The following is a 57671-nucleotide window of genomic DNA, read 5'->3' as shown; positions in this document are numbered from 1 at the left end:
CTTTATATAAGAATAAAATACCGATTAAGTTTGGAATCATCATGAGTGCGTTCGCTGTATCTGCAAAAGCCCATACTAAACGTAAATCAGCGACAGTACCAATAAAGGTCGCAATGACATAAATCACAGCGTAAATCATCATGAGTTTGACACCAAATAAATATTCAAAACACTTCGCCCCGTAAACAAACCAGGCAATAATTGTTGAGAATCCAAAGAAAATAACCGATAACGAAACCACATATTCACCGACAATCCCTAGTGAAGACGCAAAGGCTTGACTTGTCAGTGCACCGGCTTCAAGGCTTGGATCGTGTTTAACACCGGAGAGAAGACCTCCTGAAGGATCCCAAAAGCCCGTTACAAGTAAAACAAGAGCCGTCATTGTACAAACGATAATCGTAACGATAAAAGTACCAGTCATTGCGACAAGGGCTTGAATCACGGGGTGGCTCGTTTTCGCGTTACCAGATATTAAAGCCACCGTACCAAGACCTGCTTCGTTTGAGAAGATTCCTTTTGAAACGCCGTGTTGTAAAGCTTGCATCACCATAATACCTGAGAATCCGCCAGCAGCAGAAACAGGTGTGAAGGCGTGTTCAAAAATTAAACCAAAGGCAGGTAAAATTTTGTCGTAATTAAGCACGATGATTAAAATAGAAGCACCAATATACAAAATGGCCATCATCGGTACAAAAAATCCTGCGACATCACTGATACGTTTAATCCCACCAAAGATGATGAAAGAAATCAAAATGACTAATACAATCCCAGTGATAACGCCATTAACATTAAAGCTATTCGTCATTACGTCTGCAATTGTGTTAGATTGAACGCTATTACCAATACCTAGAGAAGCAAATGCGCCAAAAATAGCAAACGCAATGGCTAAAAATTTAAATTTTGGACCTAATCCTTTTTCTATGTAATACATGGGACCACTAATATATTCGCCAATTTGGTTTTTATCACGATATTTCATCGCAAGTAAAGCTTCGGCATATTTTGTCGTCATGCCAAGTAAACCGACGACCCACATCCAAAATACAGCACCAGGACCACCCAGCGTAACGGCTGTTGCCACACCTGCAATGTTCCCATTACCAATCATACCAGCGAGGGAAGTCATTAACGCTTTAAAGTTACTGATATCGCCTTCACTTTCATCGGTATCCTTTTTATTTGGGACGAATGCAAGTTTAAACGCATGGCCTAACTTGCTAAATTGTAAACCTTTCAGTACAAATGTTAAAAATAACCCTGTACCCACTAATAAAATTAAACTCGGTGCACCCCATAAAACCGCATTAATTTTATTTAACACTTCTAACACAAAAAACCCCTCCATTTGTCATCGTTAAAGAAAACGCTTTCATTATTATAAGATAGTTGCTCGTTGCTGTAAATTCATATTTGATGATTTTAAGTCAATGCATTTCAAGTGCTACGGACATATAAAAGGGGTGTGATTTCACATGTCGATAGGCTTGAAGGATGCTATTGAATTTCTTACGCTCTTTGACGCAAGAGATATCAATTTTAACTATGAGAAACCTCAAAATTCACATTACTAAATTTTACACTGATATGATAAAAATTGCCAATTATATTTTAAGAAAGAGAAAAATCACACTATAGCTTATAAAAGAGGGGAATCATGGGGATGACAAAGTGTCCTCAAAAATTACAAAGCCATCCCAATTTATCTGAAAATAAATTGGGATGGCTATTCTTATTAGATTATTTTTTCATATATCGATAGGCCATTAATGCTCTTAACATATCGATTTCTTTTTGGAGTTCCAGGCCTTTATTCGTATCGCGAATCAGTTTACGTTCTAATTCTTCATCAACGACACGTCTTATAGAGTGCTCATCTTCTCCCGTTTTTAAAACAGTTTCTTTTGAGTTGAACTCCTGGTGCGCCACAAGTTGCATACCGAATGAATTGTACAGTAACGTATATCCTGCGATACCTGTCGTACTTTGATAGGCTTTAGAAAATCCACCATCAATTACAAGCATTTTGCCATTCGCTTTAATAGGATTTTCACCGTCACGTTCTTTGATAGGGGTATGTCCATTGATAATACGCCCTGTTTCAGGATCCATCTCAAATTCAGCTAACATTTTCTTAACCATTTCTTCATCTTCACGAAGGTGATAGTAAGGGTTTTTGACTTCTTTATGTGTGGCTTTATCACTAATGAAATAACGTTCGAATGTCGTCATGGCACGTTTACCGAAAAGGGAAGAATATTTTCCTGTCCATAAATACCAAATTAAATCTGTCGATAAATCATCTTGCGTATCTAAGTCATTGTAGGCTTTGCGTACATGATATTCAAATTCATCAATCAATGCGCGTCCCGCATAATGTGTTCCTGCAATTTCCATGCCTTCCATGTTGCCATCCTCATCTACTGGAATACAACCATGGATTAATAAATTACCATTGTAACGCAAGTAGAGATTGCCTTTTTTCATTAAGAAATCAATATGACGACGGAGTTTCTCAGATTCTTGGAAAGAGACGATTAATTTGTCCATGACTTCTCTTTCTTCTTCAAGTAAGGCCGTTGGGTTACGGGGATCAATCGTTTTAAAACATGTGTTTTCGAGTTGATATGTTTTACCCCCGATGTCTAAAGTATGGTTTTGGTAGTTCACACGGTCGAGTAGAAGTCGACTCGCCATCTCAAATTCTGGACGACGTTTAATAATGGGTCCTTCAAGTTTGAACTGAATCATCGCGATTGCTTGATGTATTTTAGTGATTTGGAGTTGTTCTAATTCTGATGACGATTTTTCGGGATGCTTTTTAGGACGAAACGCTGGGTTATCGTCATAATATTTTTCAGCTAAGGTGAGCAAAGGACGTAAGTTAATCCCATAAGCATCTTCAATAATGTCTAAATTGTCATAACGTGCACAAATGCGCAATAAGTTCGCAAGACAGACTTGTGAACCTGCATAAGCGCCCATCCATAACACATCGTGATTCCCCCATTGGATATCGACAGAATGATAGTCAATTAAAGTATCCATAATTTTATCAGGGTCTGGTCCACGGTCGTAAATATCTCCAACGACATGAAGATGATCTACAACAAGGCGTTGAATGGTATTGGATAAACTAATAATTAATTTATCGGCTTGATGCAGTTTAATAATTTGTCTAATGATGTTGTTGTAATAATCATTTTTGTTATTGTACTTGTTACTTTTATAGAGTAGCTCTTCAATAATAAACACGTATTGTTTAGGTAAAGCTTTACGTAATTTTGAACGTGTATATTTAGAAGATGTATATTTAATCAATTCAACAAGACGATGAATCGTGTCTTCATACCACGAATCACGTTCTGATTTTGTATGGAAATCATTTTTAATTAATTTGATTTTGTCTTCGGGATAATACACCAAGGCTGTGAGTTGATTCATTTCGGCCACAGTTAAACGCTCGTTAAAAATATCATGAATTTTCGCTTGCACATTCCCAGAGCCGTTTCTTAACACGTGTTGAAAGGCATTAAATTCCCCGTGCAAATCACTCACAAAATGTTCCGTTCCTTTTGGTAATTCTAATATAGATTCAAGACTAATAATTTCGGTTGCTACTTTTTCTTCTGAATCAAATTTTTCAGCAAGTAAGTCTAAATATTGCTTTTTTAATTCAGATTCGTTAATCGATTGCATCAATGTGTCACCTCTGCTTCAAGTTATGTCTGTATATCATACAGTAAAAGATTCCCATCTTTCTATGAATTGAATTGGATGTATGTATAAAAAAATTAAGCGCTTCCAACTCTATTAAATCATATTTGTGTAGGAAATTGAATTCAGATTTCTTACAATTTTGCTTTGCCATAAAAATCTCTTATTTGCAAATTATTTCACTTAGATTTAGAATAAGACGGCAATAGTTAGTTAGGCTTACTAATTTTAGAAGGGGGGAATATGGATGGCGCATTCTAAAACGCCACTTTTAACAAAAAGTTATGTAGTGAATTTTCTCATAAGTTTATTACTCTATTTAACGATGTATTTGCTTATCGTTGTTATTACCCAATATACCGTCAATCAATATCATGTTTCTGACAGTTTGGCTGGATTAGTCATGGGATTATTTATCGTCGGTTCACTGTTAGGGCGGTTTATGATTGGCCGTTTTATTAATGTTATTGGACCTAAAAAGATTTTAGTCATTGGGTTAATCGCTTTTATATTAACGCAATGTCTTTATTTTTTTGAAGGGTCACTTATTTTCTTAATGGTGACACGCTTATTAAACGGCTTTGCCTTAGCGATCGCAACAACAGCGACAGGAACCATTGTCGCGTTAATCTCACCTGTTGACAGACGCGCTGAAGGTATCAGCTTATTTAGTCTGAGCCTTGTGGTAGGCGCTGCTGTTGGACCTTTTGTCGGTTTATTATTGTCACACATTTATCCGACGGTGGTGTTATTTGTACTTTGCGTCATTATCGCATTTATTGCGTTATTCATGTCTTTTACCTTACATATCGATTTTACGGTGGAACCCTTAAGGGCAGAGGACAAGCAATTTAAACTTTCACAATTTGTTTCTATTCCAGCTTTACCGATCGCGAGTGTCATTCTCGTTTGTGGTTTAGGTTATGCCTCGGTGTTATCTTTTATTCAAATTTATGCGGAAACGCTAAATCTCGTTACAGTGGCAAGCTATTATTTCATCGCTTATGCCATTGCTTCAGTCATTACACGTCCTATCGTAGGGAAAATTATGGATCGTTATAATGAAAACAAAATCGCTTACCCTGCACTCATTTTGTTTTGTCTCAGCTTAATTGCTTTAGCAGTGGTGACGACTTCAACAGGATGGCTCTTACTCATTTCTGGTGCACTATTAGGTGTGGGATACGGTTCAATGACTGCCGTTTGTAATGTCGCAGCCATCAAAGTGTCCGACAAAGACAAAATGGGGATTGCAACCTCTACGTTTTATATTGGTCTCGATTTTGGATTAGGATTTGGTCCATTTGCCTTAGGCTTTTTAACGTCGTCTGTAGGTTTCAGTAAAATGTATGCGGTGACTGCGTTTATTTTAGTACTTTGTATCGGGTTATATTGGATGGTTCATGGCCGTCATATTCAAGCACGAGGACAGGAAAAATAAACATCAAATTGATTTGCTATTAAAGTATCCATGAGTTCTATAGACGTGTTAATTCATGATTTTTCAGATGAATGGTTTTTGAATATAATTTTTTAGACTTTTTCAAATTTGTTCATAAAATATTCAAAATTTTTATTGTAACCGCTTTCTTCATGTGGTATATTCAAAAAGCTAACTGAAAAGGTCATCTGATGACCTAATGAAAAAGAGGGGGCAAATCATGAATCAACAACGTGAAAAAAGAACTAAAGTTCGTTGGATGTTTGCAGGAATGTTTTTCTTAATTGGGGTTATTGCTTATATGGACCGTGCGAATATTTCATATATAGCAACACCAATGATGGAGGATTTGAATTTATCAAAAACACAATTTGGATTTTTAGCATCATTCTTTTCATTGGGATATGCATTAATGCAAGTTCCGTCTGGATTTTTAGCAGAAAAATTTGGACCTAAGAGAATGTTATCCATTGCATTAGTATGGTGGAGTGCATTTACAATATTTACAGGATTAGTTAAAAACCACGGATTTTTATATTTTATACGTTTTTTATTTGGTGTTGGGGAAGCACCAATGTATCCATCAAACGCAGTATTCAATACATTTTGGTTTAGTAAAACCGAAAAAGGGCGAGCGTCAAGTGCATTATTAGCGGGTTCTTATTTTGGACCGGTTATTGCACCGTTTATTACTATTGCAATCTATAATACATTTGGTTGGCAAGCTGTATTTTTCATCTTTGGAGCTGTCGGATTTTTAATTGCGATTCTTTGGGCAATTATAGCGAAAGATTTACCAGAACATCACAAAATGGTCAATGAAGCTGAAAAACTTTATATCATGGAAAATCGTGATGTGGTGGAAACTGAAAAGTCAGTGGCACCATGGGGGCGTTTCTTCGCAAGATTTAGTTTCTATGCGATTGCGGCACAATATTTCGTCGTTCAGTTTGTGATTACTATTTTCTTATATTGGTATCCAACATATTTAATTGAGACATTCAATGTAGATTCTGGAACAATGAGTAAACTGGCAGGAATACCATGGTTGGTCATGTTTGGAATAATTATGGCTGGGGGTATTATTTCTGACAGTATATTAGGAAAAGGGAAGTCAAGATTTGTAGCTCGAGCTTTATTAGCAATTGCAGGTTTTGTATTATGTGGTATTGCTTTATTTTTAGCTGTAACATCAGAATCACTTTTGATGAATATAATTTGGATGTCACTTTGTTTAGCGGGTGTAGGTCTCTCTATGGTCATGAGCTGGGCTTCAGCGACAGATATCGGGCGTAACTTCTCAGGATCTGTTACAGGATGGATGAACCTTTGGGGAAATATAGGAGCTATGTTAAGTCCAATAATAATTCCGGTATTAGAGAAAATAATTGGTTGGGAAGCGGCGTTATTATCTATGCTTGTATTAGTCGTTTTAGCCATTGTGTTATGGTTCTTCGTTAGACCAGACCATCCTTTAGTAAAAGACGAATCTGAAAAAGCAGTATAATGGATTAAGTGAAATTATAATAGATGCACAATTATAGGGGACATCGCTTTCCTTATAGAGAGAAAGCCATCAAAATTTATCTGAACATAAATTTTGATGGCTATTTTATTTTTTTAAGGTGTTCGAACACTACGCATAGAATTCCGAAAGGGTTTTAATGTAAAAAAGACATCTCTTTATAATAGAATAATATTGGTCAGCCAACCTATATTAAATCCACGAGGAGATGCCATAATGGCTAAAGACATGGATAGAGTAGTACATATAAAATAAAATTGTAAGTCTCTCTTATTTAACTTAGGAGCGTTAGGTAATTTAGGTGGAAATTAAAAAAATTCCGACATCATTTAAGTGCGCTATATTAGAGAAAAGAGGATAAAAATGTTGATGTCGCAAATCTTTATTTGATTTGTTTTCTCATTTAATATGGTAAAATATAAGCAATACTTTTTAGAAAGGCGTTCGATGTATGAAACGATTATCACGAATTTTAATGCCATTATTAGGTGTCATTTTAATACTTGGTGGATTATACTTAGTTTTTCGTCCTCAAGTGGATGCATTTTTTACAAAACAAGAAAATAACAATAAAATTGAAGAATACCAAGCTTCTCAGAATAAAAGTTCATTTCAAAACACAAACATCTCTAAGGATAAGTCTAAAGTGGTAGGGGTGTTAAGCGTACCTTCAGTCGATATTAAAGAGCCTGTCTATCCAGGACCTGCCACACCTGAACAATTGGACCGAGGCGTGAGTTTTGCTGAGGAAAATGAATCTTTAAAAGATCAAAACATTTCGCTTGCAGGCCATACAGATTACTCCATGAACTATCAATTTACGAAGTTACATGGGGCAAAAAAAGGGGATGAAGTCACGCTCAAAGTCGGCAAAGAGACACGTAAATATAAAATCACCTCTATTAAAGATGTCGATCCTTATGCCGTTCAAGTGTTGGATGAGATGAATAAAGATAAACAACAACTCACATTAATTACGTGTGATGATTATGATGAAAAAACAGGAAAATGGTTAACACGTAGTATTTACGTCGCAGAGGAAGTAGCTTAATCAAAGAGACGAACCGACTCTAAATCGAGTCAGGTTCGTTTTTTTCTGTGCTATAGTAGAGAAAAGGAGAGGATCTTCATGAAACGACTACTGATAGCACCGGATTCATTTAAAGAAAGTATGACTGCACTTGAAGCGGCGTATGCGATAGAAAGTGGATTTCACCAGGTCTTTGGGAATGAAATCGAATGCATCAAAATCCCAATGGCGGATGGTGGCGAAGGGACGACACAATCTTTACATGATGCGTTACAGGGCCGATGGCGAATGGTCATAGTCACAGATCCTTTAGGACGTCCTATTCAAGCCGCATACAGTATTGCGAACAAGGGGAAGACGGCTGTCATTGAGATGGCCTCAGCTTCAGGACTAGGACTTATCGCTAGAGATGAACGCAATCCTTTAAAGACCACCACTTTTGGAACAGGCGAACTTGTGATTGATGCTTTGAATCAAGGGGTCTCTCATATTATTTTAGGGATTGGTGGGAGCGCAACGAATGATGGGGGTGCTGGGTTCATTCAAGCGTTAGGTGGACGTTTATTAGATAAACACGGTCAAGATTTACCATTCGGGGGAGCTGCGCTTGCGCAATTAGCAACGATTGATTTAACGCATTTCGACCCACGGTTAAAAGAAATCACCTTTGAAGTTGCTTGTGACGTTGATAATCCTTTATTAGGTGAAAGTGGGGCGACGATGATTTATGGGCCTCAAAAAGGCGCGTTAGCCGAGGAGATTCAAAGCCTTGAATCCGCACTGGTTCATTACAATGAAGTGATTCAACGTGATTTGCATCAATATATTGCGCATGAACCGGGAGCAGGTGCTGCCGGAGGATTAGGGGCTGCACTTCTAGCAACAATAAATGTTCAGTTACGTCCAGGCATCGATATTGTCTTGGAAATGACACGATTTAAACATCACGTTTTAAACTGTGATTTAGTCATTACAGGTGAAGGGAAAATAGACGCGCAAACGATCTATGGAAAAACGCCTATAGGCATCGCAAAAGTGGCACAATCTTATCACAAACCGGTGATTGCGGTTGCCGGCATGTTAGGTGAGGGGTATGAGGCAGTTTATGATTACGGGATTGAGGCGGTCTTTTCACTCGTTCCTGGACCAATTTCACTCGAAACCGCATTAAATGAAGGCCCACAACATTTAGAACGCTTGGCGTACAATATCGCAAAAGTGTATAAAATGCAATTTTAAAAAGCACCATCAAAATTTATCTGAGCGTAAATTTTGATGGTGCTTTAACTGAAGGTAGTGTTATGTCTTAACCTATATTTGAATGATTTTCAACTTTAGGGAATAACACATGATTTTCTAAGTGGACGTGTTGATGTGTTTCTTTTTCTAATGAAGCTAGGCGATTATAAACTAAACGCCAAGTTCCACATGCTTCCATTGGAGGTTGATAGTCGTTGGTTAAACGACGCATGTGCTCTAGTTTTTCTCCAGCGCCATCATGGTCATCCACGAGTGATTGAATAGCTGCTTCTAAGTCTTCAACTTGTTCCCCTTGATGTGCTTGAATTAATTTTGGAAAAGCACGTTGATCCTCCTCATCGGTATGTGTGAGCATCGCAGACTTAAATGAATCATAGATTTCTTTTAGTTCAACAAGATAAGGATGATTGGGCCCATGAACCCGTGCGAGTTTTGTCACATACGGTGTGAGCTGTACAAATTCTTCCTTTAATGTTTCGTGATAACGCGCTTGGATGTATTGGATAAGCGAAGGCACATCCAAATAACTTGGGTTAATCCCTTCGCCTTGAAGTTGGCTGGCTTCTTCTAATGCTTCGAGTAACTCTGGTAAAGTGATTCGTTTGGCTTGATTTGCAGCCGTTTCGATAGAGACATTGCCCCCGCAACAAAAATCAATGCCGTACTTGCGGAAAACATCAGCAGTCTTAGGATATTTCGTTACGACATCGGCTACGTGTGATTGTGCATCGATCATATTATCGCTTCCTTTACTAATATAAGTTACGCTTAGTTTAAAATGTTTGTGAGAAATTGAACATTAGGGAAAGGGCTATATCTCTCCAGGGAAATGGCCTATTTTTAACGTGTGTTTAAGCACAGTGAAATTGAATCAATATTCTGCCATTAAAACATAACAATGAATTTAATCTTAGGGTATGATAAGATAAAAAATAGAGATTGTAAACGCTTGCATACTATCGTTTTGAATCTTAATAAGGGGCTGTACGATGAGCATTCTTTGTACATAATTAAGATTGGAACGGGCGGAAACACATCTCAAGCTTGTAACATACAGAGGAGGAATGGAAATGATTTTTGAACAAATGGCACACGCAGACTATGAGCAATTAGTGTTTTGTCATGATAAAGCGACGGGACTTAAAGCAATCATTTGTATTCATGACACGACACTCGGACCTGCATTAGGAGGTTGCCGTTTTTGGAATTACGCATCAGAAGAGGAAGCGATTACCGATGTGATGCGCTTGGCTAAAGGAATGACTTACAAAAATGCGGCAGCAGGTTTGAATTTAGGCGGTGCCAAAACAGTGGTGATTGGTGATCCTAAAAAAGACAAATCTGAAGCCTTTTTTAGAGCGCTTGGCCGCTATATTAATAACTTAGATGGACGATATATTACGGCGGAAGATGTCGGGACAACGGTTGAAGATATGGATATGATTTATTTAGAAACACCACACGTTTGTGGTGTGAGTGAATCGTATGGTTCAAGTGGTAACCCAAGTCCAATGACCGCTTTAGGTGTTTTTAATGCGATGAAACGTACCGCCAAAGAAGCTTTTGGCAATGACAGTTTAAAAGGTAAAACTGTTGCGGTACAAGGTGTCGGCAATGTCGCTTATCATATGTGTCGCTTTTTACATGAAGAGGGAGCCTCTCTTATTGTGGCTGATATTAATGAAGAAGCAGTGCAACGCGCAGTTAATGATTTTGGGGCAAAAGCCGTTCATGTTGATGAAATACATCGCGTTGAAGCGGATATATTTGCACCTTGTGCCTTAGGTGGTATTTTAAATAATCAAACGATACCTGAGTTAAAGGTGAAAGTGGTTTGCGGCAGTGCCAATAATCAACTCTTAGATGAGGAAACACATGGTCAAATGTTGAAAGAACGCGGTATTATTTATGCCCCAGATTTTGTCGTCAATAGTGGTGGCGTTATCAATGTGGCTGACGAACTCAATGGTTATAACCGTGAACGTGCAACGAAAAAAGTTCAGGGCATTTATGATCAAATGGATAAAATCTTCAATATTGCGAAAGAACAAAATATTTTACCATTACAAGCAGCGGAACATTTGGCTGAGGATCGTATCGAATCAATGATGCGTGTTCATAGTAAATTTTCAGCGAAACCGAACAATCAAATTCAACGTTAATTTCACTGTTAACCATATGTCAAAGTGTGTCTGTAGAGGCACACTTTTTATTTTCAAACATAAATGTGATAAAATTCACAAAATAACTATTGAATTTTCATGGTAATTACTTTAACCTACTTGTAATACATCGTATACATTCACGATAGTATGGAACTGAGACAAAATTTGACACGATTGTCTCGTTAGACGAATACATAAAATATGAGGGGGAATGTAGATGGAAGCAACAAAGAAGAAAATGACATTTAAGACCTTTAGCTTTAATGTGTTAAATGGTCTTGCGGTAGCGATTGTAGCGGGATTAATTCCGAATGCCGTGCTCGGTGGTTTGTTTAAATATTTAGGACAATATGCCGATATTTTCAACACGTTATTTAATGTGGTCATGGGCATTCAACTTATGCTCCCGATGATGGTCGGTGTGCTCATTGCGATTCAGTTTAACTTATCAGCACTTGCGACGGTCATTGTCGGCGCGGCCTCTTATGTCGGTTCTGGGGCGGCTAAAGCGACAGAAACAGGATGGCAAATTGTAGGGATTGGTGATTTGATTAATACCATGATCACTGCAGCCATTGCGGTACTTTTAGTCTTATGGTTAGAAGATAAATTAGGAAGTTTGAAAATTATTTTACTCCCAATTATTGTGGGGGGGATTCCTGGATTAATAGGAATTTTTACACTTCCCTATGTGAGTAAGATTACGCTTGCCATTGGTGAATTGATTAATACCTTTACGACGTTACAACCGGTGTTGATGTGTATTTTGATTGCTGTTTTATTTTCGTTTATTATTGTTTCACCTGTCTCAACGGTTGCGGTCGGTTTGGCCATTGGTATTTCCGGGTTAGCTGCGGGTGCCGCTGCAGTAGGTGTTGCGACAACCGGAGTCGTACTCTTCCTATGCACAATGAAAGTGAATAAAATTGGTGTCCCTATTGCGATTTTATTAGGGGCGATGAAGATGATGATGACTAATGTGATTCGCTATCCAATCATGCTGCTCCCTATTGGTTTGTCAGCGGCGTGTGCCGGTGCTGCCGCAGGAATGATTGGAATTATCGGTACGAAAGAAGCAGCAGGATTTGGACTTGTTGGATTAGTCGGACCGATTAAAGCGATAGAAATGTTAGATGGACCTGTAGGCTTGAATATATTTTTAGTCGCACTCGTCTTTGTTATTATTCCAGGCGTCGTTGGGTTTATCCTTAACTTTGTCTTTACGAAAGTATTAAAACTCTATTCTAATGATATTTATCGCTTCCTAGCCGCAGAAGAGACTAAATCATAATTAACGCAATACGCCTCCATTGAATTGAAAGCACTCAATGGACCATCGTCGGAGGCTAAAACCTCCACCTATAATGAGAACGCCATCAAAATTTACACGTAGATAAATTTTGATGGCCATTTTTTTATTCAATTAAAGGAACGATGGGAGAATTTTTAATGTACATTGAAACTGTAGACTGAGGGCTTCCTTAGCCACAGATGCAGGTCATCGATGCCTGTCACCACACGCTCATGGTCCATTACAAAAAGCCCGGAACCATTGTGCTATGCTTCCGGGCCACCATTAAAGGAGTGATGTTAGTATTTACATGATTTTGTGTACATCAACAAGTGGGTAGGGTATAGGCTTGTTGATGAATTGAAAAACAACGCATCTATTGGACTAGTGATGTTTGTGTTGTTTTTCCTTTGAACTGAATAAGATCATAGGCTTTTTGAACATCTTCATCTGAAGGGGGCTCAACAGATGAGAGTTGATATGGAACACCAAGCGCTTGCCATTTATGCACGCCGAGTTCATGGTAAGGAAGTATTTCAAACTTTTCGACGTTATCTAGTGAATTGATAAACTCACCTAGTTTGCGCAAGTCTTCGGGGGCGTCTGTCAGACCTGGGACAAGCACATGGCGGATCCAAATGGGTTGATTGTGTTCATTCAAATATTGAATGAATTTTAAAATGGCTTTGTTAGACTTTCCAGTTAAATGCCGGTGTTTTTCATCATCGATATGTTTAATATCGACCATGAATAAATCAGTATGTTGACGTAACGCATCAAAATGATTTTTAAAAGCTTCTGTATCATTGGCACAGCCTAAGGAAGTGTCGACACATGTGTGGATTCCGTGTTCATGACACAATTTGAATAGCTCTGTAATAAACGGCATTTGGAGTAGGGGTTCTCCACCGCTCACCGTTACGCCACCACCGGAACTTTGAAAGTAGGGAAGATAAGGCGTGATCTCATGGATAAGTTCATTTGCTGATGCTTTTCTTGAGGGTGTGTTTATTTTCCACGTGTCAGGATTATGACAATATAAGCAGCGCAGCAAACACCCTTGTAAAAATAGGATGTAGCGTAGGCCTGGACCATCAACTGTTCCTAGACTTTCTACTGAATGAATATGACCTTGAATCATGATTATCTCCCCGTTTTCTCAATCTTTTTCCTGTTTTTGTTACATTGACTCGTGGAATGTTCTTGAAATGACATCTAGTTGTTGTTCACGTGTCAATTTAATAAAGTTTACTGCATAACCTGATACACGTACGGTTAATTGAGGGTATTCTTCTGGGTGTTCCATGGCATCAAGTAATGTTTCTCGGTTAAATACGTTAATGTTTAAATGGTGACCATGTTGCATTGCATAACCATCCAAAATGCTCACTAAGTTTTGTTGTTGCGTATCGTCTTCTTTACCTAATGATTTTGGAACGATACTGAATGTGTTAGAAATACCGTCTTTACAGCAGTCGTATGGTAATTTCGCAACAGAGGATAATGAAGCAAGCGCACCGTGTTCATCACGACCGTGCATTGGGTTTGCACCAGGTGCAAATGGTTCTCCCGCTTTACGTCCATCTGGTGTGTTACCTGTTTTCTTACCGTAAACAACGTTAGAAGTAATTGTGAGTACACTCATTGTATGTTCTGAATCACGATAAGTTTTATGTTTGCGAAGTTTACGCATAAAGCTTTCTACAAGTTGTACCGCGATGTCATCGACGCGAGGATCATTATTACCATATTTAGGGTAATCGCCTGTCGTTTCAAAGTCGACCACTAAGCCATTTTCATCACGGATTGTTTTTACTTGTCCGTATTTAATTGCTGATAAAGAGTCCGCTGCAACTGAAAGCCCTGCGATACCTGTGGCCATCGTACGGTGAACATCTGTATCGTGAAGTGCCATTTCGATACGTTCGTAGCTATATTTATCATGCATATAGTGAATGACATTGAGTGAGTTAATGTAAACACCCGCTAACCATTCCATCATTTCATCGAAACGTGCGTAGACATCGTCATAATCTAAAATTTCATCTTCAATCGCTTTGAAGTTCGGTGCGACTTGTAGGCCTGATTTTTCATCTTTACCTCCGTTAATCGCATAGAGTAAAGTTTTAGCAAGGTTGGCACGTGCACCAAAGAATTGCATTTGTTTACCGATGCGCATTGCAGATACACAACATGCAATACCGTAGTCATCGCCATAGCTTTCACGCATTAAATCATCGTTTTCATATTGGATAGAGCTTGTTTTAATACTCATTTTCGTACAATATTTTTTGAAGTTTTCAGGTAAGCGTGTAGACCAAAGAACTGTTAAATTTGGTTCAGGTGCTGGACCTAAATTATCTAGTGAATGTAAGAAACGGAATGAGTTTTTAGTAACCATCGCACGTCCGTCAATGCCAACACCACCTATAGATTCAGTGACCCAAGTTGGATCTCCTGAGAATAATTCGTTGTAGTCTGGTGTACGTGCAAATTTAACGAGACGTAATTTCATAATAAAGTGGTCAATGATTTCTTGAACTTCAGATTCAGTGATTGTGCCATTATCTAAATCACGTTGTGCATAGATATCTAAGAAAGTAGATGTACGTCCTAAACTCATCGCTGCACCGTTTTGTTCTTTAATCGCAGCAAGGTATGCAAGGTAGAGCCATTGTACAGCCTCTTTAAAGTTTTCAGCTGGACGGCTTAAGTCAAATCCATAAATTTCACCTAATTGTTTTAACTCTTTTAATGAACGGTATTGTTCAGAGAGTTCTTCGCGTAAACGAATAATATCTTCAGACATCGTTGTTGATAAGCTTTCAAAGTCTTTTTGTTTTTCTGCCATTAAGAAATCAACACCGTATAGTGCAACACGACGATAGTCACCAATAATACGACCACGGCCATATGCATCTGGTAAACCCGTAATGATACCGGCTTTACGGCAAGCTAACATTTCCTTAGAGTAGGCATCAAAAACACCTTGGTTGTGTGTTTTACGGTATTCTGTAAAGATATGTTCTGTTTCTTTATCTAATTCATAGCCATATGCTTCACAAGCAGCTTTAGCCATACGAATACCGCCAAATGGTTGCATTGAACGTTTGAATGGTTTATCCGTTTGTACCCCTACAATTTGTTCAAGCGTTTCATTTAAATAACCTGCATCATGAGAAGTAATTGTAGAAGGCACTTTGGTATCCATATCCCACATACCACCACGTTCACGTTCTTCTTTTGAAAGTGCCATCACTTGGTCCCAAAGTTGTTTTGTCGCTTCAGTAGGTCCTTCTAAAAATGAGTCATCTCCTGTATAACCAGTAAAATTCAATTGGATGAAATCACGGACATCTACACGGTGAGACCAAAGCCCCGTTTTGAACCCTTTCCAAGCGTTTGTTTGTGTTTTAGCTTCATGTATCATGATCAAACCTCCATTGTTCATCATTTCACAATCAGTATACCAACTCTTGTGAAATTTATCACTTGAAAATTGAAAGCGTTTGCTTATTGTCATTTTTTGTATATATTTTGTATGAAAAACCGACACATTTTATTTGAAACAATCAAATTGTCTACGTAGCGTGAACATTTCTTTTTCAAAAAATGTAGAATAAAATAAGATAACTAAAGACATGCTATAAACACTTCCTTCTTTAAAGATGAGATGATATAAGTAAAACGTTGTATAAGCACATGATGTGAGTTTTTATGAAATGTGTTATACGATGGCATTATCAAATGAATGGAGGGTTTCATATGGTCAAAACAATGGTGCTCGGTGCAAATGGTGGCGTTGGACGTTATCTCGTTCAACTTTTAAAAGAAAACAACCAATCATTTACAGCTGGCGTACGTAAACAAGAGCAAAAAGAAGCGTTAGAAGCACAAGATATTCAGGCAGCATTGATTGATGTTGAACATGACAGTATTGAAACGTTACAATCGCAATTTGAAGGGTATGATCAAGTTGTATTCTCAGTCGGTTCAGGCGGAAAAACCGGTGCAGACCAAACACTCGCAGTAGATTTAGATGGTGCGGTCAAAGCCATTAAAGCGAGTGAGGCAGCGAACGTGCCTCATTTTGTTATGGTCTCTACATGGGATTCAAGACGTGAAGCGATTGAAGAAGGCGGAGATTTGAAACCATATACCATTGCCAAACATTACGCAGATGATTATTTAAGACACAGTCAATTAACAGCAACTATTGTCCATCCAGGTGGTTTAACAGACGAAGAAGGTACGGGTAAGGTGCGTATTGAAGCACTATTTGATCAACCTAAAGAACGCAAAATTGCACGTCAAGATGTTGCGCGCGTATTGTATGAAATTGTGACACAACCTGAAAATCAAGGCAAAGAGTTCCAAGTTCTAAATGGAAATCAAGATATTCAAAAAGCATTACTCGCCTATCAATCGTAAGGATGTCTTTTTGAGAAGAAAATATATATATAAATTTATGCACAGATTGCATGATGTTTTAAGCGTTTAAAGCATTCATGTTGATTTGTGCTTTTTTTGTTTTTACTTTCCTCGTGAACAACAAATTTGAGAAATTTAAATAAAGTTTCTTTATTACATTAAATGATATTAAAATGTTTAATGACAGTTCTGTATTAAAAAAAGATTTAAGCATATGTTCATTTGCATTTTATGGTACGGATAGTACAATGAAAGTAACTATTAATCGAATAGGTGATCAAAATGTCTATAAAGGATGAAGAATTGCAAGCACTTTTTCAAGATAAAGAAGTCATGAAAAAGCTGAATTTGGAGAGAATGTTTATGGATTTGTTACATGGTGCGCCCAATACCATAATTAATTTACTAGGCAATCCAACGGTTAAAGAATTAAAACAATTATGTAAAGAAAATGGTGTGAAAGGCTACTCCACATTGAGGAAAGAAGAAATTGCTCATTGGTTTATTACCTCCCTCGTCACAGAAGACTATTTTAATGAAGCGGTTGCACAAATGGATGAAAATCAAAAGCGCTTATTGATTCAAGTGTATGCCTTCAATGATTTAGATACCCCGATTGAAAGTAATGTGTCATTTCCAGAGTCGTACTTAATCTTTGAGACAGAAGAAGATGACAGAGGAAAGCATTTATTATGGATTCCTGACGAAATTCTTGAGCAAGTTGGAAAGTGGATTAAAAAGCACGAAACACTCAAACGCTATCAACAAGAACAAGATTTAATTGAAGCGGCAACAAACTTATATGGATTATATTCCTTTGCGCAACTTCAAAAAGTTTTGAATCGCTATTTAGAGCACGACTACTCATTATTAGAAACGCGAAGTATCCTCATGCGTTTAAATCGCTTGATGCCCGAGATATGTAACTTTAATGTAGGTGAAGGTTTGATTTCGAGTGTCGGATTAGAGCTAGAGCCTGATGAATTGCATCATTTCTTAAGAGATGCACATTATTATGAGCCTGAGACGCTTGAAGAGATGCTTTTTTATAAAACACATGTTTTTGGCATTGATGAAGACACGTACTTTAACTTCTTATCGTGGTTAGGTAAAAACATGCGTGAAAATAACGACTACAATGTGACGCCTGATGAATTAGCGGTAGAAATTTTAACAATGATGAAGCATGCCATTGAATACGAGATGGTGGCAGATGTGATGTACTCTTTAGTACAAGATGGTATTTTACGTAAGCGCGTAGAACAGACAGCCATCAATAAAGTAAAACCTGTTTATATGAAAATGCGTAACTGGATCTATCATGGGCACACTTTTGAAGAATATATGGAAATTATGAATCAAGAAGAGCGCCATCAAAATGGGAAAGTGATTGATTTTAAAGCGTATAAGAAATAAAAAGAGAGCTACGAAAATGATTTTGCATTTTCGTAGCTCTTTTTTGTGGTGTCCTTTTTGAAATTATTGGTTACTTTCAGAGGCATAAACTTTGTTGCGCTTTTTCATTTCATACGCGTACCATAAGAAGAGAAGTAAGTACGCAATAAGTGCTAATAGTGCATAAATGATAAATTGAACTTGCCCTTCTGACGCATGACCAACAAGAAAACCTAAGAATTTTTCAATCGGTCCTTCCATAGTCGTATGAGAAATGAGTGTCGATTCAGAGAGGCCTGAAGGGAAGGCGCCCACTTTTTTAGCGGTTTGTGTCACAAAATCTGCAATCAGTGTCCCCGACCATAAGAAAATCGGCAGTTGGATTGCACCAATAACAATCATTCGAATGAGTTTTCCACGTGTCACTACGAGTAGCGCAGGGGTTAAACCCATTGCGATGATTCCGCCTAGAGGTAATAATAAATTCCCTGGTAAAATCATCGCTTCTAATAACATAATCGGCGCAAGAACGTTAGCGGCTGCCCATATTTCCGCACGCCCTGCGATAAACGGCCAGTCTAAGCCGATATTGAGTGTTCGCCCTTTAAGTTTTTGGCTCGTGAAATCTGCAATCCCTTGAGATAGAGGTTCTACAGAAGCAATAAACCAAGAACCAATGATTGAGAACAACTCTAAACACACGGCAGCTGTAAAGGCGAGTGCTAAAATTTCTGTAGGAGATTGTCCGGCAAGTAAACCTACGAAAACGCCTAAATACATCCCAATCGCAAACTTTGAACCCCAAAAACCGATCTTGCTATTTAATTTTGCGGCATCGAAATCATATTTATCCAACCAAGGGAAAAGTAAATCAAATAGTTTGTCGAAAACCATAATAATCGGATTAAGCATAAAATTCATATGTGTTGTTGTCATTGGGTTCGTTGCAGGTGCATTGAGTAAATCATTGAATGTGGGTTTCATTAAGTCTGAGTTGATGATTTTGAGTACACCAATAAATACAACAAGCAATGTGGCTATGAATAAATTAGCACCGCAATAAATGGAAAATAATCCTACAATTGATAGATGCCAAATATTAAAGATATCGACATCGAGTGTATTGGTTTTCTTGAGTAATAATAAACCAATATTTAAAAATACAGTAATTAATAGGAAATACAAAGTATAGGGCGAACCCCAAGTGATGGTTGCGAGCGGTGCCCAACCTACGTCAGTGATCGTTAATGCAAGTCCTGTGCGTTCAACGAAAGACTTTAATGCATCTGCAAATGCGGTAGTTAATATTCCAATGATGGCCCCGATCCCTGTTAATGCAATGGCTAATTTTAAACCGCCTTCTAAAGCTTTTGAAAATTTAACCTTAAATAATAAGGCGATAATCGTTAAGATAATGGCCATTAAAGGCGCGGCTCCTAACTGGATTAATGGTTCAAAAAGGGTATTTGAAAAATCAATGATTTGTTTCATTTGGCTTCCCCCTCACGATGATGACTTAACGTTGCATACTTTTAATGATGTTTTCAATTTCATGATAAACAGGTTCTGCCATTGCTGGAATGCGATATAAAATGGCCCCCGCGTCTACAACAGGTATGTCGATGTCAAATCCTAAATCTGTATTGGCAATTTGCGCAAAAATATCGTATTTAGAAATTAAATCTTTAGTCACGTCTTTAATCATGACTGCGTCACAACTGACTTGATAACCTCTCGCTGTAAGTTCACTTTCTAAGGCAGATTTAATTTGATGGCTTGAATTCACACCTGCACCACAGGCTGCTAAAATTTTAATCATGGTCTTCACTACTTTCTTCTTAATTTGTTAGTATTTCAAAAATTTCTTGTGAATCTTCTGAGCTGAATAATTTTTGTAATTGTGCGTGATCTGTTTGATTCAAATAATCCATTATTTCTGCGAGTATATTCGCTTGTGCCTCTGTATCGTGATTCAAAATAAGAAATAAAAAAGAGACCTCTAAAGCTTTGTCTGGAGAAATCATATTCTGAAATGCTATCGATTGTTTAAGTTGAATAGGAACGATACGCGTTTCGTTCACAAACTGACTTTCAGTGTGTGGGATAGCAATATCAGGTAAATCGTGATGAATGGGTGATAAATCGAGTCCTGTCGGATAGTTTGCTTCTCTTTCGAGTAAATGCTTCAAAAAGTCTGTTTTCACTAGAGACAGGTGAGACAACTTTTCAGATATCAACTCAAAAACTTGCGACTGTGTTGTTGCATCTACAACAAATACGGTATCTGAATGAATGTACTGTTGAATAGACATCGATGGACCTCCTTTGTATCAAATTGTAAATGTTTGATATTGTTTAATAATGTTTACTTAATGATAAAGCGCTTTCATTTATTTGTCAATATAAGAGGAAAATGTTCACAAATTAAACAATTTAAGGATGGGTGTTGAAATGTGTGTGGTTTTTAAAAATATAAAAATACAAAATTATCTGAAAAAGGGTATCTTTTCAACATCTTTCGTGGTATAACATGTATAAGACAAAAAAAGGGGAACAAAGGGGTGAGATGATGCTTAAAAACTTCTTATTTTTATTTATTGCATTGGTCGTATCAACAAGTATTGCGGAGAACTATTTGATTGCAGGGACTTGGCAATATTTGTTTATGCAATCAATTTCATTGAGTATCATCATCTTTTTTATTTATCATTTTATAAGATTTAAGGTGAAAGATCGACAAACTGAAGAACAACAGGAACACACACCGACCTTTCATCAAGAGACCTATCAGCATCACTTGTTAAAAAAAGATAAATAATAAAAAAACGGGGTTAAAGGCATCATCAGATGCCCTTAACCCCGTTTTGTTTACTGTTTATGAAAAGACTTGTTCTTGATTTGAACTGCCGAAGATTTTTTCTTTAATCGCTTGACCTGTTGGTGTTCCTGCTAAACCACCGATACCTGTTTCGCGTAAAGAAGCAGGTAAGTTACGGCCAACTTTATCCATTGCCATAATGACTTCATCAACTGGGATACGGCTTTCAACGCCTGCTAATGCAAGGTCAGCTGAAATTAAACCATTACCAGAACCGATAGCATTACGCATCACACATGGAATTTCCACAAGACCAGCAACAGGGTCACATACAAGACCTAATAAGTTACTTAAACTGATAGCAATAGCATGGCCTGCTTGTGAAGGTGTCCCTCCAAATGTTTCAACTGCAGCCGCAGCCGCAATAGCTGATGCTGTACCGACTTCAGCTTGACAACCTCCCGTTGCACCGGCAACAGAGGCATTATTGGCAATGATTAAGCCACACATTGAAGCCGAGAATAAAAATTTAATCATTTGTTCATTATCAAGGTGATGTGTTTTTTCTAATTTAAAGAGCACGCCCGGGATCGTTCCCGAGGAACCAGCTGTTGGTGTGGCACAAATGATACCCATAGCAGCGTTAACTTCATTTGTAGCAATCGCACCTTGAACGGCTGTAATCATATCATGACCAGAAAGGGCTTGGTGTGTTTCATTATATTTAGCGACTTTAATCGCATCTTGTCCTGTATAGCCAGTCACACTTTTTACGCCTTCGCCTGTTGAGCCTTTTTCCACAGCATTGCGCATTGTATCTAAATTTTGTTGCATCATTTCAAAAACTTCTTCACGTGAAAGCCCACGTGTCATCATTTCGTGTTCAATCATAATTTCTGAGAAGGATTTGGAATGTGTTTCAGCGTATTCGATTAATTCTTTCATTGAATCAAACATATCGATTCCTCCAGACTATTGTATATATGAGAATTTTAAGTTCGTATATTTTTGACGTATTTCATCTAATAATTCCGGTTTAATAGCTTTATTTAAATGTAGCGCCAGTAAACAACGATCTTGGCTCATTGTTTTAATTTCTTCGTTAATATCTACACTTTTTTCAACGAGATCATTAATTAAATGGTTGATTTGAGACATATCACATTCACCGTCAATAACTAATAAATTTGGTGTATGTGACAGTAAGATACACATGTTATTGACATGAATACTTTTGACTTTAAAAGCACCGCCACCAATGGAAATTCCATTCAGTTCAACGTGACGATCCCCTTTATCAATAATAATTAAAGCGCAGTTCGGATGTTCGCCAAGGCTCGCACCTTTTTCTTCAATAAATTCCAAAGGGATCCCTTGTTCACGTGCGATAGTTGTAGATGTTTTGATACGTGAATCAAATGTACTAAAGCCAAGTAAGCCACCGATAATTGCTAAATCTGTGCCATGTCCTTTATGTGTTTCAGCAAATGATTCATAATAATGTACTTCAATACGTTCTGGTGTATCTCCTAATACAGCTCGCGCTGCTTGTCCGATTTTAACTGCACCTGCAGTATGTGAACTAGAAGGGCCCATCATAACTGGACCAATCACGTCAAATGCACTTTGATAATCTTTCGTACGTGCCATATATATTCGCTCCTTTAATTTACTTGTTTGTTAAGTTTTGGTGTATTTAAATTAATGCCCATTTGTTTTTTATTAATGAATGTACCGATGATGAAACTTAAAATTAAACTGATGATAGCAACAACAACAATCGTAATGACTGTGCTTGTCACATCATTGAAACCTAAGGCAACAATCGGTCCTGCAATCGGTGTAGCCATACCTGGTTGGTTCACGACAATGCCCATGTAAGTGACAAAGAGTCCATTAACCATTCCGACAATGGCATTTGTACCATACAACTGAACAGGATATTTAGCAATTATATCGATTTGAGTGAGCGGTTCAATTGCAACGGCAAACGCTTTACCTGGATTGCCGATTTTAAGTTTTCTAAACATTACAAAGTTAACGAATGAGCTTCCCATACAACCTAGCGCACCGATGGCCATTGGCACACCTGTTAAGCCAAGAAGACTTGTGAATACCATTGAACTTAGAGGCGTCATACCTACGACAGGCACAATCGCACCAATCACTAAAGCTAAAGCATATGGGTTGTTATCTCCAACAGCAGTAACAGCAGTACCAATTTGTTTAAGGACAGCAGTCACACTTGGAGAGACGATAGAAGCGATACCATAAGTAATGGCAGGAGAGAGTAAAATCACAACGATGAGATCCAATCCTTCTGGTACTTTCTTTTCTAAATATTTAAGACCAAACGCTACAAAATAAGCTGCAATAAATGCAGGAAGAAGTTTAAAATCAAAAAGCACCAAACCTGTTAACACAGCAAATACTGGATTTACTCCAAATTTTAAACACGTTAAAATACCTACGGCAACACCACTTAAACTCCCAGCGATTTCACCAAGTTTTGTGAAATATTCTAAGTGAAATACGCCACCAATCGCATATTTTAAGAACGCTTCAGGTAAAAATGTCGCACATGCTGCTCCCGATAATGCTTGTAAACTGACTTTTCCATTAGGGGCAAATTTCAAAAACAAAGTCATTGCAAGTAAAACAACGAGTAATGTTCCAATACCTAAAATAAAATCCATAATCTTTCCTCATCTCAATTAAATTTTAGTTTTTTTATAAGCGCGCTTTATTTCCAAATCAAATATAGACTTTTTTGAAAGCGTATGCAATAGCCGTATTTCAAGGGATGAAGGCATTTTTATTAGTTGAAAATACTATTAATAAAAATTTTATAGAGATTGTGAAATGTTTTTCAAACAAAGGACTATTATACCGCAACGCTTTGACGCTTTTTCACATTAAAGTAATAAATTTTACCGCATTTTTATACTAAAATGACATATTTGTGACATTGAAAAGTTCTAATTATGATAATTTTCAGAAATAGATAATATGCAATATATGAGTAAAATGTAAATGGTGTCAGTATACTCTTTTCTAGTATTTGGAACGTATGAGATAATAAAAATGGAGGGGTAAAAAATGAAATTGGGTGTGATATCGGATTTACATATTGATCGTCATCAAACTTACAGTTCTGAAATATATTTAAAATATTTAATCGAAGTGATTGAAGAAGCGAGGGTCTCTTTAATCATTATTGCAGGAGATATATCGAATAACAGCGAGCGAACGCTAGCTTTCATCAATCAGCTAGATGCTGCGATTACAGCACAAGTGGCCTTTGTCCCCGGTAATCATGATATTTGGCGGAATAAAGAAGATACTACTACGACGGAGGCGATATTAAAGCGATATCGTGAGCACCCACTATGTTTAATGCATGCACCTATCATTCGAGGGGATTGGTGTATCGTTGGGCATATGGGATGGTTTGACTATGCGTATGCTGATGCGCGGTTTAGTGATGAAAAATTACAACGAGGTAAACATTATGGAGCCACTTGGCAAGATTTAGTCCATACGGATTTTACTGAGGAGGCAAGCGTGCGCGCGATGCACTATGCCGATGAAGTCAATAAGCAATTAGAGCAATATCAAGGAAAGAAAGTTATTCTTGTGACGCATTTTGTCACACACCCAGCATTTTTAGTGCCAACACCGCATCGCGTGTTCGATTTTTTTAATGGATTTATAGGGACACAAAGTTTTGATGCGCTATTTGAACGTTATCCAATACGATATAGCATCATGGGGCATGTCCATTTTAGAAAGGTGGTCCATGAGGAAAATACGAGTTATATTGCGGCATGTTTAGGTTATCCAAGAGAATGGAGAACGCCTGATTTGAAAACAGAACTAGAACGTACGATACAAGTCATTGATATAGAGGAAGAGGCGTAGACGGCAAGTCTACGCCTCTTATTTAAGGTCAACTTAGTATAAACCTTTTGTTTCATTACTTGTATCGATATAAATGTTTTTCACTTGTTGATAATTTTTAATCGCTTCTTTATAAGTTTCGCGTCCGATACCAGATTTTTTATATCCGCCAAATGGTGCCCCTTCAGGTACTTGGTTGTATGTGTTAATCCACATACGGCCTGTACGAACATTTTTAGCAATATTGAGGGCACGATTAATATTTGTTGAGAATACGCCACCGGCTAAACCGTATTCTGAATCGTTCGCAATTTCTACAGCTTCTTTGTCGTCTTTAATTTTAATAACGACAAGCACAGGTCCAAATATTTCTTCTTGTGCTAGTTTATTTTTATTATCGTTTAATTCAATAATTGTCGGTTGGAAGAAATGACCTTTATCTAAACCATTGTCAGTGATACGTTCGCCTCCAGCTAAAATGTTGGCGTTATTTTCTTTAGCGAAGTCGATATAGCTTTGGATTTTTTCGATTTGATCTGGACCAGTTTGTGAACCCATTTGTGTGTTCATATCTAATGGGTCGCCAACTTTAATTTTTTTGAAGGCTTCCACTAATTTTGGAACAAATTCATCATATATATCCTCGTGTACGAGTAAACGTGAGCCAGCACTACATACTTCACCTTGGTTAAATAAAATACCGAGTTGACTGCCTTCTAATGCCACTTCTTGATTGGCATCATCTAAAATAATGTTGGCACTTTTACCGCCAAGTTCTAATGTTGCAGGAACAATACGTTTTGCTCCAGCTTCAGCGACTTGGTAACCTACATCTGTAGATCCAGTAAATGATAATTTATCGACACCTTCATGGTTGAAAATGGCGTTTCCGGATTCAGAACCTTTACCTGTTACGACATTCACAACGCCTGGAGGTAAAACTTCTTGGAAAATTTTAGCTGTTTCAATTAAGCTCACAGGTGTTGATGATGAAGGTTGGATGACTACAGTATTACCGGCAGCAAGTGCAGGTCCGAGTTTCCATGCTGCAAGTAGACTAGGGAAGTTCCAAGCCACGACAGCGCCTACCACACCGATTGGCTCATGAGTAATAAGGCTGAGTGTATGTTCGTCCATTTGATTGACAGATCCTTCATCTAAATCTGTCACGCTCGCAAAATATTGATAATGACGTGCTGCAAGCGGAATATCTATCATAGAAGCTTCGCGTAATGCTTTACCTGTATTAATACTTTCGATTGTTGCAAGACGGTCTTTTTGATCTAAGATGCGACGACTGATTTCACGTAGTAAATCAGAACGTTCTTGTTTAGAGATACGTGACCAAGATGGAAAGGCTTCTTGTGCTGCTTTAACAGCTTTATCAACGTCTTTCTCATTGGCTTTTGCAATTTTTGTGATGACTTCACTTGTTGCTGGGTTGTGGACTTCTAAATATTCACCAGATTCTGGTGCCACAAATTCACCGTTTATAAATAAATCATATTGCTCTGAGATATAGTCTTTTACTTGAATTGACATCTATTTCAGCCCCTTAGTTTTAGAGCGATGACAAAGGTCAAAACGCTCCTTAATATTAATCTTGCTCTTTCATTATTTTAACGCTTGTAGGAAAATAGGTAAATTTATATGACTTATATACAACATAAAAGAAGATTCATATGGAAAATTTAAAATTGGTAGTGAATTAATTTTAGAATGCTAATAAAAACCCCTCTTTATGAAAGACATAGAGAGGGGATAAGTATGGGGTGGAATGAGTATTATCGCTATGAAAGATAAGTCTCGATTCCGCTTCAACTTTTCAATGGGGAAAAATTGAAAGACTCATGTTTGAAAATGACTGATTTACATCCGTTTAAAGCCATTGTGAAGAGTGTGTAAGTGTAAGTATGTTGCACAATGTCTTTAAGAGATACAACTTTTATAGAAATAAAAAATTGTATCTACTCTACATTATAAAGATTATTCTGATATTTGTAAACAGTAATTATTACGATTAATGCAACTCGAACTAAGGTCTTAGAAAAAGAGCGTTCTATTGTCCGATGTGAGTCGGAATAAAATGGGGTATTCTATGTATAGAACAGTTAATCAAACAATTCCCAATCCTAACTGTTCAATCCCAATTAAGATAAAAGATACACCCCAAAAGCAAGACCTGTAAGACCTCCTTAAATAAAGTAGAACTAAAGTTGATAAAGCGCACTGTGTTCCCCGCACAGTGCGTTTTTGTATGTATAAAACGCGTTTATGTAACTGAAAATTCAGTGTCCTCGGTTCAAAAGTTCTATGGTAATATAAAACTTGTATGGTTCAACTGTACAAATTCATTCAGGGGGAGAAGAGACATTGAAAACATTATTACATAGATGGTTTATCGAAGGGCTTAGTTTTATGACCTTAGGCCTATTTTGTTCTCTTATTATCGGGCTTATTTTAGAGACGATAGGCAAACAAACGTTATTTCCTAATATAGATTTAAGCTTTTTAGTCAGCATTGGTAATGTCGCTAAAGGGTTAACAGGTGCAGCAATTGGGGCTGCGATGGCATACGGATTTAAAAGTAAACCTTTAGTCATATTTTCAGCACTCATTGTCGGGATGATGGGATACGAAACATTTGCAGGCGGCGCTGTGGGTGCATTTTTTGCGACGCTTGTAGCCGTTGAACTGAGCCGACTATATGCACAAAAAACGAAAATTGATATTATCGTAACACCGATGATGACGTTGGTGATTGGAGGTATTGTCGCTAAACTTTTAGGACCATTGCTCAATCAATTAATGAAAGCGATAGGTGCTGTCATTATTTCAGCGACGGACCAACAACCGATCATAATGGGGATTATTGTGGCAGTTGTTTTTGGATTGTGTTTAACGGCACCCATTTCAAGCGCAGCCCTTGCGTTAATGCTAGAGTTGTCAGGACTCGCAGCAGGTGCAGCAACTATAGGATGTGCGTGTCAAATGGTGGGTTTTGCAGTAATGGGATATAAAGACAATGGCATTAGTGGTTTGATTTCAATAGGAATAGGTACAAGTATGTTACAAGTTCCGAATATCCTTTTAAAACCATTGTTATTACTTCCACCAACACTTGCGAGTGCGATGATTGCGCCGATAATGACGGTCTTTTTCCCAATGACGAATAATCCTGCAGGTGCAGGCATGGGAACGAGCGGTTTTGTCGGCCAAATTATGACCATTCACACGATGGGAAGTTCTTTAAACACATGGATTTTGATAGGTGTGTTCCATTTTATATTGCCAATGATTGTCACAGGGTTAATTTACTATGTGATGTCGAAAAAACAATGGATTCGCCCAGGCGACCAAACGTTAAGAACGGTCGAATCATAAAGATAGAAAGAGATAAGGGGATGGGTTAATGTTTAAAGATTTTAAGGGGTTTACATTATATGAGAAATGGTTCTTTAGTCTTTTTCTCATATTGCAATGTTTTGTATTTGTTCTTCCTTTATTAGTTGGTGAAGCACAAGGGATTGGAAAAGAGGCGATACTTAACCTGATTGCAAGTATTTCAGGTGTGGTTTGTGTATTTATGGCCGCTAAGGGGCGTTTGTCTACCTATTTTTTCGGAGTGATTCAAGTATGTACCTACGGCTATTTAAGCTTTAAGGCCCATTTTATGGGAGAAGTGGGCATGCAAGTGATTTTTCTCATTTTTCAATTTATAGGACTCGTGGTTTGGTGGCGCCATATGAAACAAGATCCTGAAGGCAAAAATGCGAAAGTCAAAGAAGTCGATGCCAAAGGGTTAACCCCATTGACGTGGATAGTGACATTAGTGTTGACAGTTGTTCTTTATTTAGGACTTGTCGCGCTTTTATATCAACTTTCAGGCGATTTTTATGCCCAACATCCATGGGTAGACGGGGCTTCTACCGCTTTATCTATTGTGGGGCAAACGTTGATGACCCTTCGCTTTAAAGAGCAGTGGTTATTTTGGATTGCTGTCAATCTCATTACAATTGTTTTATGGGCACAAGCTTTCAATGATGCCATACAGACGCATACGGTCTCTTACGGCGCAATGGCGATGATTTTAATGTGGATGGCCTTTTTAATCAACAGTATATACGGATATAGACAATGGCGACGAAATCAAATGACTGGAAACGTTTAGAAATCCAACTTATTTTAAACTAAAAATAAATGTAAAATTTTTGTGAATGTTTGAACATGAGTGGGCGACAACCTCTATTTATTGGTACACTTAGGGTGATTAAAATAAAAGGGGTTGTTTTTTATGGCAACGGCGGCAAAAAATCAAAAAAAATCGACCTTTAAACCGCTATGGTTTGGGTTAAGTTTTGTTGTATTATTCATTATTTTACTGTTACCCACTTCTGATAGTTTACCCGTAATGGGAAAATGTGCGCTTGCCATTTTGGCATTTGCGGTTATTTTATGGGTGACTGAAGCGGTGAGCTATCCTGTATCTGCAACGATGATTGTCGTTTTAATGATTTTGTTACTTGGGTTTAGCCCAGTTCAAAACTTAACAGAAGCATTAGGCAATCCGAAAGTCGGCAAAGATGTTTTAAGTGGCGGAGATTTATTAGGAACAGCCAATGCATTGAAACTCGCATTCAGTGGTTTTTCTACAAGTGCAGTCGCCCTTGTAGCAGCAGCGCTCTTTCTAGCAACAGCGATGCAAGTGACACAATTGCATAAACGTTTAGCGTTATGGGTGCTTTCATTGGTTGGGAATAAAACGAAACGCATCGTTATTGGCGCGATTTTGGTTTCGATTATTTTAGCGTTCTTCGTGCCATCAGCAACGGCACGTGCAGGCGCAGTGGTTCCGATATTACTCGGAATGGTCGCGGCATTTGGGGCTGCAAAGCAAAGTAAATTAGCGGCGCTATTAATTATTACAGCGGTTCAAGCGGTGTCCATTTGGAATATCGGGATTAAAACCGCAGCCGCGCAAAATATCGTCGCAGTGAACTTTATTAATGAACAACTCGGACATGATATTTCATGGGGAGAATGGTTCTTATATGCGGCGCCTTGGTCAATCATTATGTCTGTCGTGCTCTATTTTGTGATGCTGAAAGTCATTCCGCCAGAACAAACGGAAATTGAAGGTGGAAAAGAGCTTGTCCAAAAACAATTACAAGAGCTTGGCCCTATTTCAGGTAAAGAGTGGCGTCTCATCATTATTTCTGTGGCTTTACTCTTATTATGGTCTACTGAAAAAATACTTCATCCAATTGATTCTTCGTCAATCACATTGATTGCTCTTGCGATTATGCTCACACCTAAAATTGGGGTCATGAGCTGGAAAGAAGCAGAAAGTCGTATTCCTTGGGGAACAATCATTGTCTTTGGTGTAGGGATTGCATTAGGTAATGTCTTACTTCAAACAAACGCTGCACAGTGGTTGAGTGATAAAACATTTGGATTAATGGGCTTACAACATATGCCTATCATTGCAACAATCGCACTCATTTCATTATTTAACATTTTAATCCATCTCGGTTTTGCGAGTGCCACAAGTTTGGCGTCGGCGTTAATACCGGTGTTTATTTCTTTAACATCTACGTTACATTTAGGAGATATGTCCATCGGTTTTGTATTGATTCAACAATTTGTGATTAGTTTTGGTTTCTTATTACCCGTCAGCTCACCACAAAGTATGTTGGCTTATGGAACTGAAACATTTACAGTTAAAGATTTCCTTAAAGCAGGGATTCCAATTACAGTCATCGGCTATATTTTAGTCATTATTTTCAGTATGACTTATTGGCAATGGCTTGGATTATTATAAAAGATTAGGGAGTTGTCCTATCCAATATAGGCAACTTCCTTCTTTTTAATTATTTTGATTGTGATAAAGTGAACTTGTATCAATCTTGAGAATGACTAAAAATGATAAAGTAGCGGTTCCAATGCATATAAACAATCTTTATCAGTGTCATTCAACTTTTAAAGTATCAGAGGTGAAAAGAATGAATCAACGCTATATGAAAGTGCTCGGGTTATATGTCTTAAGCACGGCAATTGCCACTGTAGTCACACGCATATGTCATCATGAACACTTCTTAAAATGGTTTACACAAACAACGATTGGTTACGGTGTATTTGCTTATGGTTTGAAAGCTATGAAACGTGCAAAAACAAAAGGCTAAATTTCTTGACCAACAATACAATAAGGAAAAGACTGGAACGTATTTAAGTCGGTTTAAAATAGTCATCCAAATTTATCTATAGGTAAATTTGGATGGCTTTTCCTTTTTAAATGAGTATTCTATCTCAAGGTCATTTCGGTCTTATTGATATTATGAATTGAAATGTTTTTTAAGCATATTATTCCTATTTTTAGCTGATTTTGACTATCTAGTTTAAATGTTATCTTGTAATATAAAAGGGTAGTTAAAAATGAGTGGAGGGGTATGAATATGGGAATTGAAAAACCAACAAAACACCTCAAAGATACCTATGCATCGAGAGAAATTGTAGAAGCCATTGTCAGCTCAGTGGCCATGAAAGAAGTCATGTTAGATCGTGCCTTACCGAGATACATATTGAAATCGATGATGTCTGGCTTTTTACTCGCCATTGTGACAGTTTTTATGCTTGCCATGAAAACACAATTTGCTGGGGCACTGCCTGCGGTTGTCAACTTAATGGGGGCCATAGCCTTTAGTATCGCCTTAGTTTTTATTGTATTAACGCATTCAGAATTGTTAACAAGTAACTTTATGTATCTTACTGTAGGGGCTTATTATCGCGCCATTTCAATTGGAAAAATGCTTTGGCTCTTTACAGTATGTTTTATTGGAAATATTTTAGGTGCATTCGTGTTATTTGGTTTAATGATTTTTACGAAGGTCATGACGCCTGAAATGATTCAAGCACTTTCAGCTACGGTTGATGCAAAAACGGTCGCTTCAACATGGCACGCCATACTTGTTAAAGCGATTTTTGCCAACTTCTTTATCAATATTGGAATATACGTTTCCATGATGTTTAAAGAGGGGCTCTCAAAAACATTTTTTATTGCCGTTGGTGTAATTATTTTCGTGTTTATGGGTTATGAACACGTGGTTTATAATGCGGGACTGTTTGTCGGTATGATTTTTTATAATATCGATGCCGTTTCATGGTTAGACGTGCTTAAAAATATCATCTTTGCTTTTATCGGAAACTACATTGGTGGCGGTATTTTAGTCGGTTTACTCTATGCTTACTTCAACGGAAGTCGCAAAAAATATTAATCAGTTTAAAGTCCGAGCACTGTGCTTGGACTTTTTTGTTTTGAACGTCGATGAAATCTGTTACGCTAAGGTTAACATGACAAAGGGGGGAAACCTATGAGTTCACCACAAATTAGAATGGCCACGCTACAAGATGCACCCGAATTACAAAAACTCATGCACCGTGCGTTTACACCGTTACGTGAAGCGGGGATTGATTGGCCATCCGTGAATGCAGATTTAGAAATGATTGAAAAAAACATTAAATATAACGCAGCGTACGTCCTAGAACAAGATGAACGTTTGATTTCCACATTGTCGATTCGTTTTCCTTGGGAGCCTAAACATAAAGTATCACAATTTCCATTTGTGTGGTGGTTTGCGACTGATCCTAATTTTGGAGGCAAAGGCTACGGAAATCAACTCATGACATACATCGAAGAAACCATTTTAAGAGACACATTAAAAGCACCTGCTGTCGTTTTAGGAACTTCAGCACGTAAAATGTCATGGCTTAAAGACGTTTATGAACGTAGAGGATATACCTCCTTCTTTGAACTTGAAGAACCAAGTGGCGATCGTGGTGCCATGATGGTGAAAGTACTCATTCCAGAACGTTATAATGAATCATTGCTCACACCACCGCCGTGGTATGAAGGGGAATAAAAAGAGATAGGGAAATCCCTTAGCAATAGGAGAAGGGAATTCCCTATTTTTCATATATGTTGTGAAACCAATCACATTTAATGTCCATTTTCATTTACAATAAACATGTAGGGGGTGTCGTCATGCGTAAGACCATTTTAGTCGTGCATGGGATGCGAAAAGGTAAATTAAATGAAACGTTGTTACACTTTATTGACCAAACATTTGAAGATATAGATGTGGATTATGAAGTGGCATTTTTAGAGAGTGAAACGATTCAATTGGATGAGGTCATTCAAAAAACAGTAGATGCAGGCTATACGCGTATTCATTTAGTGCCGTTGTTGTTATTTACTGCGTCACACTATTATGAAGATATCGAAGCTATTTATCATGATTTTCAACAACAAAATCCCAATGTTCAATTTGTATTAGCCAATCCATTAGGAACACATCCTAAAATGGCGGATTGGGTCGCTGATCAAATGCAAGCCTATCAAAATGACATCGATAAAGCCACGGGCATTGTGATATTGGCACATGGGAATGCGAGATTTAACGAACCAGACCTTGCATTGACTGAAATTTGTGACAAATTGTCGACGGTTGAGCATCCATGTTATCCATCCATGGTATACGGAGAACTCGAATTTACAAAAACATTGCCAAAGATTGCGAAAAAGCATCCAAAGCTACTTATTATTCCATTTTTCTTTTATGATGGTTATCTTGTCAATAAAACAAAACAACGTATTGAAGCTTTGAATTTAAGTAATACACTCGTTTTTACATCGGCGATTAATTTCCATCCTGTACTCAAAGAAATCGTTCAGATTAGAATCGCTGAATGTGAGGAGGTGCCTGATGTATCCGGTACAACTCAATCTTAAGGATAGGCATGTGGTCATCATAGGTGGTGGCAAAATTGCTTGGCGCAAGTTCAGTAAGCTAGTGACCGAGCCTTGTACAATTGACGTTGTCAGTCCCGAATTTCATGAGGCTTTTGAGACAGTTCAATCTTCAGAACGATTTCGATTGATACGAGAAAAATACGATGCGACTAAAATAGCTCATGCCGATTTAATCGTGATTGCGACGAATAATCCCCAAATCAACAACCTAGTGGCTCAAGATGCTTTACCCACGCAATGGATAAATCATACTGGAGACCAAACACAATCAGACTTTTTTAATATGTTAACGTTTGAGCACGATGGGCTGACCATCAGTGTGAGTTCAAAAGGGCAGAATATAGAACGGACGAAACGATATGCGGCGAAAATTAAAGAGATTTTAGCTGCAACTGAGGAGGATATGCATGAGTAAGACAAAACTTTTGATGATTGGTAACGGGATGGCAGGCGTACGCACAATTGAAGAAATTTTAGAACGTGACCCAGACAAATTTGACATCACGATTATCGGAAAAGAACCTTATCCGAACTACAACCGCATTATGTTATCGAATATTTTACAAAATAAAATGACGGTTGAAGAAACGATTATGAATCCGTACGAATGGTATGAAGAGCGTGGCATTCGTTTAATAACAGGAGATAAGGTCGTGAAAATTGATCGTGAGGCCCAACATGTTGAAACAGAGCAAGGCCAAATTGTGTCGTACGATCAAATGATTATTGCGACGGGTTCTGATTCATTTATTTTACCTATTGACGGATCTCGACTTGAAGGGGTCGTTGGCTTTAGAACGATTGATGATACTGAAAAAATGCTCGAAACGGCAAAAACAAAGAAAAATGCCATCGTTATCGGTGGAGGATTGCTTGGACTTGAATGTGCACGTGGACTTGTGGACCAAGGCATGAACGTGACAGTGGTTCATTTAGCAGAATGGTTAATGGAAGTCCAACTCGATCGTAAAGCAGGAGAACTGTTAAAAGCGGATTTAGAAAAACAAGGGATTCACTTTGAACTACAAGCGAACACACAAGAGATATTAGGTGAAAAACACGTCGAAGGGATTCGTTTATCTGATGGACGCGTGCTTGAAGCGGACATGGTCGTTATGGCAGTCGGGATTCGACCTGTCACAAAAGAAGCACGTGCTGCTGGGTTAGAAATTGGCCGCGGTATTGTGGTTGATGATTTTATGAAAACAAGCGATCCTAATATTTACGCGGTCGGTGAATGTGCAGAACACCGTTCAAAAGTGTATGGTCTCGTGGCACCATTATATGAACAAGGTAAAGTTCTTGCGGATCATATTACAGGTATTCCGACTGAAGGATATAAAGGTTCGACAACCTTTACCTCTTTAAAAGTCTCTGGCTGTGATTTATTCAGTGCAGGTTGGATTACTGAAAGCGACGGTATCCGTGGGATTGAAACATTTAATGGTGTGGACAACATCTACAAAAAAATCTTCGTCAAAGATAAAACGATTGTCGGTGCCGTATTGTATGGAGATACTGAAGAAGGGAACCGCTTCTACAATATGATGAAAAAAGGCGACACTATCGACGAATATACACTCGTGTCCCTCTTGCATAAAGCAGGAGAAGTCGATGCCATCAGTGTCGCTGACATGGACAACGATGAAACGATTTGTGGCTGTAACGGGGTCTCTAAAGGAACCATCATTGAAGCTATCCAAGACCAAGGCTTAAAGTCTGTGGCAGAAGTGACAAAAGCGACAAAAGCAGGAAACTCTTGCGGTAAATGTAAAGGTCAAATTGCTGAACTATTAGAACATACCCTTGGAGAGGACTTTGTCGCAAGTGCACCAACAGGAATTTGTGCATGTACAGACTTAACAAGAGACCAAATCGTGACCCAAATTCGTGCGAAAGGTTTAAAAACGTCTAAAGAAGTCCGTCACGTCTTAGATTTCAAAGATAAAGGTGGATGTCCAAAATGTCGTCCAGCGATCAACTACTATTTAAATATGGTGTATCCTCATGAACACGAAGATGAAAAAGCCTCTCGTTTTGCGAATGAACGCTACCATGCCAATATTCAAAATGACGGAACATTCTCAGTCATTCCACAAATGCGTGGGGGCGTAACAGACGCGGATCAATTAATTCGTCTTGGAGAAGTAGCGAAAAAATATAACGTACCTTTAGTCAAAGTGACAGGTTCACAACGTATCGGGTTATATGGCGTGAAAAAAGAAGAATTACCGCAAGTATGGGAAGATTTAGATATGCGCTCAGCTTCAGCTTACGGTAAGAAAACACGTTCAGTAAAAAGCTGTGTCGGTAAAGAGTTTTGTCGTTTCGGTACACAATATACAACAAAACTCGGCATTCGTTTAGAAAAAACGTTTGAATACATCGATACACCCCACAAATTTAAAATGGGGGTTTCTGGTTGTCCACGAAGCTGTGTAGAATCAGGCGTGAAAGACTTTGGTGTAATCGGTGTTGAAAATGGTTTCCAAATTTATGTTGGGGGTAACGGCGGTACAGACGTCGTTGTCGCTGAGTTATTAACAACGGTTGAAACAGAAGACGAAGTGGTGAAATTATGTGGTGCATACATGCAATATTATCGTGAAACAGGCATCTACGCTGAACGTACAGCCCCTTGGTTAAAACGTTTAGGATTTGACCAAGTGAAGTCCGTCGTTCTAGATCCTGAAAAACAAGAAGCATTGTACCAACGTATTATGGATGCGAAACGTGCTTATGAAAACGAACCATGGCACGAAGTAGTGAAAGACACTGAGAAACGTACAATTTTTGAAGTGGAGAAGGTGTAAGTATGGCAATAACGCATGAAAAAGTAAAAGTGGCACATATTTCTGAATTAGAACCGTTAATTGGTAAAAAAGTCATTGTCGGTGATTTACAAATCGGTTTATTTTTAACAGAAGAGGGCGACATTCGCGCGATTAATAATGTATGCCCACATAAACAAGGGCCTTTATCTGAAGGGACAGTGAGTGGACACTATGTTTATTGTCCGTTACATGATCAAAAAATTGATTTAGAAACAGGTCAAGTTCAAGAGCCTGATGAAGGATGCGTAGCAACGTACCCTGTTGAAGTGATAGATGGAGAAATTTATTTATGTCTTTAATAGCACCTCCTCAAGTCTATCTTGTAGGAGCGGGACCTGGTCATCCGTTGTTGCTCTCTAAAAAAGCAGAGCGCTGTATTCAACGGGCGGATGTGATTTTATATGATCAACTGGTTAATCCATTCATACTGCAATTTTCATCCCCGAAAACTGAATGGATTCATGTTGGGAAAACACCTTATTCGACGTCTATGCGCCAAGAAGAAATCAATGCACTCATGGTCGAGAAAACGAAAACGCATCAAACTGTGGTTCGCTTAAAAGGGGGAGACCCTGCGATATTTGGAAGATTGGCAGACGAGGTGGATGTGTTAAAAAAAGCGGGTATTTCTTTTGAAGTCGTTCCTGGCATTACTGCAGCAAGTGCCGCAATGAGTCAACTGCATCGTGGCCTCACTGAACGCGGTGTCGCACGAAATATTACATTTACGACAGGACATTTTAAAGATGACGAAGAAGCGTCCATTGATATCACAACACTAAAAAATGGAGGAACGCTCGCCATTTATATGGGAGTGAAACGACTCCCTCATTTAATGGAAGAAGTTCGTTCGACGATACAAGAAAATTTACCAGTAGCAGTTATTTTTAATGCGACATGTGTGAATCAACACGTGATTGCAGGAGACGTCTCAACCATCTCAGAAAAAGTAGCGAATGCAGAGAGACCCGGCCCAGGTATTACCATTGTAGGTCAAGTTGTGCGGGATATTTTAAAAGAACTCCCTACGAACAAAACGATGGAATATGTATGTTTCCAAGGGACGCGCACGGAAAATATGGACAAAGCGTTAGATATATATGAAGCCGGCGGATGGGCCATTATCGATAATCGAGATGTGGAAGATTTGCATCCGACACAAACTGCGCTTTTGACTGAATTAATGAACACGACAACTTTTACACAACATTTATAAATTTTAACCAACGTCTGCTTTTTAAGAAGGAGGCGTTGGTTTTTTTACATCTTTTTCAAGTAAATTTCATAATGGCTTCATATTTTTTTAAAGAGTTGTGCTAGGATAAAAGTGTACAACCTATTTGTACGATTCTTTTAGGGAGGTTACATATGAAGCGACGAAGTTTATACAGTGTATGTTTTGTCCTCTTGTTGTTTGGGATTTTCATGTGGCTTTTACCATTACAGTCCTATGCAGAAACAACACTACAGGAGACAACAAACACGACGATAGCACCCGCCGCAAATGAGCCGTTACCACCAACGAACAATCAGACGCCATTCACAAATAATGGTACGGCGATAACAACATTGGACAATCAGACATCATCTACGAATGACAACACGGCGATAGCACCATCGAACGCTGACACAGGTGCATCAGATTCATCAGATTTATCAGAAACACAGCGGACAACGAGTGAGCGTCCAGGAACTATGAGTACGACTCAAACTGAGGCCACGCCTTCGACCCCTTCACAACCCGTTGAAGCTGTCGAAAATAACGTGCCAAAGTCAAACGCGCCACAAGTTGCGAAAGAAATGACTCAATCTCAGGTACCCGCAACATTAACGGATGTCCAAAGAACCGCTCAACCTAAACAAGCCGTTGCATCCGCATCCACAGAACATACTATTTTACATACGAATGATATGCATGGCCGTTTAGTTGAAGAACCGGACCGAGTTATCGGAATGGCTAAAACAAAAACGATTAAAGATCAAAACCAACCAGACCTCATGCTAGATGCTGGAGATGCTTTTCAAGGGTTGCCATTATCTAACCAATCCAAAGGGGAAGAAATGGCAAAAGCCATGAATGCGGTAGGGTATGATGCGATGGTACCCGGAAATCATGAATTTGATTTTGGGTACGATCAATTGAAGAAATTGGAAGGCATGTTGAATTTTCCGATTTTAAGTTCTAATGTTTATAAAGACCATCAATTGGCGTTCAAGCCTTCCACAATCATCGAGAAAAACGGAGTGCGTTACGGCATTATCGGTGTGACCACACCGGAAACGAAAACAAAAACAAGTCCAACTGGCATTCAAGGTGTCACATTTGAAGATCCTTTGCCAAGTGTCCTACGCGAAATGAATCAACTGAATGGGAAAGTCGATGCTTTTGTCATTCTTTCACATCTAGGCGTTGATCCAACGACACAACAAACGTGGCGTTCAGATTATTTAACGCAACAAATTAGTCAAAATAAGCAGTTTACAGTGCCAACGATTGTTATTGATGGCCATTCGCACACCGTGATGCAAAATGGACAAACGTATGGCAAGGATGTATTGGCGCAAACTGGAACGGCCTTAGCTAATATTGGGAAAATTACATTTGATTTTAATCCACCTACGATTCGAAATTTAAAAGCATCCTTGATTAATGTCAATGATGTCGCAGATGTAGTGCCTGACGCAACAGTGAAAGCACAAGTGGACAAAGCTAATGCTGCGTTTTTAAAAGAAACATCAGAAGTGGTCATTCCTAATAATACTGTTGAATTCCAAGGTGAGCGTGACGATGTTCGCCGTCATGAAACAAATTTAGGAAATGCCATTGCAGATGCGATGGAAGCATATAGTCTGGAGCATTTCAGTCATCCGGCTGATTTTGCTGTGACCAATAGTGGCGGTATTCGTGCGTCTATCGGAAAAGGGAAAGTCACTTTAAACGATATTATTACCGTATTACCTTTTGGCAATACAATCTCTCAAATTCAAGTCAAAGGGAGTGACGTCCTCGCTGCATTTGAACACAGTTTAAGTGCACCTCTAGAAAATAATGAGGGCAAACAACAATTGTCTGCAAATGGGGGCTTATTACAAGTATCGAAATCCATTCGTGTCTATTTTGATATGTCTCAAGCGCCGGGACAACGTATTAAAGCCATCCATATTTTAAATAAAGCGACGGGACAATACGAAGCATTGGATCCAAATCGCACGTATCGCGTGGCGACAAATGACTTTACCGCTTCAGGTGGAGACGGATTTACAATGTTTGGTGGGCCGAGAGAAGAAGGACTGTCTTTAGATAAAGTGTTTGCGGATTATTTAAAACAAGCCGATCTATCTCAATATGAAACAATAAAACCAACAAGGATCATCAATGGAGAACCAGAAGTTTTAAAAGCAAATCAACCAGAAAAAATCATTCCATTTCCAAAACTGAGTGATAAAGCCAACTCCTCTTCCAAACAGAACCATGGCTATCACACACAAGGGCCTGGGACATGTGTATTTGATCAAAAAGGGAACCTTATCCACAGAAAATCTGGAAAAATCATCATACCTGCTTCATCTGTAACGTCATCTATTCAAGAAGGTGTGATTGTCCAAAATCAACAAGTGATTTCAAAACGTACGGGAAAAGCATTGTTTCCTAAGTCTGCTTTAATACATTATCATGGTCAACCTGCCTATATAAATGACAAAGGCGCACTTGTGTCATTTAACACAGGTAAGACCATGTTAACTGCACAAGAAGTTCAACAACATTCGACGTCGACGTTACCGAATACTGGTGAGACACAACAAGCCCCTGTATTCTTAGGAGGAATATTGATTGTCAGCGGACTCGTGCTTGTGAGACGTTTTACAGCATAAAATGGATATGAAAAATTGATAAACCCCAGGTCAACAATCCCTTTAAAGAGGGACGACCTGTGAATAGAGACAAACCTTACTTACCGCAAGTAAGGTTTGTTTTTTATGTCATTTTTTATTTTTTTCTTAGTGGAATGGGAATTGAACACATCATCTGAAGAGGCACCCACAAAAGTATGTGAATTTTTTAACATTAGGGGATTTCACCTAGGAATTAGGTATTTCCCTAATGTTACGAATGGTTGAACGATTATACAATAAAAGTAATTCGGAAAGCCTATGTATTAAGGAGGATGAACATGGTTAAATTTGGATTGAATTTCTTTAAACCGACTGAAAAGTTCAATGGCAACTGGTCAGTTTTAGAACATAAAAGCCGTGAATGGGAAAAGATGTATAGAGAAAGATGGAGTCATGACAAAGTCGTTCGTACGACGCATGGTGTGAACTGTACAGGTTCATGTTCATGGAAAGTATTTGTTAAAAATGGTGTCATTACATGGGAGAACCAACAAATTGATTACCCAAGCTGTGGACCGGATATGCCTGAATTTGAACCCCGTGGTTGTCCGCGTGGCGCTTCGTTTTCATGGTATGAATACAGTCCATTACGTATTAAATATCCATATGTACGAGGAAAATTATGGGATTTATGGACGAGCGCATTAGATGAACATCATGATCCGATTAAGGCATGGGCTTCCATTGTAGAAAATGACGAAAAAGCGAAAATATATAAATCGGCACGTGGTAAGGGCGGACATGTACGTGCCAACTGGAAAGATGTTTCTCAACTCATTGCCGCACAATTAATTTATACGATCAAAAAAGACGGCCCAGACCGTATTGCTGGATTTACACCTATTCCTGCGATGTCGATGATTAGCTATGCTGCGGGTGCACGATTCATTTCATTACTTGGTGGAGAAATGTTAAGTTTCTATGATTGGTATGCGGATTTACCACCAGCTTCACCACAAATTTGGGGTGAACAAACAGACGTTCCTGAATCCAGTGACTGGTATAACTCTTCATACATTATGATGTGGGGGTCTAACGTTCCGCTTACACGTACACCAGATGCTCACTTTATGACTGAAGTCCGTTATAAAGGGGCGAAAGTCATTTCAGTTGCGCCAGACTATGCTGAAAACGTGAAGTTTGCGGATAACTGGATGGCACCTAATCCAGGGACGGATGCCGCTATTGCTCAAGCGATGACCCACGTTATTTTACAAGAATTTTATGAAGATCAACCGTCTGAAATGTTTATCAATTATGCCAAACAATATTCAGATATGCCATTTATCATTCGCTTAGACCAAGATGAAAAAGGCTATAAAGCAGGACGTTTCTTACGTTCAAGTGATTTAGGAAGCACAACGCCAAACAGCGAGTGGAAACCGGTGGTTATCGATGCTTTAACAGATACGATTCAAGTACCGAACGGGACAATGGGACAACGTTGGGAAGAAGGCAAACAATGGAATTTGAAACTTGAAAATGAACAAGGTGAAAAAATTGATCCGAGTCTATCAGTCGTAAGTGGAGACCACGACATTGTGACAATTCAATTCCCATTTTTTGATAACGCAGGCAATGGTGTTTTTGAACGTCCGATTGCGGTCAGAAAACTGACATTAGCAAACGGTGAAGAAGTGTTAGCGACAACGATTTATGACTTAATGACAAGTCAATATGGCGTTAAACGTTTTAATCATCCGCTTGAATCAAAAGGCTTAGAGGATGCGGATTCATTCTACACACCAGCATGGCAAGAAAAAGTGACAAGTGTCAAAGCAAATCTAGTGACACAAGTGGCCCGAGAATTTGCGCAAAACGCGATTGATACGGGTGGCCGTTCGATGATTATTATGGGTGCGGGGATTAACCACTGGTTCAACTCTGATATGATTTATCGTTCTATTTTAAACCTCGTCATCCTTTGCGGTTGTCAAGGGGTTAACGGCGGGGGCTGGGCACATTATGTTGGCCAAGAAAAATGTCGCCCAATTGAAGGATGGAATACGATTGCTTTTGCGAAAGACTGGCAAGCACCGCCACGTTTACAAAACGGCACAAGTTGGTTCTATTTTGCGACAGACCAATGGAAGTATGAAGAATCTGGCGTTGATCGCTTAGCTTCACCACTTGCAGACAGCGTGAAGTTACAACATCCCGCTGACTACAATGTACTCGCGGCTCGTAACGGTTGGTTGCCTTCATATCCACAATTTGATCGTAACAGTTTATTGTGGGGCGAAGAAGCAAAAGATGCAGGTGACTTTTCAAATGAAGCAATTTTACAACGTGCGTTAGAAGATGTGAAATCACGTAAAACGAAATTTGCAATTGAAGATCCAGATTTACGTAAAAACCATCCGAAAACGTTGTTCGTTTGGCGTTCAAACTTAATTTCAAGTTCTGCCAAAGGACAAGAGTATTTCATGAAACATTTACTTGGTGCCAAATCAGCATTAATGGCAGAACCGAATGAAACTGAAAAGCCAGATGAAATTACGTGGAGAGAAGATACAGTCGGAAAATTAGATTTACTTGTATCATTGGATTTCCGTATGACTGCGACACCGTTATATTCAGATATCGTGCTACCAGCAGCAACATGGTATGAAAAACATGACTTATCATCAACAGATATGCATCCTTTCATCCATCCGTTTAATCCAGCAATAGATCCATTATGGGAATCACGTTCGGACTGGGATATTTTCAAAACGATCAGTAAAACATTCTCAGAAATGTCGCGTGTCCACTTAACTGGAACATATAAAGATGTTGTGACCTCACCACTTGCACATGATTCTAAGCAAGAAATTGCGCTTGCTTATGGTAAAGTACATGACTGGACAAAAGGTGAAATTGAACCAATTCCAGGTAAAACAATGCCAGGATTTGCGGTGGTTGATCGTACGTATACAGATGTATATGACAAATTTATTTCTGTCGGTCCATTACTTGAAAATGGTAAAGTTGGCGCGCACGGCGTAAGTTTCTCAGTTAAAGAACAATACGATGAACTGGGCAGTATGGTCGGTACTTGGGAAGATGATACGGTTAAAAACAATAAACCGCGTATCGATACTGCACGTAAAGTGGCAGATGTCATTTTAAATGTGTCTTCTGCGTCTAATGGTCGTGTGTCACAAAAATCATATGAAGATTTAGAACAACAAACTGGCATGGAACTTAAAGATATTTCCATCGAACGTGCGTCTGAAAAAATCACGTTCTTAAATATTACATCGCAACCACGTGAAGTGATTCCGACAGCTGTGTTCCCAGGATCAAATAAACAAGGGCGTCGTTATTCACCATTCACAACAAACATTGAGCGTTTAGTTCCATTTAGAACATTAACAGGGCGTCAAAGTTATTACATCGACCATGAAGTGTTCCAACAATTTGGAGAGCAATTGCCTGTCTATAAACCGACGCTCCCACCAATGGTATTTGGTACGAAAGACAAACAAGTCAAAGGTGGACAAGATTCACTCGTCTTACGTTACTTGACACCGCATGGGAAATGGAATATTCACTCCACATATCAAGATAACCAACATATGTTAACGCTCTTCCGTGGAGGCCCAACGGTTTGGATTTCTAATGAAGATGCCGCACAACATGACATTGAAGATAATGATTGGCTAGAAGTTTATAACCGAAACGGTGTGGTGACAGCAAGAGCGGTTGTGTCACATCGTATGCCAAGAGGCACAATGTTTATGTATCATGCACAAGATAAACATATTGAAACGCCAGGATCAGAAATTTCTGGCACACGTGGAGGCTCACACAATGCGCCGACACGTATCCATTTAAAACCAACGCAGCTTATGGGAGGCTACGCACAAATCAGTTATTCATTTAACTATTATGGCCCGATTGGGAACCAACGTGATGTATACGTTGCAGTGAGAAAGATGAAAGAGGTGGATTGGCTTGAAGATTAAAGCACAAGTGGCAATGGTGTTGAACCTAGACAAATGTATCGGTTGTCATACATGTAGTGTGACATGTAAAAGCACATGGACCAATCGACCTGGTGCAGAATATATGTGGTTTAACAACGTAGAGACAAAACCAGGAATCGGTTACCCAAAACGTTGGGAAGACCAAGAGCACTACAAAGGCGGATGGACACTCAATAAAAAAGGGAAATTAGAATTAAAATCAGGGACACGTATTAATAAGATTGCACTTGGTAAAATTTTCTATAACCCGAACATGCCTGTCATAAAAGATTACTATGAACCATGGACATACAACTATGAACATTTAACAACAGCAAAAGCTTCAGAACATTCACCTGTGGCGAAAGCCCATTCTGTAATGACTGGTGAACGCATGGATATTGATTGGGGTCCAAACTGGGAAGATGACTTAGCGGGAGGTCACGTGACTGGTCCACAAGACCCTAACATTCAAAAAATTGAAGAAGAAATCAAATTTAACTTTGACCAAACTTTTATGATGTATTTACCACGTTTATGTGAACATTGCTTAAATCCAAGCTGTGTAGCGTCATGCCCTTCAGGTGCAATGTATAAACGTGATGAAGACGGTATTGTTCTTGTTGACCAAGAAGCTTGTCGTGGATGGCGCTACTGTATGACAGGTTGTCCCTACAAAAAAGTGTACTTCAACTGGAAAACAAATAAAGCTGAAAAATGTACCTTCTGTTTCCCACGTGTGGAAGCAGGGATTCCAACCGTATGTTCTGAAACATGTACTGGCCGTATGCGTTATTTAGGTGTATTACTTTATGATGCGGATCGCGTTCAAGAAGCGGCATCGACTGAAAACGAACAAGACTTATACGAAAAACAATTAGAATTATTTTTAAACCCGTTTGATGAAGCAGTTATTGAACAAGCGGAAAAAGATGGCATTTCTCAAGAGTGGATTGAAGCAGCGCAAAATTCACCGATTTATAAATTGGCCATTGAATACAAATTAGCATTTCCGCTTCACCCTGAGTACCGTACGATGCCAATGGTTTGGTATTGTCCACCACTCAGCCCAATTATGAATTACTTTGAAGGGAAAAATGCGGGGAATAATCCGGATGCCATTTTCCCAGCAATTGAAGAAATGCGCCTACCTGTTCAATATCTTGCAGAGCTCTTTACAGCAGGGGATACAACAGCTGTTAAAGGTTCATTACAACGTATGGCGATGATGCGGAGTTATATGCGTGCCCAAAATACAGGTCGTGAATTTGATATCTCTCGTTTAGAACGTGTCGGTTTAACAGAACGTCAAGCTAAAGATATGTATCGTTTATTAGCGATAGCCAAACATGAAGATCGTTTTGTTATTCCAACTTCTCACAAAGAACAATATATGGACACTTATGCTGCCCAAGGAAGTCAAGGTTACGGTGGTGAACATTTCGGCGCGAACTGTGATGGTTGTGGTGTACCTGTAGGTGCGGGCGGCAAAACAGGTCAAGAAATCTACAACGATAACTTCTATGGAGGGATCTTCCGTGATTAATCTTGAAACGCTCAAATATTATAAAGAGACTTTCGCTTATATGAGCCAACAGTTAAGTTTTCCGGAAAAATTGACCTTTCATCCTAAAACATTTGATGCGATTTTCAGTGAGGATCACCCTGCGTATCCTCACGTGAAAGCGTATCGTGAGCGCATGTACGAACTCAGTTTGTCTGAAATCAAGGCGCTTTATACGGACACATTCGATTTTAATAAAAAAACGACACTTTACATGACTTACAATAAATTTGATACACAAAAAGAACGTGGACAAATGTTAGCTAAGCTAAAAGTTTTATACGAAATGTTTGGCCTACAAATGCCTTCATCCGAGCTGTCAGATTTTCTGCCACTAATGTTGGAATTTTTATATGCGGCACCTGTGGATGGAGATGATCGTGCACAAGAAAATATGCAATTAATTATCATGATTATTGAAGATGGAACGTACCCGATGATGAAATATTTAGAGGAAAAACAAAATCCATATAGTCATTTAATAAGAGGCTTACGTGAGACGCTCAAGCGTTGTATCGTACAAGACAATGAGGTGACACAACATGTTTAATCAATTTTTATGGGTCATATTCCCATATCTTTGTCTTGCAATCTTTATCATTGGTCATATCGCACGTTATAAATTTGATCAATTTTCTTGGACTGCAAAATCAAGTGAGTTTATTGAAAAAAAGCAACTTAAATGGGGAAGTTTATTGTTTCATTTAGGGATTATTCCCGTCTTCTTTGGCCACGTGGTCGGATTACTTATTCCCGCACATTGGTTAGAGGCGGTTGGCGTGAACAATCACATTTATCATATTGGTGCTGTGTATATTGGAAGCATTTTTGGTATAATAACACTCATCGGTATGTTCTTGCTCACTGCGAGACGGGTAACGAAAGCCAATGTTCGTCGTTTAAGTTCAGCCTCAGATATTTTAGTTAATTTCTTTTTATTAGTTATAGTATTTGCTGGACTTTATGCGACTTTAGTTGTCAATGCAACGACGCCGGACTTTGATTATCGTCAAACGATTTCAATTTGGTTTAGAGGACTATTTATGTTAAGCCCAGATGCGAACTTAATGACAGCAGTTCCATTTGCGTTTAAATTACATGTATTGCTCGGTTTTTCTATTATGGCATTATGGCCATTTACACGACTTGTTCATGTATGGAGTGTGCCGTTATCCTATGCCAGCAGAAGTTATATTATTTACCGTAAACACAAAGTATAAAAAAGAGGTGAAGACCGTGAGCCCTATTGATTTTTCAAAACATGACTATCAATCAGAATTAGACCAGTTGCGCATACGTTTTGGCTTTGATTTTGCAGGACTCGCATTGCCAACCGAAGATCATGTTGGAATGAAAATCAAGTGGCGTTACGTGTCAGGTAATTTAAATAATAGATATCAACGCATCGTTCTTCGTAATGGCCGTGGCATTGCTGGAACTGTCATGAAAACAGGTAAACCGATGGCGATTGCGAATACAGATAGAGATGAAATTCAGCAATCATTATTTAATTTTCCAATACTTTTGAGTGAACAACTAACGGCGCTCATAGCGATACCGCTTTGGCACAATCATCGTGTCAAAGGGGTCTTGTTATTTGGTCAAAGAAATGGAAATCCATTGCCTAACGAGATACACGACGCCATAAGAGTTGAAGGAATTGGTGCTTTAACAAGTGAAGATAAGGTGATATTGTGATGCAACCTAAAATTGAAAGCCCAAATTTATCAAATTTACTTTTATCGCATTTTCAAAATACATCAGAAATGATTTTATTTATCAACCGTGAAGGTGAAGTCATATTTATGAATGATGCCGCAAAGCGTGTGTTATCTGAGGACAATAACCTTCAAGCGATTACTTCCAATACGATTTGTGGCCGTTGCGAAGGATTTACGAGTGAACATGCGTTAAAGACGTGTTATAATTGTTTTTTACATTCGAATGAAATGGGAGATTCAACATTTCAAGTGTTTATGAAAACACGAGAAAATAAAGTCGAACCCTTTACCGCATCTTATCAAGTAATCGATGAAGATAATGACATCAAAGCCTTTACTTTACAAAATGTGACTCCCCAATTGGAACGACATGAAAAATTGCATCAACGTCATATGATTCAAAAAACGATTGCCGCACAGGAAAATGAACGCAAGCGTATTTCTCGTGAGCTTCATGACGGGGTGGTGCAAGAGTTGATTAATGTTAATGTAGAAATGCGTTTACTTAAATATCAACAAGATATGGAAAGTATGGTGTCACAATCGCAAAATGTCGAAGGATTAATGAGTAAATTGATAGATGATATTCGCAATTTATCGTCAGAACTTAGACCTTCTTCATTAGATGATTTAGGGTTAGATGCTGCATTTAAAAGTTATTTCAAACAATTAGAAAATAATTATGGTTTAGTCGTGAATTATCATTTTGATATGCCACCGCAACGTTTCGATAGTGAAATTGAAACAGTAGTTTATCGCGTCGTACAAGAAGCTGCGTTTAATGCGATGAAATATGCGAATGTGGACGTCATTGACATTAACATTCGAAAAGATAAAAATCGCCTCTTTGCAGAAGTGTCAGACCAAGGAGAAGGTTTTAATCCGAAAGACCACCCTAAAGGTTCGGGGCTTGGTTTATATGGTATGAATGAGCGCGCAGAACTTGTGAATGGTAAACTAGAGATAAAGACAGAAAAAGGGAAAGGTACAATGGTGACATTAGAAGTACCACTCGAGTAAATTGGGAGGCGTTGATTTTGAAAATCGTCATAGCAGATGACCATGCCGTCGTACGAACAGGCTTTTCTATGATTTTAAACTTCCAAGAAGATATGGAAGTGGTCGGTACAGCCGCTGACGGTGTGGAAGCCTATCAAATGGTGATGAAATATGAACCTGACGTGTTAATTATGGATTTAAGTATGCCACCGGGGGAATCGGGACTCATTGCAACGAGCAAAATATTAGACAGTTTTCCTAAGACTAAAATTTTAATTTTAACGATGTACGATGATGAGGAATATTTATTTCACGTATTGAGAAGTGGCGCAAGAGGCTATATTTTAAAAAATGCGCCTGACGAGCAGCTTTTACTTGCGATTCGTACAGTATACAAAGGAGAAACATTTATCGATCCTAAGATGACCACATCTTTAGTGAAAGAGTTTGTGCAATCTTCGGATGATGCCTCTTATTCAAATGACCCGTTTAAAATTCTTTCTAAACGCGAATTAGAAATTTTACCTTTAATCGCAAAAGGGTATGGCAATAAAGATATTGCTGAAAAATTATTTGTTTCGGTAAAAACAGTAGAAGCCCATAAAACGAGAATTATGGATAAGTTGAACTTAAAATCAAAACCTGAGCTCGTTGAATATGCATTAAAGAAAAAATTATTGGATTTTTAAAAGAAAGCAATGGAAATCAACAATTGAGATTCCATTGCTTTTTTATGGTATTAATGAAAATCTTGTAAAGAATAGTGTTTTAAGGATGCGAATGGAGCAAACATTTTATTAGGGGATGCCCCCTATGTGTTTAGGGGAAGTCCTTATGTTATAAATTTCACAAAAGAGCTAAACTGAATATGAATTAAATAACACGTATTAAAATGACAAACAAATGGAAGAAACGCGCACATTTTAGTACATAGTGAAATTTATAAAAAAGGGTGAAAGAGAATGAATAAGTCAAAAGGTGGTCTTCAGCTCGGATTACAAACGTTAAGTCTCGTAGCTGGATTTATGGCGTGGAGTATTATCTCACCACTCATGCCATTTATTTCTCAAGATATTAAAATTTCAAGTGGACAGTTATCTATCATCTTAGCAATACCGGTTATTTTAGGATCAGTACTTCGTGTGCCATTCGGCTATTTAACAAATATTGTAGGTGCGAAATGGGTGTTTTTTACGAGTTTTATCGTATTACTCGTTCCTATTTTCTTACTTAGTCAAGCGACATCCCCTGGCGCATTAATGTTTGCCGGCTTCTTTTTAGGGGTGGGGGGCGCCATCTTTTCAGTAGGTGTAACATCCATTCCGAAATATTTTTCTAAAGATAAAGTCGGTTTAGCCAATGGGATTTATGGGATGGGGAACTTAGGTACAGCTGTATCTTCATTTTTAGCTCCGCCAATTGCTGGACTTATTGGTTGGCAATCTACAATTAAACTTTATTTAATTGTCATGGCGGTATTTGCGATTATTATGTTCTTTTTAGGAGATAGTAAAGAACCAAAAGTGAAAGTGCCACTTGTTGAACAATCTCGTAAACTAATGGCCAATTACAAACTCTATTACTTAAGTTTTTGGTATTTCATTACATTTGGTGCTTTTGTCGCATTTGGATTATTTTTACCGAACTATTTAGTAACACACTTTGGAATTGATAAAGTAGACGCAGGGATCCGTACAGGTGTATTCATCGCTTTAGCTACATTTTTACGTCCTGTCGGCGGCATGCTTGGAGATAAATTCAACGCGGTCACAATGTTGAAAATTTTCTTCTCAATTATGATTATTGGTTCATTTATTTTAGGTGTTTCACAAAATATCTTTTTCTTTACATTAGGCTGTTTAACTATCAGTGTATGTGCAGGTATCGGCAACGGACTTATTTTCAAACTCGTACCCCATTACTTTACGAAAGAAGCGGGTGTGGCGAATGGTATCGTTTCTATGATGGGCGGTCTCGGAGGATTCTTCCCACCCCTCGTGATTTCTGCGGTAACATCAATGACAGGTTCAAGTCATCTAGCATTTATTTTATTAAGTGTGTTTGGTATTATCGCTTTATTAACGATGATGAACTTATCAAAACGTGAAAAAGCAACGCTATCATAAAAAAAGAGGTGTGCGACAGATATCAATGAGATATCTCGGTCGCACACCTTTTATCTATTTTAAGAAATGTTTTTGAATGATTGCTTCTAAAATGACGGGTAATTCTTCAAAAGCACTTTGTTTATGAATACGTTCTGTCACTTTATGGGCATCTTTTCCGATAGGACCACAGTTGATGAGTGGAGCTTGAATGGCTTCAATCTCTTTAAAAGGGATTTTATACGTTCGATTAAACACAGGAGTATTATTTTCAAAGGCGTCAAATCCTGATCCATTAGGGGAAGGGGCCACATAACTTAAATCACTAATCCCATTAAAATAATGAATCCGCTTAGAACCACGCTTGAATTTGGATAAGGCTGTTTCACGAATCGTTTCACCAACAGCTTCTGTCATCTCATTAAATGACGTATTGGTTGCTGGATAATATGGCGGTGTAAAAAACGTAATGACTGAAGGCCCAAGGTCTCGACACATATTCATGAGCAAATCGACAATCATCATCGATTGTTGATGAGGGGCCGACTTTTGTGAAATCATATCATCAATCATTTGTTGTACCGTGTTTTCATCGTGAATATCGACCGCATGGGCATAAAGTTCTTGATACGTCATAAAATTAATATGAATGTTGGACTCTGCATTTTCAGCATGGATGCGTTCCTCATAAATCGCCATTCCTTTATTCACACCAGTCTTCACTGCTTGATTAAAGCGTTCGAACACTTCATTAGCGTTACTTTTGAATAAAAAGAGATTAAATAAAGCGACCGAACGGAACGGTGTTTGTACGTCATAATAATCTTTAATGTCAGTCACTTTTAAACTGACCGGCATCGGTGTATATTCACCTTCAAAATCCTCTTTGAAATTTAGGCTATATTCGATTTCTTGTTGAATGAAACTCATTAAAAAGTTTGAACTTAAGCCGTTAGAAGGTGTGCCGACATGCGTTTCACGACCATAAACTAAGACACTCGGCATAATTTTTCCGATAGACCCCGTGTAATAATAATGATGGTCATCATCTTGCGCTTGTTGGAAAGTAGGTTCACTATTTAAATGTAAACGCATCGACAATTGATGCTGTTGTCGCAACGCATTAACGTATTCAACGGCCGCATGCATTCCTTTTGATGTGACTTCTTCGTCCGGAACAGTCATCAAGATTAAATTAACATCCCACTGTTCGAGACTCGCTTTTTCAATTAATGCCATATGTAACATTAAGCCAGGTTTCATATCCATAGCGCCACGACCAAATAAATAGTCTCCCGATTCTAAGTCTCCACGCCCCACTTCTCCCAAATACGTATTATCTTCCTTGAATGCTTGTGTTAACTGATCCATATCAAATGCTTGTCCTTGAAATGGGCCATAATCATCAATGCCAACGGTATCGAAATGACTAATGAGTGTGACAGTTTCTTTAGATTGAGGTGCTTGATAAAAAGCAACGACCGCATGGCGTTTATCGTTCGTTGCGACTAGCTTCACCAGTTCAGGTCGTGCTTTAAAATAGTCTAATGTCAAAAGTTCTTCTTGTATCATGTAGGGAAATTCCTTTTCACCTGTAGAATGTGTCACACTCGAATGTGCCACCAGTTGTTTAAGTAAAGTCTCCCGATCTGCGGCAGTTTGCCATTTCATCATCATAAATCCCCCTTGTTCTAACACTTAATCGATTATACAATTTCAATTGTAAGGGTTTTCATACTATGAAGACAACAACAAATTTACAATCTGCTTTTTGAATTTTATGTGACGCTCCTTTTACAATTACCGCCAAGAAATGATTATGTGATAAGATAGATATAATGACTATGAAGAGAAAGTTGGAGAAGAATGGCGAAGAAAATTTTAGGTTTCATTTTGGCTGCCGTACTTTTATTCGCAATTGTAGCTGTCGGCTTCTTTGCCTATAAGGGATATCAAAAAAGCCAAAATTTTAAGCTAATTGATCAATATTTAGTAGAAAAGAACTTAAAATCTAAAATCATTGATGAGAAAAGTGATTACGATCAACGTAAAGGGATTTTCTATAAAGAAGTACGTTTAAAAGGTGACGAAAAAAATATTTATATCGCACAGCCCATCCATTTAAAACGTGGATTATTCTTGCAAGGCTTTGATGCAAAAACGAAAAAGCACGATAAAAAAGCGAAATACAATTTCTTTGATGAAGATTATAAAATGAAATAACGATAAGCGAGTTGAACAGATTCAAGTTCAACTCGTTTTTTTTAGTAGTGCTTATCATCATCCATTAAAGCGTTAAATGTTTACTGTGAGTTTGTATGAGGTATCGGACAATCAATTTTTGATATACTAGTATTAAATATTTTAGGAAGGGGATACATAGCATGAAAGATACAAAAACTTTATTGAAACAACTTACAGACATTGATGGTATTGCAGGTCATGAATATGACGTTAAACAAGCGATGCGTGAGTTGATTGAACCTAACAGTGATGAAATGATTTTCGACAATTTGGGAGGCGTGTTTGGTAAAAAAAGTGCCGAATCTGGAAATAAAACGGTCATGATTGCGGGACATTTAGATGAAATTGGTTTTATGGTGACTAAAATCGACGACAATGGCTATATCAAATTTACGCCAGTCGGTGGTTGGTGGAACCAAGTCATGTTATCTCAAAAAGTGACTATTACTACAGAAAAAGGTGATAAAATTAGAGGCATCATCGGTTCAAAGCCGCCTCATGTTTTAAGTGCTGAAGAACGTAAAAACACTGTAGATATGAAGGCGATGTTTATTGATGTCGGTGCCAAAGATAAAGCTGAAGTTGAAGCAGCAGGAATTGAAATTGGAAATATGATTACACCTTATTCTGAGTTCGAAACATTACTCAACGATAATTACATGACAGCAAAAGCTTTTGACAACCGCTATGGATGTGCCTTAGCTGTCGATGTTTTAGACGAATTGAAAAATGAAAAAGTGGATGTGAATGTCGTTGCAGGCGCAAACGTTCAAGAAGAAGTCGGTCTTCGTGGCGCAAAAGTTGCAGCGCACAAAATCAAACCGGACTTAGCGATTGCGGTAGATGTCTGTGTGGCTTATGATTCTCCAGGAATGGAAAAAGATGGGGATGTGAAATTAGGACAAGGACCAACAGTGATGGCGCTTGATGGCTCAAACATAGGGCATGTCGGTTTATTCCGTCACGTTAAAAAAGTCGCTAAAGCCCACAACATTGATTTACAATTTGATACGATGCCAGGTGGAGGGACAGATGCAGGTAACATTCATACGGCATTGGATGGTATTCCTTCTATCGTGATTTCAGTGCCATTGCGCTACATGCATTCTAACGTTTCTGTATTGCATCAAGACGATTACAAAAAAGCCGTTCAATTAGTCACTGAAGTGGTTAAAGCATTAAATGATGAAATGGTAGAAGATTTAATCTGGTAAATATCTCATTTATCGCCATAAGACTGTCCTCAAAGTTTTGACTTTGGGGACAGTTTTTTTATGTCTTAACCTATTTTTACGGTTTTTAAAATAGTTATTGTCATGATAGGAGTATTCATGTTAGATTAATTGAAATACATCGAAGAAGGGGCGATATTATGCGACAAGTACAAAAGCGATGGATAGGCTATTTGCTCGTTGTTATTGGAGCGTCGTTTTGGGGTGTTGGGGGTACGGTCTCTCAATGGTTGTTTCAACATGCACACCTTGATGTCGGTTGGTTTGTCGCTGTCCGACTTATCATTTCCGGAGTGCTACTAATTGCCATCGCTTTTTTTACACAAGGCCCCAAAGTATTGATGATTTGGTGGGATAAACGCGCGTCATTCCAAATCTTCATTTATGGTATTTTTGGAATGCTCGCGGTGCAATTTACATTCATGTCCTCTATCAGTTATGGAAATGCCGCAGTGGCTACGCTCTTACAATATTTAGGTCCTATTTTTATGATTTTTTATTTAGTAGTTACAAAAATGACGACTTTTGGGCGTAAGGAAGCTATTGCTGTCATATTAGCGTTGCTTGGCTCTTTTTTATTACTTACCAATGGCAATATAGAAAATTTACAAGTTCCGAAAATAGCGATTATTTGGGGGCTTTTATCGGCAATCGCTTTAGCATTTTATACGATTTATCCTGTGAAATTATTGGCCCGATGGGGATCGTTAAACGTTGTCGGTTGGGCGATGTTAATTGGGGGAATCGCTTTAAGCTTTATTCATCCGCCTTGGAATGTAGACCTTACACTTTGGACAGTTGAAACACATCTTTTCTTTTGGTTTGCGATTATTTTTGGGACGATGCTTGCGTTTTGGTTTTATATTGATAGCTTAAACTACTTATTTCCTCATGAAGCCGGTCTTCTCGGGACTATCGAACCGTTGATGGCACTTGTGACTTCTGTTATTTGGTTACATATTGGTTTTGGCGGATGGCAATTGATAGGCGTCATATGTATCATTATGATGGTCGTCGTATTATCAGTGATGAAAAAATAGAGTGAATTCGAAGGGCATGTTTATAGGCCACGATATGAATAAGCGCAGAAGCGGTAAGAAATGGGGATGAGATTTCTTACCGCATTTTTATTTATGAACCCAACTTGATGACGTTAATGTAGCCTCTAAGTTATAGAGAAATGTTGGTTTATAGGGTATCATTCCAAAAAGTAATCTAAATGTTCACGAGACATTAAAAAACGCAAGGTGAGAGACGATACTCAGCCTTGCGTAAAATTTAGTGGTGCATATTACCCATATCATGAATTTTCATCATTAAACCGTGGGGCACGTCGTCATGAGAGACAACTTCTTTTTTTACATAATGATGTTTGTCATCTTTATCTGCAACAAGTTTTACGAAATCCCCTTTTTTAGGTTGGAAATCGCTGTCAGTTGGAAGTTTTACATTTTTTTCAACTGTTTTTTCAGATTCGCTAATCACTTTTTCTGCTGTTGTGTTATCTTTCATATAACCATAGTATGTTTCTTTTTGTCCTGACATCATAATTGCCACGATGACGATAATTGTTGCAAGGACCATAACTCCAATTAATATAAAACCTAATGTTTGTTTGTTTTTCATAGGTATGAAAGCTCCTTTTTTGAATATAATGCTATTGTATAGGAATATTCCTAAAAGCAAAAGGGGTTGAAATATCGACAAAATTGTGACGAACCTTTTTTGATGACAAAGATGAGTTTTTTAGTATGATTTTATTTCAAAACAATTTCATCAATGCTAAAATAAGCGTTAGCTCATCATGTAAGAGGTGATGATATGAGCTTTTATGAGTTTATGTTAGGATTTTTAGGAGATAAGACCCCTTTAGGAGAATTGGCGTCATTTGTAGTGAATGATATCGATTTTCCACGGGACTTAGTACATCCTCATGAAATACTAGCATATTTTCATAAACATACTACCGTGGATAATGATTTAATGAATATCATTAAACGCGCATTACATTTGTATAGCCAAATTTAAAGGGCGTTAAAGGGTGGTATGAGGCAGTTTTTTACATATAAGATTCACTCTTTATTGTAAAAACATGCCTTCACCTCTATAAATGTAAGGGCTTAGACAGTGTCTAAGCGCCTTATTTTTTTATGATAAAATACATATAGAAGAGTTGAAGGGGGAAGGGCAAATGGAAGGTAGAAAGGGCTCGTTAAAAATACAAGATCAGTGGTTCGTCGTCATAGGGATTGTCTTGATTGCATCCACACTACGCGCACCGCTTACAGCCGTTGGTCCTGTCATTGACAACATTCAATCTGACTTACATATCAATCATTTTATAGCGGGATTCATTACAACCATTCCTCTTATTATTTTTGGTTTGGTCTCAATGTGGGTGACACGCATTTTAAAACGGTTTGAAATGACGCATATTTTATTTGTAGCTGTCATTGTGACCATTATTGGCTTAGTCATTCGTATTTCTGGAGACTTATTGATGTTTGTGATTGGGACGATTATTATAGGCGTCTCTATTGCATTTTGTAATGTCACTCTGCCTGCTTATGCAAAGCAATATTTTCCATTGCAAATAGGTCTGATTACAGGAATTTATAGTGCCACGATGAATTTCACCGCAGGGCTAGGTGGGGGATTAAGTTATCCACTCTCGAAAGTCAGTGGTTGGGACTATCGTTTATCTCTCTCGTTTTGGGTGGTCTTTGCAGTGGTCGCAATTTTATTTTGGCTTCCTCAACTCAAAGTTAAAGTCAAAGCTGCTTTACAAAGGGACGAACCTCATGCTTATCCAATCATAAAGTCAAAACTGGCTTGGGCTGTAGCGTTATTAATGGCATTTCAGTCGATGTCATTTTACTGTATTGTCGCATGGTATCCCTCTATTTTAATAAGTAAAGGGATTTCACCTGAAACAGCAGGATATATGTTGATGCTTAACCAGTTTGCGCAACTTCCGATGACATTTACATTCCCAATCATTGCGGCAAAAATGAAAAATCAGCGTCGACTTATCCAAATGATTACACTTCTATTTTTAATAGGATTCAGCTTATTATGGAGTCAGCATGTAATGTTACTCATTCTTGCGATGATATTTTCTGGTTTGGCAATTGGTGCGTGCTTTAGTTTGTGTATGACACTATTTTCAATACGGGCAAAAACGACGCAAGGCAGTATGCAACTCTCTGGATTTGGGCAGTCTGTCGGTTATTGGATTGCGGCGATAGGCCCCTTTTTAATGGGAGCGTTATATGACTATTCGAAAAATTGGAATAGCGCCATAGTGATGTTTTTAATCATGACTGTGATCATCTGTTTAGTTGGACAT

The 57671-nt window shown here is 38.3% G+C and carries 49 protein-coding genes (2 of these 49 cut by a window edge); 35 read left to right on the top strand and 14 right to left on the bottom strand.

Translation table 11 applies throughout. From position 1 onward, the window contains the following. Both G8Y84_RS11185 and G8Y84_RS11180 read right to left on the bottom strand, forming a co-directional pair. Nucleotides 1-1333: the 5' portion of an alanine/glycine:cation symporter family protein gene (locus G8Y84_RS11185; protein WP_103158677.1), read on the bottom strand. 59 nt of this gene lie to the left of the window's left edge; 1333 of the gene's 1392 nt are visible here — the first part of the coding sequence; the start codon lies at nucleotides 1331-1333; the stop codon falls past the left edge of the window. A 407-nt stretch (nucleotides 1334-1740) separates the two neighbouring features. Beyond that, the gene (locus G8Y84_RS11180) at nucleotides 1741-3699 is read right to left on the bottom strand and encodes a fructose-bisphosphatase class III (protein WP_037575195.1); all 1959 of its coding nucleotides are present in this window, start codon (nucleotides 3697-3699) and stop codon (nucleotides 1741-1743) included. Between the two features lie 265 nt (nucleotides 3700-3964). On the opposite strand from G8Y84_RS11180, the gene G8Y84_RS11175 reads away from it, so the two are divergent. The 4 genes from G8Y84_RS11175 (at nucleotide 3965) to G8Y84_RS11160 (ending at nucleotide 8952) form a co-directional block, all read left to right on the top strand. Beyond that, nucleotides 3965-5158: an MFS transporter gene (locus G8Y84_RS11175; protein ID WP_107366336.1), complete on the top strand. Its 1194-nt coding sequence runs from the start codon at nucleotides 3965-3967 to the stop codon at nucleotides 5156-5158. Between the two features lie 220 nt (nucleotides 5159-5378). Next, the gene (locus tag G8Y84_RS11170; RefSeq protein ID WP_107366337.1) at nucleotides 5379-6665 is read left to right on the top strand and encodes a pyruvate MFS transporter; all 1287 of its coding nucleotides are present in this window, start codon (nucleotides 5379-5381) and stop codon (nucleotides 6663-6665) included. Between the two features lie 469 nt (nucleotides 6666-7134). Next, entirely contained in the window at nucleotides 7135-7734 is a 600-nt protein-coding gene (gene srtA / locus G8Y84_RS11165; RefSeq protein ID WP_037575184.1) for a class A sortase SrtA, read from the top strand. Nucleotides 7735-7812: 78 nt separating this feature from the next. Then, the gene (locus G8Y84_RS11160) at nucleotides 7813-8952 is read left to right on the top strand and encodes a glycerate kinase family protein (protein WP_103158674.1); all 1140 of its coding nucleotides are present in this window, start codon (nucleotides 7813-7815) and stop codon (nucleotides 8950-8952) included. A 67-nt stretch (nucleotides 8953-9019) separates the two neighbouring features. Here the strand turns inward: G8Y84_RS11160 and scdA are convergent, their stop codons facing one another. Continuing rightward, nucleotides 9020-9709 carry an iron-sulfur cluster repair di-iron protein ScdA gene (gene scdA / locus G8Y84_RS11155; RefSeq protein WP_037575178.1) on the bottom strand — a complete coding sequence of 230 codons (690 nt, stop codon included), beginning with the start codon at nucleotides 9707-9709 and terminating at the stop codon, nucleotides 9020-9022. A 334-nt stretch (nucleotides 9710-10043) separates the two neighbouring features. Here scdA and G8Y84_RS11150 point away from each other — a divergent pair, with 334 nt between their 5' ends. Together G8Y84_RS11150 and G8Y84_RS11145 are read left to right on the top strand one after the other, a co-directional pair. Continuing rightward, nucleotides 10044-11135, top strand: a complete 1092-nt coding sequence (locus G8Y84_RS11150; RefSeq protein ID WP_165806364.1) for a Glu/Leu/Phe/Val family dehydrogenase — start codon at nucleotides 10044-10046, stop codon at nucleotides 11133-11135. 220 nt (nucleotides 11136-11355) lie between these two features. Next, nucleotides 11356-12429, top strand: a complete 1074-nt coding sequence (locus tag G8Y84_RS11145) for a PTS sugar transporter subunit IIC (RefSeq protein WP_103158672.1) — start codon at nucleotides 11356-11358, stop codon at nucleotides 12427-12429. 376 nt (nucleotides 12430-12805) lie between these two features. Here G8Y84_RS11145 and pflA read toward each other — a convergent pair whose 3' ends face one another. Together pflA and pflB are read right to left on the bottom strand one after the other, a co-directional pair. Continuing rightward, nucleotides 12806-13570 carry a pyruvate formate-lyase-activating protein gene (gene pflA, locus G8Y84_RS11140; protein WP_037575170.1) on the bottom strand — a complete coding sequence of 255 codons (765 nt, stop codon included), beginning with the start codon at nucleotides 13568-13570 and terminating at the stop codon, nucleotides 12806-12808. Nucleotides 13571-13609: 39 nt separating this feature from the next. After that, the gene (gene pflB / locus G8Y84_RS11135) at nucleotides 13610-15859 is read right to left on the bottom strand and encodes a formate C-acetyltransferase (RefSeq protein ID WP_103158671.1); all 2250 of its coding nucleotides are present in this window, start codon (nucleotides 15857-15859) and stop codon (nucleotides 13610-13612) included. A gap of 335 nt (nucleotides 15860-16194) precedes the next feature. Here pflB and G8Y84_RS11130 point away from each other — a divergent pair, with 335 nt between their 5' ends. Both G8Y84_RS11130 and G8Y84_RS11125 read left to right on the top strand, forming a co-directional pair. Then, nucleotides 16195-16860 (top strand): SDR family oxidoreductase, encoded by a 666-nt coding sequence (locus G8Y84_RS11130; protein ID WP_037575163.1) that lies wholly within the window; start codon nucleotides 16195-16197, stop codon nucleotides 16858-16860. A 282-nt stretch (nucleotides 16861-17142) separates the two neighbouring features. Further along, a complete protein-coding gene (locus G8Y84_RS11125; protein WP_107366697.1) occupies nucleotides 17143-18276 on the top strand; it encodes a Rho termination factor N-terminal domain-containing protein in 1134 nt (377 codons plus the stop codon). A 63-nt stretch (nucleotides 18277-18339) separates the two neighbouring features. Here G8Y84_RS11125 and G8Y84_RS11120 read toward each other — a convergent pair whose 3' ends face one another. From G8Y84_RS11120 to G8Y84_RS11110, 3 genes are read right to left on the bottom strand one after another with little or no spacing between them, the layout of a single operon-like run. After that, on the bottom strand, nucleotides 18340-19746 hold the full coding sequence (locus G8Y84_RS11120; RefSeq protein WP_103158669.1) for a PTS transporter subunit IIC: 1407 nt from the start codon (nucleotides 19744-19746) through the stop codon (nucleotides 18340-18342). A gap of 25 nt (nucleotides 19747-19771) precedes the next feature. Then, nucleotides 19772-20074: a PTS sugar transporter subunit IIB gene (locus G8Y84_RS11115; RefSeq protein ID WP_037575156.1), complete on the bottom strand. Its 303-nt coding sequence runs from the start codon at nucleotides 20072-20074 to the stop codon at nucleotides 19772-19774. 19 nt (nucleotides 20075-20093) lie between these two features. Then, nucleotides 20094-20567 (bottom strand): PTS sugar transporter subunit IIA, encoded by a 474-nt coding sequence (locus G8Y84_RS11110; protein WP_037575154.1) that lies wholly within the window; start codon nucleotides 20565-20567, stop codon nucleotides 20094-20096. Between the two features lie 257 nt (nucleotides 20568-20824). Between G8Y84_RS11110 and G8Y84_RS11105 the strand changes: the two genes are divergently transcribed. After that, nucleotides 20825-21073: a hypothetical protein gene (locus G8Y84_RS11105; RefSeq protein ID WP_051604975.1), complete on the top strand. Its 249-nt coding sequence runs from the start codon at nucleotides 20825-20827 to the stop codon at nucleotides 21071-21073. Nucleotides 21074-21130: 57 nt separating this feature from the next. Here G8Y84_RS11105 and sdaAA read toward each other — a convergent pair whose 3' ends face one another. From sdaAA to G8Y84_RS11090, 3 genes are read right to left on the bottom strand one after another with little or no spacing between them, the layout of a single operon-like run. Continuing rightward, nucleotides 21131-22030 carry an L-serine ammonia-lyase, iron-sulfur-dependent, subunit alpha gene (sdaAA, locus tag G8Y84_RS11100; protein WP_037575152.1) on the bottom strand — a complete coding sequence of 300 codons (900 nt, stop codon included), beginning with the start codon at nucleotides 22028-22030 and terminating at the stop codon, nucleotides 21131-21133. Nucleotides 22031-22045: 15 nt separating this feature from the next. Next, on the bottom strand, nucleotides 22046-22723 hold the full coding sequence (gene sdaAB / locus G8Y84_RS11095; protein WP_103158668.1) for an L-serine ammonia-lyase, iron-sulfur-dependent subunit beta: 678 nt from the start codon (nucleotides 22721-22723) through the stop codon (nucleotides 22046-22048). Between the two features lie 14 nt (nucleotides 22724-22737). Further along, the gene (locus G8Y84_RS11090) at nucleotides 22738-23769 is read right to left on the bottom strand and encodes a PTS sugar transporter subunit IIC (RefSeq protein WP_037575148.1); all 1032 of its coding nucleotides are present in this window, start codon (nucleotides 23767-23769) and stop codon (nucleotides 22738-22740) included. Between the two features lie 403 nt (nucleotides 23770-24172). Here G8Y84_RS11090 and G8Y84_RS11085 point away from each other — a divergent pair, with 403 nt between their 5' ends. After that, nucleotides 24173-24994, top strand: a complete 822-nt coding sequence (locus tag G8Y84_RS11085) for a metallophosphoesterase (protein WP_103158667.1) — start codon at nucleotides 24173-24175, stop codon at nucleotides 24992-24994. A gap of 33 nt (nucleotides 24995-25027) precedes the next feature. On the opposite strand, the gene G8Y84_RS11080 is transcribed toward G8Y84_RS11085, so the two are convergent. Beyond that, complete coding sequence (locus G8Y84_RS11080; protein WP_105963219.1) at nucleotides 25028-26515, bottom strand: aldehyde dehydrogenase family protein; 1488 nt, start codon at nucleotides 26513-26515, stop codon at nucleotides 25028-25030. An 831-nt stretch (nucleotides 26516-27346) separates the two neighbouring features. Here G8Y84_RS11080 and G8Y84_RS11075 point away from each other — a divergent pair. The 20 genes from G8Y84_RS11075 to G8Y84_RS10980 all read left to right on the top strand — a co-directional run bounded on the left by G8Y84_RS11075 (nucleotide 27347) and on the right by G8Y84_RS10980 (nucleotide 50867). Further along, entirely contained in the window at nucleotides 27347-28357 is a 1011-nt protein-coding gene (locus tag G8Y84_RS11075; RefSeq protein ID WP_105963218.1) for a PTS sugar transporter subunit IIC, read from the top strand. Nucleotides 28358-28385: 28 nt separating this feature from the next. Next, nucleotides 28386-29144 (top strand): nicotinamide riboside transporter PnuC, encoded by a 759-nt coding sequence (pnuC, locus tag G8Y84_RS11070; protein ID WP_165806363.1) that lies wholly within the window; start codon nucleotides 28386-28388, stop codon nucleotides 29142-29144. 123 nt (nucleotides 29145-29267) lie between these two features. Beyond that, on the top strand, nucleotides 29268-30794 hold the full coding sequence (locus G8Y84_RS11065) for an SLC13 family permease (protein ID WP_037575132.1): 1527 nt from the start codon (nucleotides 29268-29270) through the stop codon (nucleotides 30792-30794). Nucleotides 30795-30975: 181 nt separating this feature from the next. Further along, nucleotides 30976-31155: a hypothetical protein gene (locus G8Y84_RS11060; protein ID WP_037575130.1), complete on the top strand. Its 180-nt coding sequence runs from the start codon at nucleotides 30976-30978 to the stop codon at nucleotides 31153-31155. Between the two features lie 270 nt (nucleotides 31156-31425). After that, nucleotides 31426-32244, top strand: a complete 819-nt coding sequence (locus tag G8Y84_RS11055) for a formate/nitrite transporter family protein (RefSeq protein WP_105996834.1) — start codon at nucleotides 31426-31428, stop codon at nucleotides 32242-32244. A 96-nt stretch (nucleotides 32245-32340) separates the two neighbouring features. Next, entirely contained in the window at nucleotides 32341-32889 is a 549-nt protein-coding gene (locus G8Y84_RS11050; RefSeq protein ID WP_105996833.1) for a GNAT family N-acetyltransferase, read from the top strand. A 122-nt stretch (nucleotides 32890-33011) separates the two neighbouring features. Beyond that, the gene (locus G8Y84_RS11045) at nucleotides 33012-33758 is read left to right on the top strand and encodes a sirohydrochlorin chelatase (RefSeq protein WP_105996832.1); all 747 of its coding nucleotides are present in this window, start codon (nucleotides 33012-33014) and stop codon (nucleotides 33756-33758) included. Further along, nucleotides 33733-34194 (top strand): precorrin-2 dehydrogenase/sirohydrochlorin ferrochelatase family protein, encoded by a 462-nt coding sequence (locus G8Y84_RS11040; protein ID WP_105965479.1) that lies wholly within the window; start codon nucleotides 33733-33735, stop codon nucleotides 34192-34194. The genes G8Y84_RS11045 and G8Y84_RS11040 overlap by 26 nt, the downstream gene beginning before the upstream one ends. Continuing rightward, complete coding sequence (gene nirB / locus G8Y84_RS11035) at nucleotides 34187-36592, top strand: nitrite reductase large subunit NirB (protein WP_105963214.1); 2406 nt, start codon at nucleotides 34187-34189, stop codon at nucleotides 36590-36592. The genes G8Y84_RS11040 and nirB overlap by 8 nt, the downstream gene beginning before the upstream one ends. Before the next feature lie 2 nt (nucleotides 36593-36594). Beyond that, a complete protein-coding gene (nirD, locus tag G8Y84_RS11030; protein WP_037575111.1) occupies nucleotides 36595-36912 on the top strand; it encodes a nitrite reductase small subunit NirD in 318 nt (105 codons plus the stop codon). Further along, complete coding sequence (cobA, locus tag G8Y84_RS11025) at nucleotides 36903-37829, top strand: uroporphyrinogen-III C-methyltransferase (protein ID WP_037575108.1); 927 nt, start codon at nucleotides 36903-36905, stop codon at nucleotides 37827-37829. The genes nirD and cobA overlap by 10 nt, the downstream gene beginning before the upstream one ends. 152 nt (nucleotides 37830-37981) lie before the next feature. Continuing rightward, entirely contained in the window at nucleotides 37982-40486 is a 2505-nt protein-coding gene (locus tag G8Y84_RS11020) for a 5'-nucleotidase C-terminal domain-containing protein (RefSeq protein WP_282593882.1), read from the top strand. A gap of 299 nt (nucleotides 40487-40785) precedes the next feature. Continuing rightward, nucleotides 40786-44457 (top strand): nitrate reductase subunit alpha, encoded by a 3672-nt coding sequence (locus tag G8Y84_RS11015; protein ID WP_105996831.1) that lies wholly within the window; start codon nucleotides 40786-40788, stop codon nucleotides 44455-44457. Next, a complete protein-coding gene (gene narH / locus G8Y84_RS11010; RefSeq protein WP_037575102.1) occupies nucleotides 44447-46003 on the top strand; it encodes a nitrate reductase subunit beta in 1557 nt (518 codons plus the stop codon). The genes G8Y84_RS11015 and narH overlap by 11 nt, the downstream gene beginning before the upstream one ends. Further along, nucleotides 45996-46571, top strand: coding sequence for a nitrate reductase molybdenum cofactor assembly chaperone (gene narJ / locus G8Y84_RS11005; protein WP_037575099.1), 576 nt, complete (start codon nucleotides 45996-45998; stop codon nucleotides 46569-46571). Before narH ends, narJ begins: the two co-directional genes overlap by 8 nt. Beyond that, nucleotides 46564-47241: a respiratory nitrate reductase subunit gamma gene (gene narI, locus G8Y84_RS11000; RefSeq protein WP_037575096.1), complete on the top strand. Its 678-nt coding sequence runs from the start codon at nucleotides 46564-46566 to the stop codon at nucleotides 47239-47241. Before narJ ends, narI begins: the two co-directional genes overlap by 8 nt. A 16-nt stretch (nucleotides 47242-47257) precedes the next feature. Further along, nucleotides 47258-47719 (top strand): nitrate respiration regulation accessory nitrate sensor NreA, encoded by a 462-nt coding sequence (gene nreA, locus G8Y84_RS10995; RefSeq protein ID WP_037575092.1) that lies wholly within the window; start codon nucleotides 47258-47260, stop codon nucleotides 47717-47719. Then, entirely contained in the window at nucleotides 47719-48762 is a 1044-nt protein-coding gene (locus G8Y84_RS10990) for a sensor histidine kinase (RefSeq protein WP_037575089.1), read from the top strand. The genes nreA and G8Y84_RS10990 overlap by 1 nt, the downstream gene beginning before the upstream one ends. A 17-nt stretch (nucleotides 48763-48779) precedes the next feature. Then, on the top strand, nucleotides 48780-49430 hold the full coding sequence (gene nreC / locus G8Y84_RS10985) for a nitrate respiration regulation response regulator NreC (protein ID WP_103158659.1): 651 nt from the start codon (nucleotides 48780-48782) through the stop codon (nucleotides 49428-49430). A gap of 273 nt (nucleotides 49431-49703) precedes the next feature. Further along, nucleotides 49704-50867 carry a nitrate/nitrite transporter gene (locus tag G8Y84_RS10980; RefSeq protein WP_037575083.1) on the top strand — a complete coding sequence of 388 codons (1164 nt, stop codon included), beginning with the start codon at nucleotides 49704-49706 and terminating at the stop codon, nucleotides 50865-50867. A 54-nt stretch (nucleotides 50868-50921) separates the two neighbouring features. Here G8Y84_RS10980 and G8Y84_RS10975 read toward each other — a convergent pair whose 3' ends face one another. Next, complete coding sequence (locus G8Y84_RS10975) at nucleotides 50922-52523, bottom strand: M20/M25/M40 family metallo-hydrolase (RefSeq protein WP_165806362.1); 1602 nt, start codon at nucleotides 52521-52523, stop codon at nucleotides 50922-50924. Between the two features lie 189 nt (nucleotides 52524-52712). Between G8Y84_RS10975 and G8Y84_RS10970 the strand changes: the two genes are divergently transcribed. From G8Y84_RS10970 to G8Y84_RS10960, 3 genes are all read left to right on the top strand, one after another. After that, nucleotides 52713-53069 (top strand): DUF3139 domain-containing protein, encoded by a 357-nt coding sequence (locus tag G8Y84_RS10970; protein WP_037575076.1) that lies wholly within the window; start codon nucleotides 52713-52715, stop codon nucleotides 53067-53069. Between the two features lie 161 nt (nucleotides 53070-53230). After that, nucleotides 53231-54304, top strand: a complete 1074-nt coding sequence (locus G8Y84_RS10965; protein WP_107366096.1) for a M42 family metallopeptidase — start codon at nucleotides 53231-53233, stop codon at nucleotides 54302-54304. Nucleotides 54305-54459: 155 nt separating this feature from the next. Beyond that, the gene (locus G8Y84_RS10960; protein ID WP_105963207.1) at nucleotides 54460-55362 is read left to right on the top strand and encodes an EamA family transporter; all 903 of its coding nucleotides are present in this window, start codon (nucleotides 54460-54462) and stop codon (nucleotides 55360-55362) included. A gap of 238 nt (nucleotides 55363-55600) precedes the next feature. Here G8Y84_RS10960 and G8Y84_RS10955 read toward each other — a convergent pair whose 3' ends face one another. Then, nucleotides 55601-55948 (bottom strand): DUF4889 domain-containing protein, encoded by a 348-nt coding sequence (locus G8Y84_RS10955; protein WP_105996826.1) that lies wholly within the window; start codon nucleotides 55946-55948, stop codon nucleotides 55601-55603. A gap of 195 nt (nucleotides 55949-56143) precedes the next feature. Between G8Y84_RS10955 and G8Y84_RS10950 the strand changes: the two genes are divergently transcribed. Further along, the gene (locus G8Y84_RS10950) at nucleotides 56144-56350 is read left to right on the top strand and encodes a sterile alpha motif-like domain-containing protein (RefSeq protein ID WP_103158654.1); all 207 of its coding nucleotides are present in this window, start codon (nucleotides 56144-56146) and stop codon (nucleotides 56348-56350) included. Between the two features lie 163 nt (nucleotides 56351-56513). After that, nucleotides 56514-57671, top strand: the 5' portion of a protein-coding gene (locus tag G8Y84_RS10945) for a CynX/NimT family MFS transporter (RefSeq protein ID WP_107366855.1). The gene runs 48 nt beyond the window's last position; only the first 1158 of its 1206 coding nucleotides appear in the window; the start codon lies at nucleotides 56514-56516; its stop codon lies off the right edge, out of view.

The sequence above is a fragment of the Staphylococcus sp. 11511212 genome (assembly GCF_011394755.1).
Taxonomy (GTDB): Bacteria; Bacillota; Bacilli; order Staphylococcales; family Staphylococcaceae; genus Staphylococcus; species Staphylococcus chromogenes.
This window is presented reverse-complemented; position numbering and strand designations above follow the sequence as displayed.

What these genes read in the sequence shown, in the direction of transcription:
- G8Y84_RS11180 (WP_037575195.1), bottom strand. Translation starts at nt 3,699, where the DNA reads ATGCAATCGATTAACGAATCTGAATTAAAAAAGCAATATTTAGACTTA.
- G8Y84_RS11175 (WP_107366336.1), top strand. Translation starts at nt 3,965, where the DNA reads ATGGCGCATTCTAAAACGCCACTTTTAACAAAAAGTTATGTAGTGAAT.
- G8Y84_RS11170 (WP_107366337.1), top strand. Translation starts at nt 5,379, where the DNA reads ATGAATCAACAACGTGAAAAAAGAACTAAAGTTCGTTGGATGTTTGCA.
- srtA (WP_037575184.1), top strand. Translation starts at nt 7,135, where the DNA reads ATGAAACGATTATCACGAATTTTAATGCCATTATTAGGTGTCATTTTA.
- G8Y84_RS11160 (WP_103158674.1), top strand. Translation starts at nt 7,813, where the DNA reads ATGAAACGACTACTGATAGCACCGGATTCATTTAAAGAAAGTATGACT.
- scdA (WP_037575178.1), bottom strand. Translation starts at nt 9,709, where the DNA reads ATGATCGATGCACAATCACACGTAGCCGATGTCGTAACGAAATATCCT.
- G8Y84_RS11150 (WP_165806364.1), top strand. Translation starts at nt 10,044, where the DNA reads ATGATTTTTGAACAAATGGCACACGCAGACTATGAGCAATTAGTGTTT.
- G8Y84_RS11145 (WP_103158672.1), top strand. Translation starts at nt 11,356, where the DNA reads ATGGAAGCAACAAAGAAGAAAATGACATTTAAGACCTTTAGCTTTAAT.
- pflA (WP_037575170.1), bottom strand. Translation starts at nt 13,570, where the DNA reads ATGATTCAAGGTCATATTCATTCAGTAGAAAGTCTAGGAACAGTTGAT.
- pflB (WP_103158671.1), bottom strand. Translation starts at nt 15,859, where the DNA reads ATGATACATGAAGCTAAAACACAAACAAACGCTTGGAAAGGGTTCAAA.
- G8Y84_RS11130 (WP_037575163.1), top strand. Translation starts at nt 16,195, where the DNA reads ATGGTCAAAACAATGGTGCTCGGTGCAAATGGTGGCGTTGGACGTTAT.
- G8Y84_RS11125 (WP_107366697.1), top strand. Translation starts at nt 17,143, where the DNA reads ATGTCTATAAAGGATGAAGAATTGCAAGCACTTTTTCAAGATAAAGAA.
- G8Y84_RS11120 (WP_103158669.1), bottom strand. Translation starts at nt 19,746, where the DNA reads ATGAAACAAATCATTGATTTTTCAAATACCCTTTTTGAACCATTAATC.
- G8Y84_RS11115 (WP_037575156.1), bottom strand. Translation starts at nt 20,074, where the DNA reads ATGATTAAAATTTTAGCAGCCTGTGGTGCAGGTGTGAATTCAAGCCAT.
- G8Y84_RS11110 (WP_037575154.1), bottom strand. Translation starts at nt 20,567, where the DNA reads ATGTCTATTCAACAGTACATTCATTCAGATACCGTATTTGTTGTAGAT.
- G8Y84_RS11105 (WP_051604975.1), top strand. Translation starts at nt 20,825, where the DNA reads ATGCTTAAAAACTTCTTATTTTTATTTATTGCATTGGTCGTATCAACA.
- sdaAA (WP_037575152.1), bottom strand. Translation starts at nt 22,030, where the DNA reads ATGTTTGATTCAATGAAAGAATTAATCGAATACGCTGAAACACATTCC.
- sdaAB (WP_103158668.1), bottom strand. Translation starts at nt 22,723, where the DNA reads ATGGCACGTACGAAAGATTATCAAAGTGCATTTGACGTGATTGGTCCA.
- G8Y84_RS11090 (WP_037575148.1), bottom strand. Translation starts at nt 23,769, where the DNA reads ATGGATTTTATTTTAGGTATTGGAACATTACTCGTTGTTTTACTTGCA.
- G8Y84_RS11085 (WP_103158667.1), top strand. Translation starts at nt 24,173, where the DNA reads ATGAAATTGGGTGTGATATCGGATTTACATATTGATCGTCATCAAACT.
- G8Y84_RS11080 (WP_105963219.1), bottom strand. Translation starts at nt 26,515, where the DNA reads ATGTCAATTCAAGTAAAAGACTATATCTCAGAGCAATATGATTTATTT.
- pnuC (WP_165806363.1), top strand. Translation starts at nt 28,386, where the DNA reads ATGTTTAAAGATTTTAAGGGGTTTACATTATATGAGAAATGGTTCTTT.
- G8Y84_RS11065 (WP_037575132.1), top strand. Translation starts at nt 29,268, where the DNA reads ATGGCAACGGCGGCAAAAAATCAAAAAAAATCGACCTTTAAACCGCTA.
- G8Y84_RS11060 (WP_037575130.1), top strand. Translation starts at nt 30,976, where the DNA reads ATGAATCAACGCTATATGAAAGTGCTCGGGTTATATGTCTTAAGCACG.
- G8Y84_RS11055 (WP_105996834.1), top strand. Translation starts at nt 31,426, where the DNA reads ATGGGAATTGAAAAACCAACAAAACACCTCAAAGATACCTATGCATCG.
- G8Y84_RS11050 (WP_105996833.1), top strand. Translation starts at nt 32,341, where the DNA reads ATGAGTTCACCACAAATTAGAATGGCCACGCTACAAGATGCACCCGAA.
- G8Y84_RS11045 (WP_105996832.1), top strand. Translation starts at nt 33,012, where the DNA reads ATGCGTAAGACCATTTTAGTCGTGCATGGGATGCGAAAAGGTAAATTA.
- G8Y84_RS11040 (WP_105965479.1), top strand. Translation starts at nt 33,733, where the DNA reads ATGTATCCGGTACAACTCAATCTTAAGGATAGGCATGTGGTCATCATA.
- nirB (WP_105963214.1), top strand. Translation starts at nt 34,187, where the DNA reads ATGAGTAAGACAAAACTTTTGATGATTGGTAACGGGATGGCAGGCGTA.
- nirD (WP_037575111.1), top strand. Translation starts at nt 36,595, where the DNA reads ATGGCAATAACGCATGAAAAAGTAAAAGTGGCACATATTTCTGAATTA.
- cobA (WP_037575108.1), top strand. Translation starts at nt 36,903, where the DNA reads ATGTCTTTAATAGCACCTCCTCAAGTCTATCTTGTAGGAGCGGGACCT.
- G8Y84_RS11020 (WP_282593882.1), top strand. Translation starts at nt 37,982, where the DNA reads ATGAAGCGACGAAGTTTATACAGTGTATGTTTTGTCCTCTTGTTGTTT.
- G8Y84_RS11015 (WP_105996831.1), top strand. Translation starts at nt 40,786, where the DNA reads ATGGTTAAATTTGGATTGAATTTCTTTAAACCGACTGAAAAGTTCAAT.
- narI (WP_037575096.1), top strand. Translation starts at nt 46,564, where the DNA reads ATGTTTAATCAATTTTTATGGGTCATATTCCCATATCTTTGTCTTGCA.
- G8Y84_RS10990 (WP_037575089.1), top strand. Translation starts at nt 47,719, where the DNA reads ATGCAACCTAAAATTGAAAGCCCAAATTTATCAAATTTACTTTTATCG.
- G8Y84_RS10980 (WP_037575083.1), top strand. Translation starts at nt 49,704, where the DNA reads ATGAATAAGTCAAAAGGTGGTCTTCAGCTCGGATTACAAACGTTAAGT.
- G8Y84_RS10975 (WP_165806362.1), bottom strand. Translation starts at nt 52,523, where the DNA reads ATGATGATGAAATGGCAAACTGCCGCAGATCGGGAGACTTTACTTAAA.
- G8Y84_RS10970 (WP_037575076.1), top strand. Translation starts at nt 52,713, where the DNA reads ATGGCGAAGAAAATTTTAGGTTTCATTTTGGCTGCCGTACTTTTATTC.
- G8Y84_RS10965 (WP_107366096.1), top strand. Translation starts at nt 53,231, where the DNA reads ATGAAAGATACAAAAACTTTATTGAAACAACTTACAGACATTGATGGT.
- G8Y84_RS10955 (WP_105996826.1), bottom strand. Translation starts at nt 55,948, where the DNA reads ATGAAAAACAAACAAACATTAGGTTTTATATTAATTGGAGTTATGGTC.
- G8Y84_RS10950 (WP_103158654.1), top strand. Translation starts at nt 56,144, where the DNA reads ATGAGCTTTTATGAGTTTATGTTAGGATTTTTAGGAGATAAGACCCCT.